Consider the following 57,671-nt stretch of genomic DNA (forward strand, 5'->3'; position numbering starts at 1 on the left):
AACCGTCGACCTCACCCTTACCAAGGGTGTGCTCTACCCCTGAGCTACATGAGCCAAGCACTTACACAAACTAAGCACCTAACCTTAAGCGCCTATAATAAACTAAGCACTTAACTGGAGCGGGCGGCGGGAATCGAACCCGCACCATCAGCTTGGAAGGCTGAGGTTCTACCATTGAACTACGCCCGCGCAACTTGCTTCAGAATGATCATCCGCAGCGCGCTTGCTCGTGATATCGCCCGCTTCCGGCTTTCATTCTACGGCATCGACATTTGTCGCTGACGCTTAAAACTGGTGGAGAGGGAAGGATTCGAACCTTCGAAGCTTTCGCGGCAGATTTACAGTCTGCTCCCTTTGGCCACTCGGGAACCTCTCCAACTGAGGCGGCACATTATGCCAAGCTCCAAAGCGGTGTCAAGCTCACTTTAACCTGCAGTGACAACAACGACCTTTTGCTTCAACAACATAGGGTTTTATCACCCTAAAAATGCTGCCCGCATGCCTTGGAACGCGCTGCATTCTGTCAAAGCAGCATGGAGAATGCAAGGCCCGCACGAATTTTTTCCAATGACACCGGCTCCGGCACCCGGGGGGCGCCGGACATCTTGCCCGCGCGTTCGGCAAAGGTGAGCGGAAAGCGCGCTTCAAGCCCGCCGTAGACCATATCAGGCCACACCGCATGGGGCACCTGCACGCCTCGGGAGACCACACGGGCATCGCCCCCCGTCAGCAGCATTGGCAGGGCCACACCCTCCTGGTCGCACACCTCGCTGTAAATGCGGTTGATGGCGCTCACCGCTGCCATGTAAATACCATGATTCACGGCGTCGACCGTTCGCCGTCCTGGCTCCAGCAAGGCATCCGCTTCGCTTTCCGGGTCAATCGCCACGTTCCGCGTTCCCAGCTTCAGGCTCTCCTTCATCAGGCGCAAGCCGGGTACAATAAAGCCACCCAGGTGCTGCCCGCCTGGCAGCACAAAGTCGATAGTGATGGCACTCCCGCAATCCACCGCACAGCAGCCGCCCGCCAGCTGATAGCCCGCCAGCGCACCCAACCAACGGTCAACGCCTAACCGTTCAGGCTCTTCGTAGCCGTTGACCACGCCCAGCGCCTCAGCGGTTGAACGGGCAACATGAACATGCCGCACGCGCCGACGCAGCAGCCCCACGGTCTCATTCAGCACGGCCGCCCGGGCAACACTGGAAATCCGTACGGCTTCGACCACGTCGAGGTCGGGTATGTCAGCCCCCGGCCGCCACTCCTCCCGTGTCCACACAGCCCCCCGCGACCGTATCTCACTGCTGTCAGCATCTTTCAGGCGCCACTTGGACAAGGTATTGCCGATATCTAGATCCAGAATCATAAGCGCCTGCGCACGCTGATTTCACCGCCCGACAAGCGCTTTGACTGCCCGGATGCCGTTACCCACAGGCTGCCACTGTCGTCCACATCGCCCGCGACCGCGTCGTAAACCTGGCTACCCTGAGTGACACGAATGGGTTGGTCAGCATAAGCGTGTCGCTCATTCCAGGCAGTGCGCCAAGACGCGAAACCCTGCTGCTCAAAACCGGCCAGCATGGCAAGCAGCCCCGCCACGACATCCGCCGCCAGCTGGTTACGGGAAAGCGATGGCACGTCATCAAACAGCGCCGCTACCGGCTGCTCAATGGCTTCTCGCATTGCCTCGGGCAGCGAGAGGTTCATTCCCATCCCTATGACTACCTCGCACGGGCCGGCCGCATCCCCGGTCACCTCTACCAATATCCCTGCCAGCTTGCCCAATTCACCGCTGTCGCGCTGTGCCAGTAAAATATCGTTGGGCCATTTCAACCGAGGGGCGACGCCGTGCTGCTCAAGCACCTGGGCGACCACCACGCCAACGGCCAGGCTCAAGCCTTCCAGGGCATTCACACCTGCTTCGAAACGCCAGCCGACCGAGAGCATCAGACTTTGCCCCCAGGGCGTTGTCCATACCCGCCCACGCCGACCACGACCCGCCGTCTGCAACTCGACGAGACACACCTCTGCATGGCCAGCTCCCTGCTCGAACCGCTCACGCAGGTAGGCATTGCTCGAGGGCAAGTGGTCTTCAACAAACAGGCGGGCAAGGTGATGGCGTGCCGAAGCAGGCAGACGCTCCACGATTTTTGCCCCGACCAGCGGCTCCAAGGGTTGGGCGAGGCGATAGCCACGGCCCTTTACCGCCACCAGCGACACGCCGAGCGCCTCTAACTTTTTTAGCTGCTTCCAAACGGCAGCGCGTGAAACGCCTAGCGCCTCGCCTAGCTGTTCACCGGAATGAACCTCGCCATCGCTTAGCAGCCGCATCAGGTTACCGATGCTCATGTCCTTGCCCCATCTGGGAAAACGTCTATCTTACCGGATGCGCCAGCAGCGCGAAAACTACTGCCAAAAGTTAATGTATTGATGCCTTGCACAATACAATGCTGGTAGTAGACCGCACCGAGACCCTATAATGCCGCCCTATTTTTCTAGCAGGATCGCGTCGTGATCGAGAATCTTCGCAACATTGCCATTATCGCCCACGTTGACCACGGTAAAACCACCCTGGTCGATAAACTTTTGAGCCAGTCCGGCACGCTCGACCGTAAAGCCGAAGGGCAAGAGCGGATCATGGACTCCAATGACCAGGAAAAGGAGCGTGGCATCACCATCCTGGCCAAAAACACGGCGATCAAGTGGCAGGATGGCAACGGCACTGACTTCCACATCAATATCGTGGACACGCCCGGGCACGCTGATTTCGGCGGTGAAGTCGAGCGCGTCATGTCGATGGTGGACTCGGTACTGCTGTTGGTTGACGCCGTTGACGGCCCGATGCCGCAGACCCGCTTTGTGACCCAGAAGGCCTTTGACCGTGGCCTGAAGCCGATCGTTGTGGTCAACAAGATTGACCGCCCCGGCGCACGGCCCGACTGGGTGATCGACCAGATCTTTGACCTGTTCGACAACCTGGGCGCTTCCGACGACCAGCTCGACTTCCCGATCATTTACTGCTCGGCGCTCAACGGCATTGCCGGCCCTGATCCTGACGAGCTGGCCGACGACATGTCGCCCATGTTCCAGTCGATTGTCGATATCGTCGAGCCGCCCAAGGTCGAAAGTGACGGGCCTTTCCAGATGCAGATTTCCGCACTGGACTACAACAGCTATGTCGGCGTTATCGGCCTCGGCCGCATAAGCCGCGGCAGCGTCAAGCCGAACCAGCAGATTACCGTGGTGACCAAGGAAGGCCAGTCACGCAAGGGCAAGATCGGCCAGGTCATGACCCACATGGGCCTCGATCGTGTCCAGACCGACGAAGCCACCGCGGGCGATATCATCTGCATCACCGGCATCGAGAACCTGGCGATTTCCGATACCCTGTGCGACGTCAACCATGTCGAAGCGCTGCCGCCGTTGACCGTGGACGAGCCGACGGTCTCGATGACTTTCCAGGTCAACGACTCGCCGTTTGCCGGTAAAGACGGCAAGTTCGTCACCAGCCGGAATATCAAGGATCGCCTGGAGCAGGAACTGATCCACAACGTGGCGCTGCGCGTCGAGCAGGGCGACACCCCGGAGAAATTCAAGGTCTCCGGGCGTGGCGAGCTGCACCTGTCGGTGTTGATCGAATCCATGCGCCGTGAAGGCTTCGAGCTTGCCGTTGGCCGCCCCGAAGTGATAATCCGTGAAATCGACGGCGAACAGCAGGAGCCCTACGAAGAGGTCATCATCGACTGTGAAGAGCAGCACCAGGGCGCCATCATGGAAGAGCTTGGCTACCGCAAGGGTGAAATGACCAACATGAACCCGGACGGCAAGGGTCGTGTTCGCCTGGACTTCATCATCCCCGCGCGCGGTCTGATCGGCTTCCGCGGGCAGTTTTTGACCCTGACCTCGGGCACCGGCATCCTGACCAGCCGCTTTGACCACTACGGCCCGCTGAAGCCGGACGCCTCCATCGAACGGCGTAACGGCGTCATGGTGTCGATGGTCGACGGGAAGGCGCTGGCCTATGCGCTTTACACCCTTCAGGAACGCGGCAAGCTGATCGTCGATCACGCCACCGAAGTCTACGAAGGCATGCTGATCGGCATCAACAACCGCGCCAACGACATGGTGGTCAACCCGACCAAGGGCAAAAAGCTCGATAACATGCGCTCGACGGGTAACGATGAAAACATCGTGTTGACGCCGCCGATCAACTTCACCCTGGAACAGGCCATCGAGTTCCTTGACTCCGACGAGCTGGTGGAAGTGACGCCGAACCATATTCGCCTGCGCAAGAAGCTGCTCAAGGAAAACGAGCGTAAACGCTCCAACAAGAAGTAAGTTCTCCAAGCCCGCTTAGCAGCGGGCTTTTTTTGTCTGCCCTGCCCCTGCCATCTTGACCACGCTCGTTTGCCAAGCGGCTCCCCCAACGCAACCTTAACGGTTACTCGCTGGAAAGCCGCTGCGGTGTAGCGCAAAGTAGCGCTATCCCTGGTACAGGGAATCATTTTATTATCGAATTCATACAAACGTTTTGATCATTACTCCTGTCAAGGACACCCATGACCCCGCTTATCGAGGTTCAACAGGTCAACAAGGCCTTTGGTGGCCTGCCGGTCATCAACGACTGCTCTATCCGCGTCGAGAAAGGCTCGATTACCGGCATGATCGGTCCCAACGGCGCGGGCAAGTCGACGTTATTCAACTTGATGGCTGGTGCGTTGCAGCCCGACAGCGGGCGCATCCTGCTGGAAGGCGACGATATTACCGCGCTCAGCGCGGATCAGCGGTTTCACAAAGGCCTGCTGCGCACCTTCCAGATTGCCCATGAGTTCACCCACATGAGCGCGCTGGAAAACCTGATGATGGTCCCGCCGGCGCAGGCCGGGGAAAACCTCTTCACGACCTGGTTCAAACCCGGCCTGGTGCGCCGCGAGGAAGCCGAGGTGCGCCGTCGCGCACTTGAGGTCATCGACTTTATCGGCCTTCACCATGTGCGCAATGAGCTGGCCGGCAACCTGTCCGGCGGCCAGAAGAAGCTGCTGGAGCTGGGCCGCACGATGATGACCAACGCCAAGGTCGTGCTGCTCGATGAAATCGCCGCTGGCGTCAACCGCACCCTGCTCGGCGACCTGATCGGCAACATCGAGCGCCTCAATCGCGAAATGGGCTATACCTTCCTGGTCATCGAACACGACATGGACATGATCGCCCGGCTCTGCGACCCGGTCATCGTCCTTGCCCAGGGCGAAGTCATGGTCGAGGGCCATATTCAGGACATCCAGAACAACCCCGAGGTCATCGAAGCCTATTTCGGTGCCGGGGCAGCGTAAAGGATGAAGGCGCCAGGCTTCCCTCAATGCCACGAGCAATCGGTTGGCAATCAACAAGAGACTTTTGCACCATGCCTTTAATCGAAGCGCGCGATGTTTATGGCGGCTATGGCGGCATGAACATCCTCAATGGGGTGGACATGTCGCTGGAAGCCGACGAAGTCGGGGTGATTGTCGGCCCGAACGGGGCCGGTAAATCCACCTTGCTGAAAGCGGTTTTCGGGCTTCTGCACGTCAATCAGGGTGACATTCTGCTCCACGGCAAACCCATTCAAAATTTACCCCCCCACCAGCTGGTTGAACGCGGCATGGGCTTTGTTCCCCAGGAAAAGAACGTTTTCCCAAGCCTCACCGTCCAGGAAAACCTGGAGATGGGGGCCTTCCTGAAGCCGCAGAACGTGAAACGCATGCTGGGCCAGGTTTACGAGTTCTTTCCGCCCCTGCAGGAAAAACGCCATCAGCCCGCAGGGGAGCTGTCCGGTGGCCAGCGCCAGATGGTCGCCATGGGCCGCGCGCTGATGGCCGAACCCAGCCTGCTGCTGCTGGATGAACCCACCGCCGGGCTTTCCCCGCTATACATGAACGAGATTTTTGACCGCGTTAAGCATATCAACGCGGCCGGGGTAGGCATTCTGATGGTCGAACAAAACGCCAAGCAAGCGCTGGCCATTGCCGACAAGGGCTTTGTGTTGGCCGCGGGTCAAAACCGCTTTACCGATACCGGTGCGGCACTGCTTGCCGACCCGGACGTAGCGAAAAGCTTTTTGGGCGGCTAACCCAGGGGACAATAACGTGAATGAACTGGTTTTCTTTGTTAACAACGTGGTGATCGCCGGTAGCGTGACGGGCGCCATCTACGCCATCGGGGCGATCGGCGTCACGCTGATTTTCAGCATCATGCGCTTTGCCCACTTTGCCCACGCCGACATGATGACCTTTGGTGCCTTCATGGTGCTGGTACTCACCACGGCCTTCCCCGGTATCGGCATGGGCATCGGCGTGCCCACGGCAATCGTCATGTTGCCGATTGCCATGCTGCTGACCGCCTTACTGGCGGTGGGCATTGATAAAACGTTTTACAAGCCGCTGCGTGCCCACGGGGTCAAGCCCATCGTCATGGTCATTGCCTCGTTGGGCGTCACCCTTATCCTGCAAGGCCTGATTCGCCTGTTTGCAGGCACCGGCGGCCAGGGCTTGTACGTTGATGATCGCAAGGCCATTTTCCGCATGCTGCCGTTTGAAGACGTGCGCGTCCCCATCGTGATTACCGAACCGCAGGTTTATCTGTTCGGAATCACCCTGTTGGCGGTGATCGCCCTGCACCTGTTCCTGAGCCGCTCGCGGCTCGGCAAGGCCATGCGCGCAATGTCCGACAACCCCGAACTGGCGCAGGCCTCGGGCATCAACACCAATACAATCGTTGCCGTCACCTGGGTGATTGCCGGAGGGCTTGCCGCCATTGCCGGTACGCTGCTGTCGCTGGATGTGACGTTCAAACCCGACCTGAGCTTTTTCCTGCTGCTGCCGATTTTCGCCGCCGCCATCGTCGGGGGCGTCGGGCACCCCTATGGGGCCGTCGCAGGGGGCTTCGTGGTGGGCTTTGCCGAAACCCTGGCGGTATTCAACTGGGCCGTGTTGTTGCGTCCCTTCCGCGATAGCCTGCCCACCTGGCTCGAACTGCCGTCCAATTTAGCCTTCGTGGGGACCGAGTATAAAATCGTCGTGCCGTTTTTCATTCTGGTCGCCATTCTCGTTTGGCGACCCACCGGCATCTTTAAAGGCAAGGTGATCTGATGGCTGATAGCAACTACACCCCGCAGGATGCAACGCCCAGGGCGTCGCGACTGCCACTGCGCGAAATTTGCCTGTTCGGCGCCCTACTGATCACCATCGTCGGCGTCTATGCGGCAATGGGGGCCGCCTATAGCACGCGGATGCTGGTCGAGGCCGCCTGTTACGCTGTACTGGCGCTGGGGCTGACCATTCAATGGGGCTATGCGGGCCAGTTCAATGCCGGTGTCATGGGCTTTGTCGCCCTGGGCGGCGTTAGTGCCATGCTGTTCAGCGTGCCGGTCAACGACGCTTTCTGGAACAGCGAACTGCCTGCCGAGCTTGGCAAGGTGTTGCTGTATGCCATTGGGGCCACCCTGCTGGTCGTGGCCGCCACCAAACTCACCCGACTGGGTGTACCCAAACGGGTACGCACTGTGTTCGCAGTACTGCTGGCCATTGTGTTGTATATGGTGGTCATCAGCCTGTTGCGCGACGTGACTGCCGATATTGAGTCCCAGGCAGACTTCGTCGGCGGGCTTGGCTTGCCGCCCTGGCTAGGCTGGATCTTCGGCGGTGCGTTGGCGGGCGTCGTGGGCTACTTCATCGGCCATGTCTGCCTGGGCCTGCGTAGCGACTATCTGGCCATCGCCACTCTGGGGATCGCCGAAATCATCAAGGCATTCCTGAAAAATTCAGACTGGTTGACCCGCGGCACCGCGACGGTCTCGCCACTGCCCTGGCCAACGCCCGGACCGGCGGAACTGGGGTTTACCCTTTCCCGGGCGATCTACCTGTCGCTGACGGCGGTGATCATTGCCGGGATCTTCTTTCTACTCCATCAGGCTTACCATGCCCCTTGGGGACGCATGATCCGCGCCATTCGCGACAACGAGATATCGTCGGCGGCCATGGGCAAGGATATCAACAAGCGGCGCCTGGAGATTTTTGTCCTCGGCTGCATTCTGATGGGCATCGGCGGTGGAATGCTGGCCAGCTTCAACAGCCTGTTCGACCCCAACGGCTACCTGCCGCTCAACCATACCTTTCTGGTCCTGGTCATGGTGATTCTGGGTGGACCGGGCAACAACCTGGGCACCATTTTCGGCGCCGTCGCGGTGTATATCATCTGGATCATGTCGGAACCACTGGCGCTTTACCTGATGGATCTCGCCGTGGCCTTCGGTGCCTTTGCCTTCGACTGGCAGGCCCCTGCCAACATCGACAGCCGTGCCCTTCAGGCAAGGGTATTGGTGATTGGCGTGCTGGTGACACTGGTATTGCGCTTCGCGCCCAAGGGGCTACTACCCGAGCGCGTCAGGCACCACGACTGAGACAAAAAAACCGCCCCAGCGCCTGGCTGGGGCGGTGTCGGTCCAACGGTAGCTGGTTAAAGCACGTCTCCTTCCAGCTCACCAACCCGCTCGAACTTGCCATCTTCGACGGTCATTTCGACGACGATACCGGGCACGTCGCCGTTATCGTCAAACTCGTGACTGCCTGAGGCGCCCTCATAGTTGATCTCCTCGCCCTGGGCAATCAGCTCGACCGCCTTTTCCCACTCGCCGGGCAAAATGATTTCGCCGGGGGCCGTCGCCACCGAGCGCAATGCGTCAGACAAGCCTTCACGCTCGGCGCTGCCGTTCTGCTCGATGGCCAATGCCACCAGAAACGCTGCATCATAGGCCTGGGCGGCAAATACCGCTTCAGGGTCTATGCCGTCAGCTTCGGCGGCTTCAATAAAGATATCCGTGCCCGGCAGATCCGGACTGCCAGGACGAGTCGCGATCATGCCTTCCAGGACATCAGCACCCACGGCTTCGACAAGGCTGTTGCCCACCATGCCATCAGCACCCACGTACTGGGTGAATACACCGCTTTCCGCGGCCTGACGCAGTACGGTCTGGCCTGATGTATCGGCGTAGGCCAGTACGACGAGGGTTTGTACACCGGTCGACGACAATATGCCCAATTCAGAGCGGTAGTCGGCACGGTTGTCCTCATGGGCGAGGCTTTCCACCACGCTGCCACCTTCGGCTTCAAAGGTGCTGGTAAAGGCGTCGGATAGCCCCTGCCCATAGTCATTATTAACGAAGGTCACGGCGACATCGGTAATGCCTTTCTCGATTAATAGCTTGGCCAGCATTTCACCCTGGAAGGCGTCGGAAGGCACGGTGCGGAACACCAGGTCGTTATCGTCCAGCTCGGTCACCGCAGGCGCAGTGGAGGCGGGCGACACCATGAGCACGCCGCCGGGAATTGCTGCGTTGTTGGCCGCCGCAATGGTAGCACCGGTACACAGCGCGCCGACAATGGCCGTGACGTCTTCGGAATTGACCATGCGGTCCGCCGCATTCGAGGCGGCCGATGCGTCAGAACAGGTGGTATCGCCCGACGGCATTTCCAAGATCTGGCCGCCTAGAATGCCGCCCTGCTCGTTAATCTGCTTGACCGCCAACTGTGCGCCATCAAAAATCGGTGGTGTCAGACTCTCGATACCGCCTGTAAAGCCCCCCAAAAAGCCCACCTTGACCTGAGCCTGGGCCGCACCTGCCAATGCCAGTGAAGAAACCGCCACCGCCGTGGCAATTATGCGTTTATTCATCATCTTATTGATCGCTCCCTGTAGGATTTAGCGCCCCATCGTCTCGCGCTGGGGTCTGCTCTTAATCTGGAACTGGAACGCTAAAAATACAAGCAACGTTTTCCAACGCTAGCCGTCGCGATCATCCTCGACACGTTCAGCCCAGCGCTTGCGCGCCAGGTTGCGGCGGTAAAGGCGTAACAGTGCGATCGTCAGCGCGGTCGCCAGCATCGCCGCCAGCACGACACCCTGCCAGGGCCGGGCCGCGTTGCCCATTACCGTTTCCAGAGTGATAATCAGTGTCAGGCCAATCGCCTGGGAGCCGATCGCTAGCGCGCGCAGCCTATCGAAAGCAGGTGAGGGCATAACGTCTCCGTAATTTGCAACTCGCATGGTATGGTGCGCCAGTGTAACTGCTAAACGGGAAAATCATGAACGCCATTACCCTTGGCCCGCTACTGATTTCGCTGCCCCGCCTTTATGCCATTGCCTGCGCGCTGGCGTTGCTGGTCAGCACGCGATATTTACTGGGGCTGCCCGAACGCCGTCATCAGCGCTGGTTTCTGGGGCTGGTGGTCGTTTGGCTGATCGCGGCTCGCTTCGGTCATATCGCCCTGCATATCGAAAGCTACAGTACCGCCCCGCTGGAGACGCTGAAGTTCTGGAAGCCGGGCTACCAAGGGCTTTGGGGCATGGCAGCAGGCCTGTTGTGGACGATCTGGTCGCTGCGCTCACGGCTCATTGCCATGGGCGGCGCCATGGCGCTGCTGATCGGGGCCTCGAGCCTGTGGCTGGTGCTGGTAACGCTCGCCCCACTGGGCAGCGACATGCGCGTGAAAAGCCTGCCCGACATTACCCTGGAAGATATCGATGGCGAGCCGGTGTATCTTCCCTCCCTGGCGGACGATCACGATAAAGTCATCGTCAATCTGTGGGCCACCTGGTGCCCGCCTTGCCTGCGCGAGATGCCGCTGCTTGAAAACGCCGACCAGCGCGAGGGCGTGGCTGTGGTGGTCGCCAACCAGGGCGAAGACCTGCTGCCCATTGTTCGCTACCTGGATGAACAGTCGCTGCGCTTCCGCTACGCCCTGCGCGACCCCGGCCAAATGCTGATGTCGCTCGTCGAAGCGCCGGGGTTGCCCACAACGGTGCTATTCGACGGCGACGGCAACACCCTGGATATTCATGTGGGCGAGCTTACCCAGGCCCATCTGGACCGTTGGCTCGAAGATTGACGACGATATACCTTAATCCTCCTGCGCCTTTGCGTTAGAATCCCCCGCCCTGTTTGTGGCCGGTCATCATGACCGGCCACGTACGCCCCCGTTTTGCAGACTTCCTTGAGGCATCATGAGCGATTTTTCCCCCGGCCAACGCTGGATTAGTGACGGTGAAGCCGAGCTTGGGCTCGGCACCGTGCTTAACTGCGACACCCGAAGCGTTACCATCTTGTTCAGTGCCAGCCAGGAAACCCGCACCTACAATACCCGCCAGGCCCCGCTGACCCGCGTCATGTTTGGCAGCGGCGACCGTATCCAGTCGGCTGACGGCTGGCAGATGATTGTCGATGACAGCCAAACGTCCAACGGCCTGATCACCTACAGCGGCGAGGATAGTCAGGGCCAACGGCGCGAACTGCCGGAAGCCAAGCTCGCCGACACCATGCAGTTCGACCAGGCCCGCGACCGCCTGCTTACCGGCCAGGTCGACCGCAACGACTGGTTCGACCTGCGTTTTCGTACCCTGCATCATCACCAGCGTATCGAACAGCACAGCGCGCTGGGCTTTGCCGGGCCGCGCATCGACCTGGTGCCGCACCAGCTGTATATCGCCGATGAAGTCGCCCGACGCCATGCGCCGCGCGTCCTGCTGGCCGACGAAGTCGGGCTCGGCAAAACCATCGAGGCCGGTTTGATACTGCATCGCCTGCTGCTCACCGGGCGCGCCGAACGGGCGCTGATTCTGGTGCCGGACAGCCTGACCCACCAATGGCTGGTCGAGTTGCTGCGCCGTTTCTCGCTCAACGTCACCCTGCTGGACGAAACCCAGAGTCAGGCTCACGGCAGCGCCAATCCGTTTGAAAGCGCCCAGCTGGTGCTGGCAAGCCAGGGCTGGCTGTTTGCCAATACCCACCGCCAGGAACAGGCGCAGGCCAGCCACTTTGATCTACTGATTGTTGACGAAGCCCACCATCTCGACTGGAGCAGCGAGGGCAGCGGTCCCGGTTATCAGTGCGTCGAACAGCTGGCGAGGGATATTCCCAGCCTGTTGCTGCTCACCGCCACACCCGAACAGATGGGCATAGAAAGCCACTTTGCCCGCCTGCGGCTGCTCGATCCAGAACGCTACCACGACCTGGCGCGCTTCAAAGACGAAGAGCGTCACTACGGTGAAGTGGCCAGCGCCATTGAGGCGCTCGAGGCACTCCCCGCCACGCCTGACGCACGCGTCCATGTCGAGGCCGTGGCCGACGACCGCGACAGCCAAGCCCTGCTTGCCACCCTGTGCAATCCCGAGGCCAGCGCTGACCAGCAAGACGCTGCCCGTGACCAGCTCCGCGACGCCCTGCTCGACCGCCATGGCACCGGGCGGGTGATGTTCCGCAACAGTCGCCGCCATGTGGGCGGCTTCCCGGAGCGCCGCCTGCACCTCGACGCCCTGGCACTGCCGTCGGCCTATCGCCGCATGCAGCGTCGGCTGGAGCGCGATGACGACTACCTCGACGAGCTGCTCATCGAGACCGGCATGGATCATCCGGACGTGCTGATCTACCCGGATGCCGCCTACCGCGAGTTGAGTAACGACCCGCTTCACGGCGAACCCTGGTGGCATATCGACCCGCGGGTGAACTGGCTGCTGGAAAAACTCAGCGATGACAGCGACGCCGGTTTCGCCAACGACAAGGTGCTGGTGATTGCCCACCACCGCGACACCGCCGAAGGCCTGGCCGAAGGCCTCCGCGTGCTGGGCGGCTATCATGCGCCGGTGTTCCACGAGGGCCTGTCACTGGTCGAACGCGACCGTGCCGCCGCGGCGTTTGCCGATGAAGAAGACGGCTGCCAGGTACTGGTGTGCTCCGAAATTGGCTCTGAAGGGCGCAACTTCCAGTTCTGCCGTCACCTGGTAATGTTCGACATGCCCCAGCATCCCGACCAGTTGGAACAGCGCATTGGTCGCCTGGACAGGATCGGTCAGCGCCACGCGATCGAGATGCACGTACCGACGTTTACCGGCAGCCCCGGCGAGCGCCTGATGCGCTGGTATCACGAGGGCATGGATGCCTTCAGCGCGCCCCATGGTATTGGCAGTGACCTGTTTGACGCCTTTGGCGATGCCCTGGCCGACGCACTGCTCGACGACGAGATGCTCGATGAGATCATCACCGAGACCCGCGAGCTGTTTGTCGCCAAACTGGCCGAGCGGGATGCCGGCCGTAACCGCCTGCTGGAGCTCAATGCCTGCCGTCCGGTGCGCGCCCGGCAGGTGGTCGAGGCGGTGCGCGAGCTGGACGACGACAGCGCCCTGCCGCGCTACGTCGAGCGCGCACTGGACGTGTTTGGCGTGGATAGCCAGGAGATCGGCAATGGCCTGCTTCACCTCCAGCCGGGGCAGCACATGCTGGACGGCCTGCCGGGGCTGGTAAAAGGCGAAGAAGGGTTTTCCGCCACCTTTGACCGCCATAAGGCACTCGCCCGCGATGACATTCAGCGGCTTTCCTGGGAGCACCCGCTGCTACGCGAAATGATGGGCCGCATCATTGACGGCACCATGGGCAATACCGCGCTGGCCTTGCTGGGTCATCCGGCCATCCCCAGCGGCCGCCTGATGACCGAGCTGGTATTCCGCACCCATTGCCCAGCGCCCACATCGCTGCACCTGAACCGGTTTCTGCCGCCGACAGCCGTGCGCGTGCTGCTTGACGAATCGGGTGCCAACCTGACCGACAAGATTTCCTTCACGGGGCTGGGCAAAAACCTGCAGAAGGTCAATAAATCCCTGGCACGCGACCTGATCAAGCGCCATCACGACGCGCTTCGCGGGTTGCTCAGACAAGGGGAGGGGGAAGCCGAACGCGAACTCCCCAGCATCGTGGAAGCTGCCGAGGCGCGCATGCGCACTCAGCTGGACGCGGAACTTGCCCGTCTGGCGGCGCTGGCGGAACACAACCCGTCGGTACGCAACGAAGAGCTCGACGCCCTGAAAAAGGAACGCCAGGCCCTCAGTGACGCGATTGAGAACACCCGCCTGCGGCTGGATGCCGTGCGGGTGATCATCACCGTTGACCCCAATGCCTAAGCGCTGCGCTCAGGCGACAGGATAGCGGAGAGCGCCTCCTCCAGCGTGGGATATTGAAAGCTGAACCCCGCTGCCTCTAGGCGCTCGGGGCGCATATCGGCACCGGTCAGCAACAGCTGGGACATCTCACCCAAGCCCGCTTTCAAGACACAGGCGGGCACCGGCAATACCGCCGGGCGGTGCAGTTGCCTGGCCAGCGTCCGGGTGAACTCGGCATTGGTCACAGGGTGCGGCGCACTGCCGTTGAAGGCACCTGACAGCGAGGCGTCATGGAGCAGGAAGATGATCGCCTCGACCAGGTCGTCGCGATGGATCCAGGGCATGAACTGCCTGCCGTCGCCAAAACGGCCCCCCAGCCCCAGCTTGAAGGGCGGCAGCATCTTCTGCAGGGTGCCGCCGCCCGCCCCCAATACCAGCCCGATGCGTAAAATCGCCAGGCGCACGCCCATGTCCTCAATGGGCTTGGCCGCGGCTTCCCATTCGGCGCATAGTCGGTGGGCAAACTCATCGTGGGGCGTGGTGTCTTCGGTGACGCGCTTATCGCCTTGATCACCGTAATAGCCCATCGCGGAACCACTGACCAGCGCCTGGGGCAGCGGCTGGCCGTTCTCGCCCAGTTGCTCGCACAGCGAGACGAGCTGTTCGGTCATCTCGACCCGCGAGCGAATCAGCCTCGCTTTCTGGGTATCGCTCCAGCGCTTGGCCGCAATTGACTCGCCCGCCAGGTTGACCAATGCATTCGGCGGGCTGTCGATGAACGCCTGGGCGCTGTCACGGATGTCACATTCCCGGGGAAGACGATCGCGTACTTTATGAGGCATACGGGAAACCACCTGCACCTCATGCCCCTGCGCTATCAAGGCCGGGCAGAGTCGCTGGCCGACAAAACCACTGCCGCCGGTCACTAGTACACGCATGGTGTTTCTCCCTTTTGATGTCGACGAGCGAGCTACGCTCTTGAAGGTTTACATTTGGACTTATCTATACAAAACTATTACACATAGAATGATTCGTACATTAATATATGCCCATTATTGACATTGCACCGGGCCAAATACCCATCAGGTCACCATGACAACCGTCACCTCTGCTCCTCTCTCGAACGTCGCCGTTGTCGGTGCCGGCATGGCGGGCCTGGCCTGCGCCAACCGCTTGGCGGAACACGGCGTGGCGGTAACGGTCTTTGATAAAGCGCGCGGCCCGGGCGGTCGCATGTCGACCAAGCGCCTTGACCAGGCGCAGCTTGACCTGGGCGCCCAGGCATTTACCGTACGCGATCCAGCCTTCAGGGACGCCGTTGCCGGCTGGCTTTCGTCAGGGCTCGTTGCGCCTTGGCCGGTCGTCAGCTATCAGGCTAGTTCAAGCGGCTGGCAACTGCATCATGACCCCCACACCCGCTACACCGGCGTGCCCCGCATGAGCGCGGTTACCCGCCACCTGGCAGATAGGTTCCAGACGCACCCCCAAACGGCGCTGCACCTGGCGACACGCATCGAGGCGTTGCAACGTTCACCCAACGGCTGGCAGCTTCAAGATGCACAGGGGCGTGATTTCGGCCCGTTCGACCATGTCGTGTTGACCACACCGCCGCCGCAGGCTTTGCCACTGCTAGCGCCCTGGGAGGCGACACTGGCTGAGGCATGCCGGGCGCGTGACCAGCGCAGCTGCTGGGCGGCCTGGGCGGTGCTGGATGCCCCCCTACCCACTCCGCCAGGCGGTCAGAGTGACTGGCAGATGGCCCGTATTGACCACCCTGCGCTGCGCCTGGTGTCGCGCAATCAGACCAAACCGGGCCGCGAGCAGCAGCCTGAAAGCCTCAGCCTGATGGCGCACCTGGACTGGAGCGAGGCCCACCTGGAAGACGATCCCCAAGCGGTTGCCGAGTTACTGTGGGCGGCCTTTACTGCGTCGTTTCCGGCAGACACGCCGTTACCGTTGCGGGTCAGCAGCGGCGCGCACCGCTGGCGTTACGCCCAGCCAAGCACGGCCGATGACCGGTTATTCCTATACAGCGACAGCGGCCTTGCCATGTGTGGTGACAGTTTCACGGCCAGCCGCGTGGAGTCGGCATGGGTCTCTGGAACGCAGATGGCCCAGGCGTTAATAGATCGGTCGGTACATAACAGGGCTGGCGAATCACAGCCTAACAAGTGAATCCAAAGGTTGTACCTTGGGCCTACAAGTTGTACAAAGGAGCGTTAGTTATTCAAGATTGTTGATCGGTTAATTAGATATTAGGTAATTGCTATGGATAGCAAACCACATCGCCCGCCGCAGCAAACCACGATAGGCCCATGCGGCTTGGCTCCGCAGACAACGAAGAGGCAATGGCGCCCATGAATAATAAGGCGACCCACCCACCCGATACCCCACTTTATCCCATTCGGGAAGTTTCCCGTCTGACGGGCGTTAATTCGGTTACCCTGCGTGCCTGGGAGCGACGTTACGGTTTAATCTGCCCCAAGCGCACGCCCAAAGGCCACCGGCTGTATGCCCAGGATGACATTACGCGCATCGAACGCATCCTGCAGTGGCTCAATCGCGGCGTCCCGGTCAGCCAGGTCGCGGACCTGCTCGACCAGCCCGACACCGTTGAGGCGCCGGTACCCGACGCCGGCGATTGGGTAAGCCAGCGCCAGCAGTTGCAGGCGGTCATCGAAGCGCTCGATCTGCCCAGACTGGAAGCCTTCTATCACCAGAGCCTGGCGCTCTATCCGTTGAGCACCGCGATCAACGAACTGTGGCAGCCGGTGGTGCTGACGCTGGAAGCCAAGTGGGCGGTGCAACCTGATGCCCTGGTCCGCCGCACCTTCGAAGCCTTCTTGCGCAGCCAGGTGGGAATCCGCCTGCATTACGCCAATCAAGCCACCCGCGGTCCGTTGATCCTGCTTAATGCGATGCCCGACGACCCCGGCCCCCTGTGGGTCCTGATGTCAGCGCTGATGGCCAGCGAACAGGGTTACCGTGTGCAGCTGCTGGATCACTCCCTGCCGCTTGAAGACCTCCCCCAGGCAGTCGCACGCCTGCATTCTTCGATGGTGCTGCTGTCCAGCGGCCAGCGGGAAGACGACCGCTATATTCGCCAGGCGCTGCCGGATGCCGCTGCCACGTTAAATGTGCCCATCGGCGTTTGTGGTGAAGTCGCCCGCCTGCGCGACGCCGATCTGCGCGACACCTCCGTGCATATGCTGGGCGATGACCTGCCTCAAGCCATCGCCCGCTTGCGCCCGTTACTGCGCGAATCAGGCGTCCTTTGACAAACTGAGTGACACCGCCGCAGCGGCGGTGGCGACCCGCTTGACCATCGCCCTGCAGGAGTTTCCATGTCTCGACAGTTGGTTTGGCTGCGTAGTGACCTGCGCATCCACGATAACACCGCGCTTGCCGCCGCCGCTGCAAAAGGGCCGGTGGTTGCCGTCTTTCTGCGCTCGGTGGACCAGTGGCAGACGCACGGCCATGGCATCAACAAGATCGACTTCTGGACACGTGGCGTGACGGCCCTCAAAGAAGCCCTCGAGGGGCTGAACATTCCGCTTCTGCATCGGGATATCGCGTCGTTCGATGAGGCGCCCGCCACCTTGCTTGAGATTGCCCGCGAGCACCAGATCGAGCAGTTGCACTTCAACCTTGAGTACCCCCTCAATGAGCAGCGTCGCGACCAGGCGGTCATCGAGTCCTTCAAGCAGGCGGACATTGCGGCACACGGGCATCATGATGCGGTGGCCTTTGCCCCCGGGACGCTACTGACCGGCAAGGGCGACTATTACGGCGTCTTCACCCCCTTTGCCAAGGCCTGGCACAAGCAGATCACCGCCGACCAGTTGGCACTGCGCGACACCCCGGATGCTCAATCGCCACTGGGTATCGATAGCGACCCTTTGCCGCCACTCCCGGATCTTGATGCCACCCCGGTCGATGCTGACCAGTGGCCTGCAGGAGAGCACGCCGCCAGCAACCGCCTGGAACGCTTCTTACGCTTCCGTGGCCGCCACTACAGCGATCAGCGGGACTTCCCAAAGGTGCGCGGCACCAGTGAGCTTTCGCCCTATCTGGCGCTGGGAATGATCTCCTATCGACAGTGCATGCAGGCCGCCATGAGCGAGAATGGCGGACATTTGGCCGATGGCGATAAAGGCCTGACCGCCTGGGTCAGCGAGCTTATCTGGCGGGAATTTTACCAGCACGTGGCCGTCGGCTTTCCTCAGGTATGCCGCCACCAGCCGTTTCAGGCCCATACCCGTAAACTTGCCTGGCGCGACGACCCCGACGCCTTCAACGCCTGGTGCGAAGGCCGTACCGGCTACCCGCTGGTGGACGCCGCCATGCGCCAGCTGGTCACCACCGGTTGGATGCACAATCGGCTGCGCATGGTCACCGCGATGTTCCTGAGCAAGCACCTGCTGATCGACTGGCGCCGGGGGGAGGCGTTTTTTCTGCGCCACCTGGTGGACGGCGAGTTTGGTGCCAACAACGGTGGCTGGCAGTGGGCGGCCTCAACAGGTACCGACGCCGCCCCGTATTTCCGAATCTTCAATCCCACCACGCAATCCACACGCTTTGACCCCAACGGCGACTTTATCGCCCACTGGCTGCCCGAGCTTGCCGCCTTGCCGACCAAAGCCCGCCATGCACCACCGCGCGACCTGCTGACCCAGCTGGACTACCCCGCCCCCATTGTCGATCACAAGGCAGCACGTCAACGGGCACTCGATGCCTTCAAGGCGCTGTCAGACTGATACCGGCCCGCTAACCGCCTAACGACTTCAGGAGTCTTCATGTCACAGGACAAGGCACTGGAAGATTTTTGCGCCTTTTTCAACAAACTTGACAATACCTGTACAGAAAAGCTGTACGAAGTATATACTGACGATATAATTTTCAGCGACCCGCTGCATAACGTTGAAGGTCGCCCCGCGCTGTCGCGCTATTTTGCCGCGATGTATGAAAACATCGAGCGCTGCCAATTCGTTTATCACACGCGCCAGCGCCAGGGCAGCCAGGCATTTGTCACCTGGACCATGACATTCGTGCATCCAAAGCTGGCAGGAGGACGTACGATCAAGGTAGAGGGGTGCAGTGCGTTGACATTTGCTGACGACGGGCGTGTGGCGCGACACAGGGACTACTTTGATGCCGGGGCGATGCTCTATGAGCACCTCCCGGTAATGGGGCGGGTCATTCGCTGGTTAAAGCATCGTCTTGATTAATCATTACGTTGCCTGGGGCATCTGACCAAGGTGCCCGCAGGGTGTAACAGGAGAGGTTCGATGAGCACATGGACAACCCCCCAGCGTATCTGGCTGACGGGTGCGACCTCGGGGATTGGCGACGCCTTGGCCAGAAAGCTTATTGCCCAGGGTCATCAGGTCGTACTCAGCGCCCGCAACCACGCGGCGCTGGAAGCGCTGTGCCAGGACCACCCCAACGCCCACCCGCTGCCGCTCGACGTCAGCGACCGCCATGCGGTGTTGGCCGCGGGCCAGCAGATCGGCGAGCAGTTGGGCGCCCTTGACCTGGTTCTGCTCAACGCAGGCACCTGTGAATACCTCAATGCCCAGCAGTTTGACATGGACCTGATCGAACGTGTCTTCACCCCCAACCTGTTTGGCACCCTGTATGGCGTCGAGGCGGCCCTTCCCTTACTGCGTGCCGCCCGCCGGGAAGGCAGGCCCGCCCGGCTTGCGGCCACTTCCAGCGCTTCTGCCTACCTGCCGTTACCCCGGGCAGAAGCCTATGGCGCCTCCAAGGCGGCCGTCAGCTATTTCCTGGAGTCGCTGCGCCTTGACCTTGACCAGGAAGGCATCGACGTCAGCCTGATTCACCCAGGCTTCGTCAAGACGCCGCTGACCGAGCGCAATGACTTCCCCATGCCCATGCAGGTCAGCGCCGACACCGCCGCTGACGCCATTATCGAGGGTCTGGTAAAGGGGCGTCTGGATATCCACTTTCCGCGCCGCTTTACCTATATGGTCAAGCTGCTGGGCATTTTACCCCCCGCTTTGCGCCGCCGAATCGGCCTGCGCATGACGCGCCAGCAAGAGGCTTCCCGATGAGCACCTTGGGTTCACAGCGTATCGCCGTGATCGGCAGCGGCATCAGCGGTATGGCAGCTGGCTGGTATCTTTCCGCCCAGCACGAGGTCACCCTGTTCGAAGCCGACGCGCGCCTGGGCGGGCATACCGCGACCATGGACGTCGAGGTAGGTGGCCGCCCTTACGCCATCGACACCGGCTTCATCGTCTTCAACGACTGGACCTATCCGCATTTTCAGCGCCTGCTGGATGCCCTGGATGTTCCCAGCCAGGCCACCGAAATGAGTTTTTCGGTACACGAGACCAGCGTTGACTTTGAATACAACGGCCACACCTTGACCTCGCTGTTCGCTCAGCGCCGCAACCTGCTCAACCCGGCTTTCTACCGCCTGCTGGCCGATATCATGCGCTTCAACAAGCAGGCCACTGCGGACCTGGAGAACGATCGGCTTGCCCAGGACATGACGCTTGGCGACTATCTGGATCGCCACGGCTACGGCCAGGCCTTCCAGCGGCGCTACCTGCTGCCCATGGGCGCGGCCATCTGGTCGGCGAGCATTGGCGACTTGCGATCCTTTCCGCTGACCTTTTTTGTCCGTTTTTTCCGCAACCACGGGCTTCTGTCGGTCAACCACCGTCCCCAGTGGTACACCTTGGTGGGCGGTTCACGCCGCTACATTCCACGGTTGACCGCGCCCTATGCGGACCGTATTCACCTGAACACCCCGGTTACCGGCATTACCCGCACGGATACCGGGGTGATGATCACCACCGCTCAAGGCACCCAGCGCTTTGATCAGGTCGTCCTTGCATGCCATGCCGACCAGGCCTTGGCCATGCTGGATGACCCGACCGCGGCTGAAAGCGAGATTCTCGGCGCCATGCCCTACCAGGATAACGAGGTGGTCCTGCATACCGACACCTCACTGTTGCCACGCCGACAACGTGCCTGGGCCAGCTGGAATTACCGCCTTGACGGCCGTGGAGCCGACGAACGGGTCTCGGTGACCTACAACATGAACATTCTTCAGCGGCTGGATGCGGACACCACGTTTTGCGTCACCCTCAATGATTCAGACAGTATCGACCCCGCCAGGGTGCTGGGACGCTACACCTACGCCCACCCACAGTTCACCCTGGCGGGGCATGCTGCCCAACAGCGTCACGGCGAGATTTCATCGCCTGCCCGACGCACCCACTTCTGTGGTGCCTACTGGCGCAACGGCTTCCATGAAGATGGCGTCTGGAGCGCACTGCGCGTTGCCCGCTCGCTGAGTTGTGACGAAGCCTACACCCCGCTCTCTGCTCCCACGGCGCTGCCTACCACGGAGCTGTTCGATGCCTATCAAGGGGGTGACGCAGGATGATGACGACGCCTCATTCACGGGTGTATCGCGGCACCCTGCGTCACCGACGTTTCACGCCTCACACACACCGCTTTGATTACCAGCTGTGGATGGCCTGGCTGGACCTGGACGAGCTGCCGATGCTGTTTGACGGTGTGCCGGGGTTCAGCGCCAGAGGTGCGGCACTGGCGCGTTTTCGCCGCGACGACTATCTCGGCCCGACGGACCGCCCGCTGGCCACCGCCGTCCGCGAAGAGCTGACACGCCAGTTGGGCAGCGCCCCCGAGGGCCGTATCTGCGTGTTGACACAGCTGCGCACGCTGGGCGCCATGTTCAACCCTATTTCGATGTATTACGCCTACGACCGGGCAGGCCAGCTGTCAGCGGTGCTTGGCGAAGTGACCAACATGCCCTGGCGTGATCGCACCTGTTACGCCTGCCGTGTCGATGGCCACCGCCACAGCCACCACGCGACCTTCGATAAAGCCATGCACGTCTCACCGTTCAACCCCATGGACATGACTTACCGATGGCGCTTTAACACACCGGGCGACCAGTTATTACTGCACATGGAAAACTGGCAGGCCGGGCAGCGTCACTTCGACGCCACCCTGACCCTGGAGGCGGCTCCCGCCACCCCCCGGGTGTTGCTGACCACTCTGGCGCGCCAGCCGTGGATAAGCCTGAAAACCATCACCGGCATTCATTTTGAGGCGCTTCGGCTGTGGTTGAAGCGCAACCCTGTCTATAACCACCCCAAGCGCAAGGAGACCTCGAAATGACGACCCTGCGTTCCACGCCGCCTGATATTCAACCCGCCCCCCTGGGGCGTGCCACCCGCTGGCTGAAAAAGCGGTTGATCGCGCAGCTGGACACCTTTACCGGCGGCCACATTACCCTGATTGAAGGCAATCAATGCCACCATCTTGGCCAGGGCGGGGAGCTTCACGTCACCGTCGTCGTCCGCCACGCGCGCGCCTGGAAGCGGCTTGCTCTAGGCGGCACCGTGGGCGCCGCCGAGGCTTACATGGACAACGACTGGGACGCCGATGACCTGGTCGCCCTGGTGCGCCTGTTTGCCATTAACCTGGACCAGGTCAACGGCCATCTCGAGAACGGCAGCGCGCGCATGACACGCTGGCTGATGGGCCTGGTGCATCGTTTTCAGCGCAACAGCCTGACCGGGTCCAGACGCAATATCGCCGCGCACTATGATATTGGCAACGATCTGTTTGGCACCTTTCTCGACAAGCACCACTGGATGTACTCCAGCGCCGTCTTTCCCTACCCGGATGCCAGCCTGGAAGAAGCCTCGACCTACAAGCTGGATGTCATGCTCGACAAGCTCAACGTGCTACCCGAGCACCATTTGCTGGAAATCGGCACGGGCTGGGGCGGGCTTGCCATCCATGCGGCCAGGACCCGCGGCTGCCGCGTGACGACGACCACCATTTCCGAAGAACAATACGCCTATACCGCAAAGCGCATCAAGGAAGAGGGCCTGGAGGCGCGCATCACGCTGCTGAAACAGGACTACCGTGAACTGACCGGCCGCTTTGACCGGCTGATTTCCGTCGAAATGATTGAAGCCGTCGGCCACCAGTACCTGGATACCTACCTGCGCAAGGTCGACAGCCTGTTGACCGACGACGGCCAGGCCATGCTCCAGGCGATTACCATCCGCGACCAGCGCTTTGATGGCGCCAAGCGGGATATGGACTTTATCAAGCGGTATATCTTCCCCGGCGGCTTTTTACCTTCCCACCACGCCATTGCCAGCAGTCTGATGCGCAAGACGTCGCTCAACATGGTAGCGCTGGATGAAATTGGCCAGCATTACGCGCGCACCCTGCGCGAATGGCGCCACCGCTTCGAGGCCCACCTGGAGGATGTGCAAGCGCTGGGTTATGACGAACGCTTTATCCGCATGTGGCGGTATTACCTGTGCTACTGCGAAGGCGGTTTCCTGGAGCGTTCGATTGGCACCTGTCACTTGCTGCTGGCCAAGCCCGCTGCCAAACCGGCCCCCTTGACCGGAGCGCTGTAATGCTCGCCCGGCGGCGCTTGGTGGCAGTGCTCGTTAACGCTCTGGGCTTTGAAGTGATCTGGACGCTGTGCGTGCTGGGAGGCTCCTGGGTTGCCGCGGTTGCGGGCAGCACCTGGATTGCACTGCATCTGCGGTATGTCGGTAAACCAGGGGAGTGGCGACTGGTGGCGGCCTTTGCCTTAATAGGGCTCGCGGTCGACGGCGGTCTACAGCTGGCCGGGGGGCTGATATTTACCGATCAACGGCTCATCGCGGGCTTACTGCCTTTCTGGCTGTGGATGCTCTGGCCGCTGTTCGCCACCCTGGTGCATCACTCGCTTGCGTGGCTATGGCAATGGCCCTGGCGGGCAGCAACGCTGGGTGCGTTGGGCGGACCGCTGTCGTATTTTGCCGGGGCGGCACTTACCGATGTCACTCTGGCGCCTTGGCTGCTGCCCACCCAGGCGCTGGCATGGGCGCTTATCTGCCTTGGCGTCTGCCGCTATTACCGACGCTGGCAATATCGCTATGCGGCCACCGAGGCACGCTAGGTCCCTGTTCTAGCCACGCTGCCTGTGCGTGACGTTGCCGAGTTTGCTTTGGAAAGCATACGCTGTTCCAGTTCGTGTGCAGGCTGTGGACGGGCGAAATAAAACCCTTGCACCATATGACAGCCTGCATCAACCAGAAAATCGCACTGCTCTTTGGTTTCGACACCTTCGGCAATCACATCAAGCCCCAGCCCCTTGGCCATCGACAGCACCGCCTTCACAATCGCCGCATCGGCCTGGTCCCCAGGCAATTCTCGGATGAAGGCTCGGTCAAGCTTTATCTTGTCCACCGGCAGGCGCTTCAGGTAGCCAAGCGATGAATAGCCGGTACCGAAGTCATCGATCGCAATGGCATAGCCTTGGTCGCGTAGCGCTTTCAGACGCGGTCCCATGTCGCCTGCGCGCTCGTCCAGCAGGACCGATTCGGTGAGTTCCAGGCCGATGTGGCCAGGCGTTATCCGGTAGCGTTTAAGGCAGGTGGCCAATTGGCTTTCAAGATCACCATGAAAGAGCTGCAGCGCCGAGATGTTGACCCACATGGTCAGCGTCGGCATGTCATTATTGGCCCAGTGCGCCTGCTGCGCGCAGGCCTTTTCAATCACCCAGCTACCCAGCTCCGCCATCAGGCCGTGGCGCTCGGCCAAGGGAATGAACTCACCCGGCGAGATCATCCCATCCCGCGGGTGCTGCCAGCGCAGCAGCGCCTCCATGCCAAGCAGCTCGCCCGTACCGGGGTGATGCTGGGTCTGAAAATACAGCTCCAGTTGATCCCCCGAGACGAGGGCGGCGCGCAGGTCGCTGACCAGCGACAATTGCGGATTGTCCTGCTTGTCCAGGGCGGGGCGAAAACGCAGACTGTGGTTGCGCCCAAGCCGTTTGGCGTTGTACAACGCCGACTCCAGCCGTTGAAACAGCACCCCGGAGTCACGCCCATCTTCCGGAGCTCGACAGCTGCCGATGGTCAAACCCAGGCGCAACGACTGCTCCTGGATCTCAAACGGATTGCTCATGTGGTCACGCAGGTTCGCCACCCACTTATCGTGATCATCGTAGGTCGTGGTGCGAATGACCATGAATTCATCGCCGCCTAGACGTCCGACGACGCTGCCCGCCATATAGCTGGTCAACCGCTGAGCAAAACGCGCCAGCAAGCGGTCACCCTGCTCAACCCCCATGCTGTCGTTCACCGATTTCAAACCGTCAATGTCGATCAGCGCGATATCCAGGCTCTCTCCCGCGCGCAGACTGCGCAGGCGTGATTCCATCAGGTCGTGCAGACGCCGACGGTTGGGCAGCCCGGTCAGCGGGTCCTCGTAGCCAATGCGGCGCAGATCACGCTCGCGGGCTTTCTGGGCGGAAATATCGGCAAACAGGCTAATAAAATGGGTTATCTTGCCGCGTTTATCGGTGATGGCACGCACCTTGAGCCACTCGGGGTATTCATCGCCGTGCTTGCGGCGGTTCCACATCTCGCCTTCCCAGCGCCCGGTGCTTTTAAGCGTGCTCCAGAAGTGCTGGTAGAATGTTTTATCGTGTCTCGGAGCTGCCAGTGTTTCGAGCTTGAGCCCCAGTATTTCATGGCTTTCATAGCCGGTAATTTCGGTAAATGCCGCATTAACGGCGATGACGCGATTTTCGACATCGCTGATGACCATGGCGTCGTTGGAAAGGCCAATTGCATCCTGCGAGAGACGCAGCCTGAGACGCTGTTGACGCATCTGACGCCACGCATCCCAGAGCCCAAGCGCCACTATTGATGCCGCGACCATGCGCAGCGCGGCATCGGGAATCCAGATGCAGGCGGGCAGTGCCACCAACGCAGCCCAGACCAGGGGGCGACTAAGGGAAACGGGAAGCCACATGCTTGTTCACGACATCCTATAAAAAACGGGCTAAGAGCTGCTCCCAAAAAAATCAGATCAGCGCCATGACGACGCCTGACAGGCAACGGAACGTCAATCTTACGTCAATAAGCCGTTTAATGTGCAAAACCAATCATTCGACTCTACACTAATTGCCTCATTATACTTTCGGCCGTTCATAAAAATTCTGTAGGGCACACCAATAATAAGCCCGTTACGTGCATTCAGCGGTTTCGGGAAGTAGACTAGGCCCAACCTTTTACCCTGATACTCGGAAAGATTCAGTGACCAAGCAACATTCCTTTGATCGCGATGAACTGCTGGCCTGCTCCCGCGGCGAACTTTTTGGCCCGGGCAATGCCCAACTGCCAGCGCCCAACATGCTGATGCTTGACCGCATCACGCACATTCACGAAGCAGGCGGCGAGTACAATAAAGGCGAATTGATTGCCGAATTGGATATCACACCCGACCTATGGTTTTTCGATTGCCATTTTCCCGGTGATCCGGTCATGCCAGGCTGCCTGGGGCTTGATGCCATGTGGCAGCTGGTTGGCTTTTACCTGGGCTGGCTAGGCCACCCTGGCCGCGGACGTGCACTTGGCTGCGGTGAAGTAAAGTTCAGCGGACAGATACTTCCCGACGCGCAAAAAGTAACCTATCGTATCAACATGAAACGCATTATTACTCGTCGGCTGATTCTGGGCATGGCCGACGGCACCGTCTCGGTAGACGGTCGCGATATCTATCAGGCTAATGATTTGCGCGTTGGCCTATTCACCTCCACTGCGAATTTTTAACAGGAGGCTCCCATGCGACGAGTGGTAGTCACCGGCCTTGGCATTGTGTCGTGCCTGGGCAACGACCAACAACAGGTCCTTGAGGCGCTCAGAAGTGGCCGTAGCGGCATTCGCTTCAAAGAAGACTATGCTGAACGTGGCTTTCGCAGCCAGGTAGCAGGCAGCGTTGATATTGACCTCGAGTCGCTCATTGATCGCAAACTGCTGCGGTTCATGGGCGATGCAGCGGCTTATGCGTATATTTCCATGGCGCAGGCCATCGAAGACGCGGGGCTTGCCGACGACCAGGTGTCCAACGAGCGAACCGGCTTGATTGCAGGCTCTGGCGGCGCTTCGAGTGCCAACCAGGTGGAAGCCGCCGATGTGCTGCGCGAAAAGGGACTGCGCCGCGTGGGCCCCTACCGCGTCACCCGCACCATGGGCAGTACCGTTTCGGCATGCCTGGCCACGCCGTTCAAGATCAAGGGCGTGAACTATTCGATTTCGTCGGCTTGTGCGACATCGGCACACTGTATCGGCAGTGCGATGGAGCAGATTCAGCTTGGCAAGCAGGACGTGGTTTTCGCCGGTGGCGGTGAAGAAGAACACTGGACGCTGTCCTGCCTGTTCGACGCCATGGGGGCTCTTTCTACCCACTATAACGGGTCGCCCGACAAGGCATCGCGCCCTTACGACCAGGCCCGTGACGGCTTTGTCATCGCCGGTGGCGGCGGCATGCTGGTACTCGAAGAACTGGAACACGCCAAGGCCCGCGGCGCCAAGATTTACGGTGAGCTGGTAGGCTATGGCGCCACGTCCGACGGCTACGACATGGTGGCACCGTCCGGCGAAGGGGCAACCCGCTGCATGCGCCAGGCCATGGCAACCGTCGAGGGTGATATTGATTATATCAACACCCACGGCACATCAACGCCGGTGGGCGATGTGGCCGAACTCAAAGCGGTCCGCGAGGTCTTTGGCAATTCAACGCCGGCGATGAGCTCGACCAAGTCGCTGACCGGCCACTCGCTGGGCGCCACCGGGGTCCAGGAGGCGGTCTACTCGCTGCTCATGATGCAGCACCGTTTCGTGGCCGCCTCGGCCAATGTGGAACAGCTCGACGAGCAGGCCGACGGCTTCGATATCGTTACCGAGCGCCGCGATGACGTGGCCATTGACCGGGTGCTGTCCAACAGCTTCGGCTTTGGCGGCACCAATGCCTGTCTGGTGTTTCAGCGCTACGCCGAATAACCTTGCGGCGGCAAGCACCATGAAAACGCCCCCTGCGGATTGCGCAGGGGGCGTTTTTCATGCTCGGCCAATACAAGGGCGTCATTGGGGTCTTGGGACATCCGAGATATCAACCAGTTGGGCCTCTATCCACGCCTCGACATCAGCCAGCACCTCATCCGAGGTCCGTCCCGCGGTTTCGATGGGTTCGCCAATACGTACCCGCAGCACGCCCGGGCGTTTAATCCAATGGCGCCCCGGCCAGCGCTCTCCCGCATTATGGGCCACGGGTAATACCGGCACCCCTGCGCGACAGGCAACCACACTACCGCTTTTGTTGTAACGCCGGCGCTCCCCGGGCTCGACCCGGGTGCCTTCAGGAAAAATCAGCACCGAAAGCCCTGTATTCAGCCGTTCAACGCCCTGACCCAGCACCTGCTTGATGGCCCGCGCCGGTTTGGAGCGGTCCAGGCTGATCGGGTGCAGCAAACGCAAGCCCCAGCCAAAGATGGGCAGGCGCAGCAGCTCACGTTTCAATACGGTGCATACCGGTGGCTTCATTACCTGCAGAAAAACCGTTTCCCACTCGCTCTGGTGGTTTGCCTGAATCACACAGGGCCCGTCCGGCAGGTGATGCGCGCCCTGAATGTCGTAGCGCACCCCGCAGGCAATGCGGAACCAGAACATCAAAAAATAATTATATAAATTGAGCAGGCGATAACGCCAAGCCAGGGGTAAAAAAGGCGCGATCGGCAGGAACAGCACGCCAATCACCAATAGGGCAGCAAAATACCCTGCATAAAATACCACGCTGCGAGCCACTTGCATCAAGACGACGCTCCTGTGCCGTCGACACCCTTCGGATCACGCGTTAAACACCAGGCATCGAGCATGCGCCCGACCTCCAAACGCCACGGCTTTTGATGGACACCAAACACATTGAGCACCCGGCGGCAGTTCAGCACACGGCGCAGCTTGGCATCATGGTGATGCTTCAATGCCTCGACGTCACCTAACGTCACTTGCTCGCCGCGCCCTTCGAGATGGGTCAATAGTTGCGTCCTCACCATGGAGGTAAAGGTAAAAGCGCTCACCGGCTCAGTCCCCGCCAGATGATAGGCGCCCCAGGCATCCGCGCCGCAGGACTGCTGCTGGAGCATACCGATCAGGGCAAGGGCCACGGCATCCGCCGAGGTAGGGCAAAAGATGACGTCTTCCGCCGCCCGTACACTGTCACCCATGACCAGGCTGTCCAGCAGTTCGTTGAGCCACGCATGACTGCCCTCAAGGGCAAACAATGGCCCCAGGCGAACAATCAGGTGGCGGGCGTAATCGGCCCGGATACGATTGCCGGTTTGCACCAGACGGCGCAGGCTCTCATCACGAGGTGCCGGAACGACATGCTCATCGATGGCAACGTCGAAGCCGTCTTCGTAGAGCTGATCAGACACACACCAGACCAGTGCCACATCTTCGGCGCGGCAGGCCTCGAGGCAGACCTCAACGGCGTCGGCGTGCTCCATAACGGCGGCGGGGGCCATGTTCAGGGGGTGCGCCAATGGCGGTACAATCACCGCGTCCGGCGACACCTCCCGCAGGCGCTCGGCACTCACCTGCGTGGCTTGTTCAATCACCAGTTCAGTATCTGACCGGCGACTGGTTTCGCGCGCCAGCGCCAAACTCAAGCAGTGGCCCGCATCGAGTATCAAAAGCTTCAAGACGGCCTGTCTCCCTTACCTTCACTCGCGTCATGGCGCGTCACTTAGAACGGAATCTCATCGTCAAAGTCATCGAAATTGCCAGGGTCAGGCGCGCCATATTGGTTGTTTTGCTGGCCTTGCGGCGGTGCGGGCTGGTTTTGCTGCGGCGCTCGCTGCGGCTGGGCAGCGCCTTGTCCGCCGTATTGGTCACCCTGAGGGGGCTGGGGCTGGCCACCCTGCCCACCTTGGGCGTAGTTATTGGGTGCCGCGCCGCCGCCCTGGTAATCACCGCCGCGGGAATCAAGCATCTGCATATCGTTGGCAACGATTTCAGTACTATAGCGGTCCTGGCCATTCTGGTCCTGCCATTTGCGGGTTTGCAAACGTCCTTCGATGTAAACCTTGGAGCCTTTCTTGAGGTATTGCTGGGCAATTTCGGCGGTTTTGTTGAACATCACCACCCGGTGCCACTCGGTGCGCTCCTGGCGCTGACCGCTCTGGCGGTCCATCCAGGTATCGGTGGTCGCCAGGTTAAGGTTGGCAACCGCCGTTCCGGAGGGCGTGAATCGTACCTCAGGATCCTGTCCGAGATTGCCGATCAAGATAACCTTGTTAATGCCGCGAGCCATAAGGCGCTCCTTTCAATTGATATCGATAAACGTCGACAGCGTCCCAGCGACGCACTATCCCCCCACCCCTTTTATGATTTCGGGGGTGTTACCAGCTTAGCAAGCGCTGCTTGATCAAGCTGCTGCCGATTGACCTTTAAATACGCTAGCCGTTCTTCGGGCACGACCATGACATCCTCGACGCCTGTCACGCCTGCCAGATGCTCAAGCAGCACGTCCATAGTATCGCCTTGGGTGTTGCCCAGTGCCACCACCTCACTGCTCAACGGCGGTGGCGATGGCATATTCAGCATCGCGCCCCACCACAATAGCGCCAGCAGTGCGCAGCCGAGAAATACCGCGTCCAGGCCCCCGACACTTGCCAGCACGCCACCCAGGGTACCGCCTAGAAACGCCCCCAGAAACTGGCTGGTGGAATAGACCCCCATGGCAGTCCCCTTGGCCCCGGCCGGTGCCAGCTTGCTGAGCATCGACGGAAGGGTCGCTTCCAGCAGGTTGAAGCCAGTAAAGAAGATAAACAGCCATGGAAACACCCCATAGCCCTCAGAGACCGGAAGCCCCAAACCCGCCAGGCTGATCGTAATGGCGCCAATCGCCAGCAGGCAGATGCGTGTCATGCGCTGGCGCTTCTCGGCCGTGATCATCAGCGGCAGCATGGCAATAAACGAAAGTCCCATGATCGCCAGATAGGCCAAGCCATGATGCGCCGCGCTGATTCCCGCCTCAAGCAAGCGAAACGGTACGGCCACAAAAATCGCCATCAGTACGAAGTGCAGCGCAAAAATCGACACGTCGAGCCGCCAGAGCTCCGGGCGTGACAGCACGCTTCTCAACTGCCGACGGTCCATGCCCACATCGCGGTGCTGGACACGGCGCGGCGCGGGCGGCACCCAGCGCCACAAAACGATCAGGCCCAACAGCGTCAGCAGTACCGTCAGCCAGAACACACCGGCAAGCCCTGCCCACGCCGCCAGCCAGGGCCCAATCACCATGGCCAGAGCGAATGCCACGCCAATCGATAAGCCAATCGTTGCCATCGCCGCGGTACGCACCTGCTCGCGGGTCTGGTCCGCCAGCAGCGCCATGATAGCCGCGGCCACCGCCCCACTGCCCTGCAGGGCACGGCCTAAAATCATGACGGCGATGGAATCAGCAAGCGCCGCCACCACGCTGCCCAGCGCAAACAGTACCAGCCCGAAGGCAATCACGCGTTTGCGGCCAACCCGGTCAGACCATAAACCGAAGGGGATTTGCAGCAGCGCCTGGGTCAGCCCATAGACTCCTAATGCCACACCCACCAGCAGCGGCGTCGAGCCTGCCAGACCGTCGGCATACAGCGCCAGCACGGGCAGAACCATGAAAAGCCCCAACATACGAGACGCGTACAACCCCGCCAGACCGCTGATGGCACGGCGTTCAGAGGCCAGTAACAGTGCAGACACCTTGCGCATAAAACCCTTGGAATGGTCCTTGGGATGATGACCGTGGATGGTAAGGCAATGCCCACCGGGGCTTGGTTAGCCGCCCATTCTAGCGCGTTGGGTGATTCAGCGAAACGTCATCACACCGCTGCCAAGTGAAACCGCTTTGCCGGGAGGGCCCGGAGAAACGTATAATCACGCTTTTGCCGCGCGATTCGAGGTGTTGATGGACAGCATTCTGGTCAGGGGTGCCCGCACCCACAACCTCAAGCAGATCGATGTGGAACTGCCTCGTAACAAGTTGATCGTGATTACCGGCCTTTCCGGGTCAGGCAAGTCCTCATTAGCGTTCGACACCCTTTACGCCGAGGGACAGCGCCGCTATGTGGAGTCGCTCTCCACCTATGCGCGCCAATTCCTGTCGATGATGGAGAAGCCCGATGTGGATCACATCGAGGGGCTTTCGCCGGCCATTTCCATCGAGCAGAAGTCTACCTCGCACAACCCGCGCTCGACCGTGGGCACGATTACCGAGATTTACGACTACCTGCGCCTGCTGTTTGCCCGCGCGGGCACCCCACGCTGCCCCGAGCACGGTGAAGACCTGGAAGCCCAGACGATTTCGCAGATGGTCGACCAGGTCATGAACCTTGCCGAAGGCACCAAGCTGATGCTGCTGGCCCCGGTGGTCAAAGGCCGTAAAGGCGAGCATTTGCAGCTACTGGCAGAGTTGCGCGCTCAGGGGTTTGTCCGTGCGCTGATCGACGGACAGGTGCTGGAGCTCGACGACATTGCCCCGCTGGACAAGCGCAAAAAGCACGATATCAGCGTGGTCGTCGATCGTTTCAAGGTGCGTGATGATCTCGCCCAACGCCTGGCCGAGTCCTTTGAAACCGCGCTGAACCTGGCCGACGGCACCGCCATGATCCACTTTATGGACGGCGGCCATGAGGATATCGCCTTCTCGTCGCGTTTTGCCTGCCCGGTGTGCGGCTACTCGCTGGCGGAGCTCGAGCCGCGCATGTTCTCGTTCAACAACCCGGCGGGTGCCTGCCCCACCTGCGACGGGCTGGGCGTCCAGCAGTATTTCGACCCGGCCAAGCTGATCAGCCACCCGGAGCTGTCGCTTGCCGAAGGCGTGATCAAGGGCTGGGACCGGCGCAATATCTACTATTTCACCCAGCTTCAGGCATTGGCCAAACACTATCGTTTTGAACTGGAAACGCCCTGGAATGAGCTGGCTCGCCACGAGCAGGACATTATCCTCAACGGCAGCGGCGATGAAACCATCCCGTTTGTCTATGTGGGCGATCGCGGCCGCAAGGTGACCCGCGAACATGCGTTCGAAGGCGTGCTGCCCAATATGCAGCGCCGCTACCGGGAAACCGAATCCAACATGGTCCGCGATGACCTGGCCAAGTATATCGCGGTACAGCCCTGCGCGACCTGTAGCGGCTCGCGTCTGCGCAAGGAATCACGCCATGTGTACGTCGATGACCGTAACATTGCCGATATGGTGCATTTGCCCATTGGCGACGCTTGGCGCTACTTTGCCGACCTGCGTCTGCCAGGGCGCAAGGGTGAGATCGCCGACAAGATCGTCCATGAAATTCATGCCCGGCTGGAGTTTCTGGTCAACGTCGGACTCGACTACCTCAACCTGGAACGCAGCGCCGACACCCTCTCCGGCGGCGAGGCCCAGCGCATTCGCCTGGCCAGCCAGATTGGCGCTGGCCTGGTCGGCGTCATGTACATTCTCGACGAGCCTTCCATCGGGCTGCATCAGCGCGACAACGACCGGCTGCTGAAAACCCTGGAGCGGCTGCGCGACCTGGGCAACACCGTGATCGTGGTCGAGCACGATGAAGATGCCATTCGCGCCGCCGACCACGTGCTGGATATCGGGCCCGGGGCTGGCGTCCACGGCGGCGAGATTGTCGCCCAGGGCACCCCGCAAGACGTCATGGACAATCCCGAGTCGCTGACCGGCCAGTACCTTTCCGGCACGCGGGAGATCGCCGTGCCGCCCTACCGCATTCCCGGCAATCCGGAAAAGCAGCTCATCGTCCACGGCGCCACCGGCAATAACCTGCAGGACGTGTCGCTGTCGCTGCCGCTGGGGCTGTTTGTCGCCATTACGGGTGTGTCCGGCTCGGGTAAATCGACGTTGATCAACGGCACCCTGATGCCCATCGCCGCCCGGGAGTTGAATCGCGCGACCTCGCTCACCCCCGCGCCTTATCAAAAAATCGAAGGGCTCGATCAGCTGGATAAAGTGATTGATATCGACCAAAGCCCGATTGGCCGCACACCGCGTTCCAACCCGGCCACTTATACCGGCATTTTCACGCCCATCCGCGAACTGTTCGCGGGCACCCAGGAAGCCCGCTCGCGGGGCTACAAGCCCGGCCGGTTCAGCTTCAACGTCAAGGGCGGGCGCTGCGAAGCCTGTCAGGGCGAGGGCATGATCAAGGTGGAGATGCACTTTCTGCCGGATATCTATGTCCCCTGCGACGTGTGCAAGGGCAAGCGCTATAACCGTGAAACCCTGGATATCCATTACAAGGGCAAGACCATCCACGAAGTGCTGGCCATGACGGTGGAAGATGCCCTGGAATTCTTCAGCCCGGTACCGGCCATTGCCCGCCGCCTGCAAACCCTGCTCGACGTGGGCCTGTCCTATATTCGCCTGGGGCAAAGTGCCACCACGCTGTCGGGCGGGGAAGCCCAGCGGATCAAGCTCGCCCGGGAGCTGGCCAAGCGCGATACCGGCAAGACGCTGTATATCCTGGATGAGCCAACCACCGGTTTGCACTTTGAAGATATTCGCCAGCTGCTGACGGTGCTCCACCGCCTGCGCGATCACGGCAACACCATCGTGGTGATCGAGCACAACCTGGATGTGATCAAGACCGCTGACTGGATTATCGACCTGGGTCCCGAAGGCGGCTCCGGGGGCGGTCGGATCATCGCTGAAGGCACGCCTGAGCAGGTCGCCAAACAGGCGACATCGCATACCGGACGCTTCCTGGCACCGCTACTGAAACGCCAACAGCGCGCGTCCGCCTGATGGACCATCATGGCGGGGCTTGCGTGAGTCGCCGCCACGCTGCGAAACTCATATAATACATGGCGTTAAGCATTTTTTAGCGGCGTCGTCTATCGTAGCGGTTGGTCGAGTCATTGATTTTAAGCGAACATCGTTCAGGGGTGGTTAATCGTGGGCCAGGAAAACAGCTGCATCATTAAGCATTTCAGCCACTACTGCTCGCTTGATGAAGACGAAAGACAACTGCTCATATCGCTGGAGGATAGCCCCACCGCTATTAAAGCAGGCACGCTCCTCTGGGAGGTAGGCGATCCGGCCAATGAGTTCTGTACGCTGAAAAGCGGCTGGGCTTACTCGTATCGCCACCTGGAGAACGGCGACCGCCAGATACTCGAAGTCTTTTTGCCCGGCGATATCATTGGCCTGCGCGAGTTTGCCTTTAACCAGCGTCTCGAGAACGTGCGCATGATCAACGATGGCGTTATCTGCCATTTCCCCCATCGCCGCATGCTCGAACTATTTCGCCAGTCGCTGCCGCTGACCTCGATCATGTTTGCCATCGGCAGCCGTCAGCAGGCGCTGCTCACCGAACGGCTGGTGAACATTGCCCGGCGCAGCGCCCGCCAGAAAATGGCCCATTTTCTTCATGAAATGTATTTACGCCTGCGTCAAACCAATGACGATATCAGCGGTCAGTTCCGCCTGCCGCTTTCTCAGGAGCAGTTGGCCGATATTCTGGGCCTGAGCCCGGTTCACGTCAGCCGGACATTCAGCGCGCTAAGCGAGGACGGCCTGGTTTTCCGCGACCGTCATAACGTCACCATTCCGGACCTGGACGCCCTCTCCGTGGAAGGCGAGTTTGACGACGCCTACCTGACCGATAATGTGCGGCCGTTGTTTGACGCTGCTGGCTAGCAAGCCCCCGCTAATACATCAATGAAAAAGGGCGCGAGCCGTATAAGCGCGCGCCCTTTTCCATACGTCGATGACTTACATTAGCCGCACTTCGACCAGCCGCACCCTGCGTAGCAGGTGGGGCAGCCATCCATCATGATCAGTTCTCCGCGGCATTCAGGACAGTGACCGACGACCGCCGGGCCGTTGCTCGGGGCATTAGAGGTGGCGGCATCTTGCCCGATGGGCTCGACCGCGCCGCTTTCTGCCTCAGCGGGCGTGTCCTCGGCGGGGGGCTGCCAGGCGTGGCCGTGCTGCATGCGATGCGCATAACGCTCCACCAGGCTTTCCACCGGCACCTGGTTGCCGTCCTGATCCAGAAAGCCGCGACGGTACAGAATCTGCTGGATCGACCAAGCAATGGCGGCCACTTCGGAATCATGGAACATGGGTTTGTTCCAGCGGTTCATCCCGCAGCGCACCAGGCCCTTGTCCCAGGCCACTTTGCGCAAGTCGGCCACTGCCTGAGTGACGTAACCCCCGCGGGCCGCCAGTGACAGGCTACGCATGGTCGCCGTGATCCACTGGTGTTCGCTGGAAAGCTGTCCGGAAGGGAAGAAAAACTCCACCGGGCGCTCGATGACCACGCGCTTGCCGCCGACAACGCCTTCCACCGGCATGAAGGACACCAGTAGATAAACCTTTTTGCGGCCTTCGGCGCCGACATAGGAAATCTTTTCCGAGACGGCTTCCAGTGTGCCTTCCGGGCGCGAAGGAATGCGCACCGTCAGCGGGTCTTCCTCGGGCAGGGTTGGGCTTGGCGCTTCAGGCGCCTGCTGCTTGATACGATAACCGACGATTTTCGAGGTGATTTCAACAGTCATAACGTTCTCCACTTGGCAAAGGGGTGCAGGGCTGTGCGTGATGGGGCGTGGCCCGGCATCACCATTTGCCGTAGGTGCCTTCTTTCAGACCATCAAACAGGTTGGCGGCGTTGTGCTCTTCACCGTCGTAGATCACTTTTTCATCGCCGGTCAGTTCGAGGGTTTCACCGTTCTCGAGCTCAAACACATAGGTGGTGTTTTTCAGGTCGTCTTCGCGCACCAGAACGCCCTGGAAGGCTTCCGGATTGAAGCGGAAGGTCGTGCAGCCCTTGAGACGGCTTTCGTAGGCTTGCAAATAAAGGTCCTGGAACTTCTCGAACGCAAACTCGGTAGGCACATTGACCGTCTTGGAAATCGCCGAGTCGATCCATTGCTGGGCCGCCGCCTGAACCGCCACGTGCTGCTCGGGCGTCACCGCATCGGCGGTGATGAAGTAATCGGGCAGGTCGCTGTCCACCGCATCAGCAGCAATAAAGTGGCGATAGGCTGCCAGTTCGAAGGACACGACCTCGACTTGCTCCTTGGTCTTCTTGCCCGACTGGATGATATTGCGGAAATAACGGTGCGAGAACGACGGCTCGATGCCGTTGGACGCGTTGTTGCCCATGGACAGCGAAATCGTGCCGGTCGGGGCGATGGAACTGTGGTGGGTAAAGCGTGCGCCGTGTTCGGCAAGTTGCGCCACGAGCTCGGGTTCAAGCTCGGCCACCTTGTTCATGTACTGGCTGTAACGGGCATGAAGAATACGCCCGGGCACCTTGTCGCCCACCTCATAGCCGTCCTTGGCCAGCTGGGGACGCTCACGCATCATCTTCGGCGTGATCACGTGCTCTTCGGCGAGCACCGGGGCCATGCCCTTCTCTTGGGAAAGCTCCAACGCCTGCTTCCAGCCTTCAATGGCCAGATGACGGCTGACTTCTTCGGTAAAGGCCAGCGACGCCTGTGAGCCATAGGGGATCTTGAGCATGGTCAGCGTCGAGCCCAGGCCCAAAAACCCCATGCCATGGCGGCGTTTGGCTTCGATTTCGCGCTGCTGCTGGGGCAACGGCAAGCCGGCAATCTCGACCACGTTATCCAGCATGCGGGTGAAGATCGCCACTACTTTACGGTAGCGGTCCCAGTCAAAGCGCGGCTGGTCGCTGAACGGTTCAATCACGAATTGAGTCAGGTTGACCGAGCCCAGCAGGCAAGCGCCCTCTGGCGGCAGCGGCTGCTCACCGCAGGGATTGGTCGCGCGGATATCTTCGCAGAACCAGTTGTTGTTCATGCGGTTCACCTGATCGATCAAAATGAACCCGGGCTCGGCGTAATCGTAGGTCGAGGCCATGATGGTGTCCCACAGCTCCCGCGCCTTGATCACCTCGACAATCCGGCAGGCCACGCGGCCTTCATCGTCGACCGTATAGCCTTCCTCGACCACCGGCCAGTCGCGATAGATGATGTCCTCGTCGCTGACGTCGTCTTTCTCGCCGGGGTGGAGCGGGAAAGCCAGCGGCCAGTCGGCGTTATGCTTGACGGCCTCCATGAACTCGTCGGTGATCAGCAGGCTAAGGTTGAACTGGCGTAGGCGCCCGGCTTCGCGCTTGGCCTGGATAAACTCGCGCACGTCCGGATGGCCGACATCAAAGGTGCCCATCTGCGCGCCGCGACGGCCACCGGCAGAGGCCACTGTAAAACACATCTTGTCGTAGATATCCATGAACGCCAGCGGGCCGTTGGTGCCTGCGCCCGCGCCGAACACAAAGGCCCCTTTATGGCGCAACGTGGAAAAGTCATAGCCGATACCGGCGCCGGACTTGAGCGTCATTCCGGCGTCTACCACGGAATCCAGGATATCGCGCATCGAATCGCGAATGGTGCGCGACACCGTGCAGTTAATCAGGCTCACCGCGGGCTTATAGGCGTCAGCCCCGGCGTTGGAGAGAATCCGCCCGGCAGGCACCGCGCCATTTTCCAGCGCCCAGCGGAACTTCGGCAACCACTCTTGCGCCTTGTCACCTTCTACATCCGCCAGAGCTTTCGCCACCCGCTCGAAAGTCGCGCCCAGGTCCTGATCCACCGGCTGGCTATGGCGATCCTTAAGACGATATTTGGCATCCCAAATTTCCCGCGACGGTTCCTGAAGCGGGACATCGTTAGAGGTGTTCATAGCCTGGGTAGCAGTACTCATGTCGCGAAACTCCTTAGCGGCGTTGAAAATAGCGCTTGGTCAAAGCGATTATACGAGGCAACCGGGTGAAGTATAGTCTTGACGTTGCACTATATCGGCTGCTTTTTCATATTTTTTCTACCATATATAGAAAAATCAGCGCCTTAGTCTTTTGTCACCGTGCATCAGACGATAGGCTAAGGGTTTTCCAGATGATGGGCCTGTTCATGCCGTTGATATCGCGTTTTCCGTCCGCACTTGCTTACCCCGCGCTTGGCGCTGCGTTGGTGTTATCGCTGCCATCGGCGCATGCCGTGTCGTTTAACGTCGAAGACGACCAAACCCACGACCATTGGCAGTCGATGGCATTGACCCTCGGTAACGAGCGGCATTTTCGTGCCGTGGAAGCGCACAGCTACTCGGATGCCACCTTGAGCGTCAATGCCACCCAGGGCGTGTGCGACTTACCCTGGCTGGAGATGCGTGTCGAACTGGAAGCCGCTCAGGGCGAAAGCCGAGCGGTTAATCAGGTGCCTGCGCGGCTACGCGTCGATGATCGTGAGCGCATCCACAGCGTCGCCGAATTTATCACCGAACGAGGCGATAGCGGCTTTTATGCCCACTTTTATCTCCACGATATCGATCAATTGATCGCCGACATGGGCGCTGGCGAGCAGGTTTTTCTGGGCTTTGACCAGGGGGACGAAGACCCCTGGTACATGATATTCAGCCTGGAGGGCGCGGGAGAGGCGCTGACAAGGATGCAGCGCCTGTGCCGGGATGCGTCTTAGCGGGGGTTAATTTTGGGTTGGCGGCTGCCTGAGCACCAGCTCGACGCGACGGTTGGCCGCCCGCCCCTGCGCCGTGGCGTTGCTCGCCATTGGCTGGGTATCGGCATAGCCAACGGCGCGCATGCGATCAACCTCGAGCCCTTGGCTATCCAGGTGGCGGACCACCGCAATCGCCCGTGCCGACGATAGCTCCCAGTTGGAAGGAAAGCGCGAGGTCGAGATAGGCACATTATCGGTATGGCCTTCGACGGACACCTGTCCATCAAAGGCACTGAGCACCTCGACAAGGCTGTCGACGAGCTCACGGCCCTGCCCGGTGAGTTGCGCCCGGCCGCTGTCGAACAACAGGTTGTCGTTGATGCGCAGCGTCACCCCTTCCTGCCCCTGGGAGACGTCCACTCCCGGAATGCTGATACCCTCAAAGCGCGGCTGCAGGCCGCTGTGACGGGGCTCGATACCGGTCGCCAGTGATGCCAGAGGCAGGTCGGCGATCGCACCGGGGGACGCTTCATCGACGCTGGCTTGCGAGCCAGCGTCGTTACCGCCGGGTGGCGCCAGCGAGAGCAGCAAGACAAACAAGGTCAGCAACAGCGTCAATACATCCAGATAGCTGGTCAGCCAGCCATCGTCGTCACCGCCCTTGGGCAGTGGCGCTTCCAATGTATGGCGGGTATCCCGGTCTAGCATCCCGGCTACCCCTTGGCGGGGGCATTACCCGAGGCCCGCGGCTTTTTGACCTCCGGCTCGCGGATTTCGTCGTGGTAGTTGGCGACAAAGGAGTTGAGCGTTTCTTCTATAAAGGAAGGTAGCCGCCGCTTGGTAATCAGGGAGATCCCCTCCAGTACCATGTTCATGGTGATCAAGCGTTCCTCGGTGCGCCGCTCGAGCTTGACCGCAACAGGCTTGAACACCAGATTGGCCAGCAGGATACCGTAGAAGGTGGTCAGCAGGGCCACCGCCATGCGCGGGCCGATCACATCGAGATTGCCGGCGTCCATGACTTCCAGCATGTTGACCAGCCCCACCAGGGTGCCAATCATGCCGAAAGCCGGCGCATATGTGGCCATGGTGCGGAATATCTGCGCTTCCGCGTGCTCACGCGCCTTCAGCCGGGCAATCCGCCAGCGCAACATATCGAAGATTTCGTCTTCTTTGGTGTTGGCGATCACCAGCTGGATGCCGGTCCGCAAAAACGGATTGCGGGTGTTTTCGAGTTCTCTTTCAACGGCGCGAACATCGCCCTTGAACCACAGCCGGGACATGGCCACCAGCTCGTTGATATCATCACGCACATAGGTGTTTTCACGCCGGAAGACCAGGCCGACCAGGCGTACCACCCGCAGCACTTCCTTGAGGGGATAGCTGATAAAGGTGGCGGCAAGGGTGCCGGTGACCACGATAGCAAGCCCTGGCAGGTTGAGGAAGCTGCCCGGCGACTCCGCGGTGAAAAACAGGACGCTTACCAGCAGCAGGATGCTGGCGAAAATACCGATCAGCGTCGATGGGTTCATGTCGTGCTCCTTAAAGCAATATAACGGGGCGCATCAGCGCTGAAACGTGAAAGCCGACTGCCGTTGCCCCGGCCGTCAGCGAAACATCAACAGACCCTAGACCGAGTCGTTTAACTTGGCGCGCAGACGGCTGACCGCCTGACTGTGCAACTGGGAAACGCGAGACTCCGTGACGCCGAGCACGGCGCCCACCTCTTTCAGGTTGAGCTCTTCCTGGTAATACAGCGCCATGAGCAGTTTTTCTCGCTCGGGCAGCGCTTCGATGGCCGCCACCAGAGTTTCCCGCTGCTGGGCGTCGAGCAAATGATCGAAGGGCGAGCTCACGGCTTCACGATTTTGCGGTTCGCTGCCATCCGCCACCAGCTCTTCAAAAGGCAGCAACTGCCCGCTATTGGTGTCGTGCAATAGCTGCTGATACTCAGCCAACGGCATATCCATGGCGTCGGCGATTTCCGTTTCTTCGGGGGGACGCCCCAAGGATTGCTCCAGGCGCCTGACGGTTTCGTCAACGGCTCGCGCCGAACGGCGGACGCTGCGGGGCAGCCAGTCACGGGTACGCAATTCGTCCACCATCGCCCCGCGTATGCGCTGGCTGGCAAAGGTCGCAAAGGTGGCGCCCTGAGTGGCATCGAAACGTCCCAGGGCTTCAAGCAACCCCATCATGCCTGCCTGGATTAAGTCATCCAGCTCTATACTGGCCGGCAACCTGACCTGAAGCGTCAAGGCCTGACGTCTCACCAGTGGCATGTACTCCTTCATCAGCTCACTTTGTTTGATCCTGCCCTGTGCTGTGTACATCCTATGGCCTCGCGGCTAAACCACCTGTGCTCACTGGTAATCTACTATCATCTGCAACCCTTTAACGCTAACGGGCCGCTGCCCCGGGTTTAGCGCAAATTGAAAATGCAGGGGCGTTGTCGCACTTATGCCGGATAAAGCACGGGTCTCCCCACGCATACCCGATAATGACACGCAGCGCTCCGGGTGGCATAACCAAGCTTGCAGCGCTGCCCCGGGTGCGTGCTGATACTGCCACTGGACTCGCTCAATGACCGCCGCTGGCGTGGTCGCCCCCGCTGGAGGGCGAACCGATTCACTGCGGCTGGCGCGGTCGCTCATGGCCACCATGAGCCCGGGCACTTGTGTCACCCAACTGCTGGACGCGCCCTGAGCATAAGCACTGAGTCCCAGGGCTAATACCAAAACGCTAATCGCATAACGCCAATAGCCTAGCATGCTTCATTCCTTCTCATGAGCGGATTAACCCCGATTATTAGACGCTTTACCGACGTTCACTGCATCAACGGGCCAGCAACAGCAACTCGATACCCAGATAGTCCCCAGCCGCTTGCTGCAGGTTGGCCAACAGGCCTTGCCTGGGCAGGTGGGGTTCATGCAGAGCCAGCAGGCGTTGCGGCCCGTTATGCTGCCTCAGCTGTTTGAGTAGATGATACATGCGTCCAAACGCATCGGCATCGCTGTTGACCCACAGCGCCCAGCGACGGTGTTGCTGACTGAGTGTCGCCAGCTCTGGCGCATCCGGCATCACGATCCGAATATCCCAGTCGGCCGGATCCCCGGCCCAGGCCCGGCCTAGCGCGGCCCACTGGCCAAGACGCGCGCTGACCTTGCGCACCTCTATCGGCCCATCATCCGGCAGCCCAGTGACCATTAACGGCGTTTTGGGCTTGGGCGGTGTGACAGGCGGCTCCATGGCCGCCGCGCTGGGCACCACCGGTGAGCGGTAGGTCATCGGCCCGGGTGATTCCGTTACCTCGGGAGGCGCTTCATCACCCCGCTGCTGACGCTGTAGATCCGCCCACTTGCGTAGTCCAGCGGCTTGGTCTTGTGCACTCATGCCAGGCCCTCTCGATTAACGCTACCCAGCTGGCGGATCGCATCACGGGCCATAAAGGCGTACACCAGCGCATCCAGCAATGCCGTATCGCGCCGACGGCGGCGGCTGCTTAACAGGTTCAGCACATCACCGTGCAATCCGCTGGCGGCCTCGTCCTCGGCGCAATCAAGGTGCCCGGCAATGGCGGCAATACCGCTGGCCATCAAGAGGCGCACTTCAGGGCTTACTTCGCCGCTATCGGCGTCTTTCAGTTGCTGCCAGGCACGCCGGGTCAACGCCGCCAGGCCTTCACTCTGCAGCTGGGTTACCAGCAGGCTCAGCACCTCGTTGCCCAACCGCGCGGGGGTGAGCCAGTAACGGCGGGTGACCACCTTGGCACTTTCGGGGTCGCGCACTTCGCCATACCACGCCAGCAGCGCCCGCCCCTCCTGGTCGGTGACTTCGGCATAGGCCGTCCACAGAGCCATCGGCTGGCCACGGAAACGCACATTGACGCGGTGGTTGAGCGTACTTTCGGCAAACAGCTGGCGCAGCGCATAGCGTTCGCCGTGCAAGTTTACCCTGAGTGCCGGGGGTGCCAGGCTGACCCAGGTCAGGTATTGGCGCTCCAGCCAGGTCAGCGCCTCGCTATCGGGTAACGCTGGCAGCAGGTGCACGACGACACCATCGCGCTCGCTGAAGGTGGCCATGCGCGGCTGCCAGCCAGCAGGTTGGCGGTGCTGCAGCCAGGGCAGCGCCATCCAGGCGCCCTCGGCATCCAGCCCTATATCCGGCATCGCCCAGTCACAGCCGCGCTCGTTGCGGCGGGGCGACCAGGCCATCCCCAGCATGCGCTGGGGCGGCGGGTACCCCTCCAGCAACTCGTCCAGGCGCTGATCCTGCAACACGCTGGGCAGGTTGGCGATATCCCAGACGCCTTCAAGGCGCTCAAAGCCCACCATCCGCTCGCGCAGGCGCGCAAACAGCGACGACAGACGGCGCCCCTGGCCCAGCACATCCCGCGACCAGCGGGGCATGCTGATCGGTGCCGCGGGTGGCGACGTATTGCCTGCCCCGGCGGCGTCGGCATTCAGCGCCTGGTCGACCAGCGCAGCAGGGTCCGCCACCGCCATATCTTCGGGGACCTGCTGACCATAGGAGCCAAACAGCACGCGCATGCCATGGCGCATGACAATATCCAGGATGGGTGCCAAGCGCCCTGCTTCGTCCTGTTTGGTGATGATGCAGTCATCCAGTTCGGCACCCGCCGCACGGGCGGCCTGGCGATAGCGCAGCACCACTTCTTCAAGCGTTTCAGGCTGGCTGGCGGCATTGAGTAGCAACACCAGCCTGACGTTGGAGCGGCCGCCCCGTAAATGGGCGATCTGCTCGATCACCCGCTGGTCGCGCTGGCTCATGCCCACGGTATCGATGATGACCCACTGCTTGCCCTGCAAACGACTCAGCAGGTCGTCGATGGGTTGCTCCGCGTCCAGCGCGTACATCGGGATATCCAGCAGCCGCGCGTAGATGCGCAGCTGCTCATGAGCCCCGATACGAAAGCTGTCGGTGGTCACCAGGGCGACGGGGCGGGTCCCGTGGCGCATGACAAAGCGGGCTGCGAGCTTGGCGGTCGTGGTCGTCTTGCCGACCCCGGTGGGCCCAACCAGAGCGACAATGCCCGTTTGATCGAAAAATTCGGGCTCGTCCTGGAGCACGGCCAGGCGTGCCATCAGCCGTTGGCGCAACCATGCCAAGGCCTGTTCGCTATCCGCGCTTTGCGTCGCCAGGTCGCCTGGCAGATCCATCAGGATGTCGTCAGCAAGCTCGCGGCTGAAACCGACGCCGCAAAGCAGCTGCCGCCAGCGCTCTGGGCCGCTGGCGGTCGAGTCAGTGGGTGTTGTGCGGCGGTCGCCTTGTTGGGAAGCGAGCAGCGAGCGCATATCCTGCATTTCGCGTAGTAAGCGCTCACTCATTGACTCCAGCGGATCCTTCGGCGCCGCTGGTGGCTCGTTGGCGGGCGAAGGTTCGAAATGATCGACGGCTTCGTCGGCCATGGCGAGGATTTCGACGCCGCCTTCAGTGCGACGGTTGGCCACGATCAGAGCGTCTTCGCCCAGTGCTTCGCGCACCTGGCGCATCACATCGCGACTGTTGTCGCCCACGAAACGTCTAACACTCATGTACTACCCCTGGCCGTGAGTCAAATAGCGACGCTGGCATCAGCGTCCCCCTACCACAGTGGTTACCCGCAGCGTGCGGTCATCGGGTATCTCAGCCTGGGACAGAACGGCCATGTGACGCAAGCGGCGGCGCAGGAACCTCGACAGCACCGCACGCAGGGAATGCTGAACCACCAGTACCGGCGGTTCACCACTGCTTTCGTGGCGCTCCAGTGCCTGCTGGGCCTGCGTCATCAGCGTTTCGGCAAGCCCTGGCTCCATCGCCCCGTTACCGTTCATCGCCTGCACCAGCACCTGCTCTAGCTGAGCATCCAGGCCCATCACGTTCAGGGTTTCCTGACCGGCAAACCACTGCTGGGTAATCGCCCGGCCCAGGGCCACACGCACCAGCGCAGTGAGTTCGTTGGCGTCCTGCTGCTGGCCTGCGTACTCGGCCAGGGTATCAAGGATGGTGCGCATGTCGCGAATAGACACGTCTTCATCCAGCAGATTTTGCAGGATACGCTGCAGCACCGTGAGGGAAATGGCCTTGGGTACGACCTCTTCCACCAGCGACTTCTGCTCGCTGCCCAGCTTGTCCAGCAGCTTCTGAACCTCCTGGCGGCCGAGCATTTCCGGCGAGTGGCGGTGCAATAAGTGATTGAGATGCGTGGCAATCACCGTGCTGGCGTCGACGACGGTGTAGCCGTAGACCTGGGCATGCTCGCGCTGGCTGGAATCAATCCACACTGCGGGCAAGCCAAAGGCGGGGTCTTCGGTTGATGTGCCCTGCAGTTCCCCCGACACCTGCCCCGGGTTGATCGCCAGCCACTTGCCCGGGTACGCCTCGGCGCGGCCAATTTCGGCGCCTTTCATTGACAGCACATAGGCGTTGGGCGACAGCTCCAGGTTATCGCGTATATGCACCACCGGGGGCAGAAAACCGACTTCCTGGGCAAACTTTTTACGTACGCTTTTGATCCGCGCCAGCAACTCGCCTTTTTGACGTGAGTCCACCAGCGGAATCAGACGATGCCCAACTTCCAGGCCGAGCGTATCGACCAGCTGGACATCTTCCCAACTGGCCTCAGGTGCCTCCTGGGTCGGCGGTGGTGCGGCGGCAATTTCCTCCTTGACCAGCGCCTGCTCCTGGCGGCGCATGATGAACCAGGCCAGCCCGGCGAGCAGCAGGGTAAACAGCAGGAAGACCATGTTGGGCATGCCCGGCACGATACCCAGCAGGCCCATGACCATCGCGGCCAGGATCATCACCTGGGGATTGATGAACAGCTGGCTGATCATCTGCTGACCAACATCCTGATCAGTGTTGACCCGCGACACCGTCACACCGGCGGCCGTGGAAATAACCAGGGCGGGAATTTGGGCGACCAGACCATCGCCAATGGCCAGCAACATATAGCTGCGACCGGCATCGCCAAAGCTCATATCGTGCTGCAGCATGCCGATCATCAGGCCGCCAATGATGTTGACGACCATGATCACCAGGCCCGCCACGGCGTCGCCACGTACGAACTTGCTGGCACCATCCATCGAGCCGTAAAAGTCGGCTTCCTGAGCAATTTCCGCACGCCGGTTCTTGGCGTCCTCCTCGCCGATCAGCCCTGCATTGAGGTCGGCGTCGATGGCCATCTGCTTGCCGGGCATGGCGTCCAGCGTGAAGCGAGCCCCCACTTCGGCAATACGCCCCGCACCTTTGGTGATCACCATGAAATTGATGATCACCAGAATCAGAAAGACCACCAGGCCCACGGCAAAATTACCGCCGACCAGAAACGCCCCAAAGGCCTCGATCACCTTGCCGGCGGCGGCACCGCCCTGGTGCCCTTCCATCAGCACCACGCGGGTTGATGCCACGTTCAAAGATAAACGCAGCAGCGTGGTAAACAGCAGCACGGCGGGGAAGGCGGCAAAGTCGAGGGGCTTTTGGGCAAACATGCTGACCATCAGCACCATGACGGCCATGGCGATATTGAAGGTAAACAGCAAATCCAGCGCAAACGGCGGCATGGGCACGATCATCATGCCCAGAATCATCAGGATCAGCAGTGGCCCGGCGAGCAACTGGACCTTGACGTCGCTCACCCAGTCGCGCCGACTCATTAGTTGGGTAAAGCCTTTCATGTTGGGGCCTCATCGCCGCCGGCACCACGCCCGGGGGTTTCCATTTCCGGGGGCACCGGCAGATTATCGGGGGTAGGCGGCACTTCGCCTCCTTGTTGCGCTACGTTTTTCAAGCGATATGCCCAGGCCATGACCTCGGCCACGGCCGTATATAGATTTGCCGGTATTTCGGCGTCCAGGTCGACATGATGATACAGCGCCCGGGCCAGCGGTGCTGCTTCTAATCGTGGCACTTCCGCCTCGTTGGCAATTTCACGGATGCGGTCGGCCACCGCATCGGCGCCTTTCGCCACCAGGCGTGGCGCGCCCATCTGGCCCTCCTGGTACGACAGCGCCACCGCGTAATGGGTCGGATTGGTAATGATGACGTCTGCCTCCGGCACCTTGCTCATCATACGGCCCCGCGCCATGGCCTGCTGCTGTTGACGAATACGGGCCTTCACCTGGGGGTCGCCTTCTGATTCCTTGTGCTCGCGCTTGACTTCTTCCTGGCTCATGCGCAGCTTCTTGGCATTGCTCCACAGCTGGAAGGGCACATCAATCAAAATCACCACGATCAACGCCAGGACCATCAAACCCGCCGCCTGGGCCGCCATGGTCAAGGCGCTGGCCAGCGCCTGCTGAATGGGCTGGTTCATCAGTGACATGAACTTGCCCACATTCAGGTATAAAAACGTCCCCCCCACACCGCCGACCAGCAGTGACTTGGCGATCGCCTTGGCCAGCTCGATCAGTGCCTGGGTAGAAAAAATGCGTTTTATACCCGCTATCGGGTTCAGCTTGGACAACTTGGGCTGCATCGACTTGCCTGAAATCAAAAAACCGCCCAGCAGCGAGGGGGCCACCAGTGCGATCAACGTCAGCAGTAAAAACAGCGGCATCATTGCAAACAGTGTGCGCCTGCCGAGGTCGATGGCATGGGTGACCATCGGCAAACCTTCCATGGCGTGGCGGCGCTCAAATAGAAACGCCTGCTCCATCACCATGCCAAGCTGATTATAGAGCATTTGCCCCATGGTCCAGAGGCCAATCACCCCGCCCAAGAGCACCAGAAAGGTGGTCAGCTCCCGCGAGCGGGGTACCTGCCCTTCTTCACGCGCCTTTTCCAGTCGTCGGGGCGTGGCCTCTTCGGTCTTTTCCTGGTCGCTGTCGTCTTCTGCCATGCGGTCACCCGGCCAGGTAATTTATCGCGGCTAAACAGGAAAAGCCGCCCCTAGGGACGGCTGAGCGAAACGAGCCCGAGCAAGGGTTCACTGCGTGCGTTAGAAGCCCAATTCGTCCAACAGATCGTCGACCTGATCCTGCCCGGTCACGATATCAGGTGCATTGTCCTTCACTTGAGGCCCATTCAAAAGGTCTTCGTTACGCCGTGCATTCTCGTTTTTCCACTGATCTTCGGCCTTGCGTTGCATCGTTTCTCGTGCCTGTGCACCCGGAACGTTGTCAATGAGCACCTGAACCAGCTGATGTTCGATCTCGCGGATGACGTCCATCATCTTCTTGATGACCTGACCGGTAAGGTCCTGGAAATCCTGTGCCATCATGATTTCCATCAGCTCTTTATTGGTCGCCGCCGCCATATCCGGCACGCTTCCCAGATAGCCACGCGTCTCTTTGACCAGCGCTTTAGCGTCGTCCAGCTCCTTGGGTGCTTCAAACCACTCTGCCCAGCGCTTATCCAGTGCTTCGGCCTGATCGCTAAGCTGATCCTGAAGTGGTTGAGCACGATCAATGGCATTCAATGAGCGGTCTGCCGCCTGCTCGGTCATGGTGGCGACGTAATGCAAACGGTCGCGTGCATCTGGAATGGCTTCCGCCGCCTTCTCGATTTCCTTATCCAGCCCCAGCTCGCGCATGTTGTCCCTCAGCATGCGGGTCAGCTTACCGACACGATGAATAAGGTCTTCGGCGGCCTCTTCGGACAATTGGGTAGAACCGGACTGTTCATTCTGGCTCATGGTGTTCTCTCCTCGTAATCCCGGCCCGCAGGCCTCGCCGCGTTACTTACCCAATTTCTCAAAGATCTTATTGAGCTTTTCTTCCAGCGTCGCGGCCGTAAACGGTTTCACAACGTAACCATTAGCGCCCGCCTGAGCCGCGGCGATGATATTTTCTTTCTTGGCTTCCGCCGTCACCATCAAAACCGGCAGGTCCTTGAGGGCCTCATCCTGACGGATTTCCTTGAGCATCTCGAGGCCATCCAGATTGGGCATGTTCCAATCAGACACCACAAACTCAAAACCGCCGGCGCGAAGCTTGTTCAGGGCATCCTGGCCATCTTCCGCTTCGTCGACGTTGGTAAAGCCGAGCTCTTTCAATAGGCTGCGTACAATACGGCGCATCGTGGGGAAGTCGTCCACCACCAAAAAGCTCATGTTCTTATCTGCCATGGGTCATCCTCTTATCAATCGGGGCTGGTTAAAATTCTTCCCAGTCGTCGTGTCCACTGGTTGAGGACACTGAACGGTTGGGGGGAGTCGATGGTGTTTGGGCGGCCACCGCTTTGGGGGCTGAACTTGCACTTGCCTGCCGTGATTGTTGCTGATGGGTCACCTGCATGCCCACCAGTTTAAATACCGCCACCGCTTCTTCAAGGCGATTGGCCTGTTCTTCCAGTGACGACGCCGCGGCGGTGGCCTGTTGCACCAGGGAAGCATTCTGCTGGGTCACCTGATCCATCTGGCCGACCGCTTGGCTGACTTGTTCGATGCCGTCGCTCTGCTCCTGAGACGCAGCCGAGATTTCATCCATGATGTCGGTAACACGGCGTACCGACGTCACCACGTCGGACATGGTGGTCCCGGCCTGTTCAACGAGGTTAGAGCCCTGTTGAATCTGGGTCACCGAGTCATCGATCAGCGCCTTGATCTCCTTGGCGGCATCGGCACTACGGCTGGCGAGGTTGCGCACTTCCCCGGCCACCACAGCAAAGCCTCGACCTTGCTCACCGGCACGGGCTGCTTCAACCGACGCATTGAGGGCCAGGATATTGGTCTGAAAGGCGATCGAATCGATCACGCTAGTGATATCCGAGACCTTTTGCGAACTGCTGGAAATTCCGTGCATGGTGGTCACCACCTGCTGCACCACCTCACCGCCGCGCTCCGCCGTGGACGACGCATCCGCAGCCAACGTGCTTGCCTGACGGGCGTTATCGGCATTCTGCTTCACCGTCGCGGTCATCTCTTCCATGCTGGAAGCAGTCTCTTCGATGGAAGCCGCCTGCTCTTCGGTACGCGATGACAGGTCGGCATTGCCACTGGCAATTTCACGGGTGCCGTGGTGAATTTCGCGGCTCCCTTCACGCACCCGCGCGACGATATCGTTGAGGCTGTTCTGCATCCGCTGCATCGCGGTATAAAGCTGGCCAATTTCGTTTTTGCCGCCGCTGGGGATCGTCGTGGTGAGATCTGCGTCGGCTATGGTGTTGAGCTGAACGACTGCCTGGTTCAGGGGCCTGATCACGACCCTGCGCAGGCCAAGGTAAATCAACAAGGCCAATAGCAAGACGATGCCCAGCAATATCCATTCAAGCATGGTATAAAAGTTATTGATGTCGTCCAGCTCTTGCTCCGCTTGATCGCCGCGCTCACCTGCGTAACGAACAAACTCGGTAAGCGCCGCTTCTTGTGCTTCTGAGACGGGCTGGGACTCCTCACGAAGCGCATTGAAGCCTGTCGTGTCCATCGCATCAAGTGCTTCTAGTCGAGCGCGGGCATTGTCGTATAGCGCTTCAAACAAACGTTCGATTTCATTGCCCAGCGCCTGCCCTTGGTCGGTACGCGGCACGGACGCAAAGTTTTCAAAGCGGGTTTCTGACCGCTCTATCTGGTCTTGCGCGGATGCCAACCGATCATCCGCCTGCCGGATACGACCCAACATGAGTTCATTGGATGCCACCTCTAGATCAAGAATGGCACCGCTCAACAAGGCATCGGCGCGATTGATTTCATTGAGCTGCTCAACATTAATGCGATCAATGAGTGCTACCGTTCTTTGGGTCGCCTTGCCGGAAAGCGAAAATATCAACATATTGGCCCCAATGGCCAATAAAAATACCACCAGCACCGCGATAACGGCGACGTTAATACTCGTATTGCGTAAAAAACGGTTCATTGGATTCCCTTACAGCCAAACCTGACTCATTTTTGTCGTTATACCCGCTGTGCCCGTCCCGACGCGGCAATCAGCGACATTAATTTCTCCGGAATCTCATCCAGTGCCGTGACCTCGGCAGCCGCGCCCATGGCAATGGCCTCCCGGGGCATGCCAAAGACCACACAGCTTTCTTCATTCTGGGCAATGGTGGCTGATCCAGCCTGGCGCATTTCCAGCAGGCCGGCGGCTCCATCCTTGCCCATGCCGGTGAGAATCACGCCAATGGCATTTTTGCCGGCTTGGTCGGCGGCAGAGTGAAACAGCACGTCCACAGAAGGGCGGTGGCGATTCACCGGTGGCCCGTCGTCAAGCCGGGCGACATAGTTGGCGCCGCTGCGTGCCAGCTTGAGGTGCTGATCCCCAGGGGCAATATAGGCGTGGCCGGGCAAAACACGCTCTCCGTCAGTGGCTTCCTTGACGGTAATACGGCATAGCCGGTCCAGTCGCTCCGCAAACGACCGGGTAAAGCCGCCGGGCATATGCTGGGTAATCAAAATCGCCGGCGCGTTGGCCGGTAGTGGCTCCAACACTGCCCGGATCGCTTCAGTACCCCCGGTAGAGGCGCCAATAATGATCAGCTTCTCACTGGATACCATGGGCGCTTTGAGCTGAGCAGGGGGCGGGGTGTTCTTATGCCGCGCCTGGCGGGGCCGCGAACGTGCCGCGGCACGTAGTTTCTCGGCAATCTCGTTGGCGTAATCCATCATCCCGCTGCGAATACCCAGGCTGGGCTTGGCAACGAAGTCCAGCGCACCCAGCTCCAGTGCCCGCAGGGTGATTTCCGAACCGCTTTGGGTCAGCGACGAGACCATCAGTACCGGCATCGGGCGCAGACGCATCAGGCGTTCGAGAAAATCCAGCCCGTCCATGCGCGGCATTTCAACATCAAGCGTCAGAACATCCGGGTTATGCTGCTTGATGAGATCGCGGGCGGCAATCGGGTCAGGCGCTACCGCCACCACTTCCATATCGGGCTGGGTATTGATAATTTCCGTCAGCAGATCGCGAATCAGCGCCGAATCATCAACACATAACACTTTTATTTTGGCTGCACTCAAAGCACGCCTCCTTATCCGTCAAGCCGTTTGCCGCGCCAAGGCACGTGGGCATTTTATTTGTTTGCCAAGGTGTAAACTGTCTGCCCACGCAACTTGAATGCATCGCTGATGTAGGAAAAGTTCTCCGAATGGCCGGCAAACAGAAGGCCGTCGGGTTTGAGCAGGGGCGCGAAGCGTTTAAGAATTTTGGCCTGTGTATCCTTATCAAAATAAATCATGATGTTCCGACAAAAGATCACGTCAAAAGGGCCTTTAACGGGCCACTGGGGCGCCAGCAGATTCATGGGCAGGAACTCGACCAGCGTTGATACTTCGGGACGCACGCGGGCCAGTCCAAGATGGTTACCGGTGCCCTTCTGGAAGAAGCGCTTTACCCGCGCTTCTTCAAGCTTGCGCACCTGTTCCTGGGGATAGACGCCCTTGCGCGCCTTGTTCAGGGCGTCAGTGTCAATATCCGTCGCGATGACGCTGGACTGGGAAGCCCGTCCACCCAGGGTTTCCAGCAGCGTCATGGCAATCGAGTAAGGCTCTTCACCGGTGGACGCGGCCGAGCACCACACCGACACAGGCCCCTGCTTGTCCTTTATATGCTCAGCTAACAGCGGGAAGTGGTGGGCCTCACGAAAAAACGCAGTGAGGTTGGTGGTCAGCGCATTGGTAAACGCTTCCCACTCTTTAGCATCCGGCTGACGCTCAAGGCGCGCAAGGTAGTCGCCAAACCGAGTCATTCCGTGGTGACGTAGCCGTTTCGCTAAACGGCTATAAACCATTTCGCGCTTATGCTCGGCCAGCACAATGCCTGCGCGCTGGTAAATCAACTCGCGGACACGGGTAAAGTCGGCATCGGTCAGTTCCAGGTCGCGCTCGATCTGGCTGCCGGATGCCCATTGGCCGACGTCGACTCGTTCACGTTGCTCGGTCAAAATATGCGCCACTCCTCTACAAAACCTTAACCCGCCTACTTGTCAGCCAACTGGGGGGTTGCACGACACGGTGAGTCTGAAAAATAACCGACTGCTGGCACCAGAGGCACACCGCCCGGTAGAGCGACATGCCTCTGGTCGACGTACGATTAACACCCAGCTTTTATACTATCGGCTTGAAACCCGATGACTTGAGCGGTGTTTGCATTACGTCCTTGGTGTTTAAAACGCTTCCCACTCATCCGCCGTTGCGGCTGACGCTGGCGCGGCAGAACGGGCCGGCTGAGCGGTTAATGAAGAGGCGGCGCGGGGCTTGCTCACGGGGGGCGTCAACGCTTCGGCAACCCGAAAACGCTCAACGGCTTCGCGCAGTCGCCCGGCTTCGTCTTCCAGTTCGTTGGCGCTGAATGCGGCCTGTTGCACCAGCTCGGCATTTTGCTGAACCACTTGATCCATTTGCGCCACGGCCTGGTTAACCTGGCCGATACCGTTACTCTGTTCCTCAGAAGCGGCCGCAATTTCATCCATGATGTCGCTGACCCGCTGCACGGCAGCCACCAGGTCCTGCATTGTCTGACCGGCCTGATTGACCCGCTCGGTACCGACATCGACCTTGCTCAGCGAGGTGTCGATCAGGGTTCGAATATCCTTTGCCGCACTGGCGCTGCGGCTGGCGAGGCTGCGAACTTCCTGTGCCACCACAGCAAACCCTCTGCCATGCTCGCCGGCCCGCGCCGCTTCGACCGACGCGTTTAGCGCCAGGATATTGGTCTGGAAGGCGATATTATCAATGAGCGTAATGATGTCGGCGACCTGATGCGAACTGGCGCTGATTTCCTGCATGGTGTCGACGATCTCGCCAACTTCCTCTCCGCTGCGCCGTGCTGTCAGGGTGGCGCTTTCCGCCAGTTGGCTTGCCTGGCGGGCGTTATCCGCATTATGGCCGACCGTTGAGGCAAGTTGCTCCATGCTGGAAGCGGTTTCCTCCAATGAGGACGCCTGTTGCTCGGTACGTGATGACAGATCGTTGTTGCCACTGGCGATCTGTTGCGAGCGGTCAAAAATTGACGCGCCACTGGTACGGACGACGCCCACCGTTTGCGACAGCGACGCTTGCATATGCGCCATCGCAACGTACAAACGACCAATTTCGTTATTACCAGGCGAGGTAATCTGCTGGTTTAAATCGCCTTTTGCCATGCGTTCGAAGTAACCCACCAGGTTGTCCAGCGGGCGCAGCACATTCGCAGCCACCCCCCAGACCACGGCCACTACCGTGGCGAGCGTCACCAGCACCACGGCCAGCAGACTCCAGCGTATTTGCTCGGCGAACGCCGAGAACGCCTGCTGCTGGGAGGCGAGATCACTGCTGTTTTGCACGATATCTGCCACATGATGGAGGGCATACAGGCCGATACCACACGCTACCAGCACCATCGTCGATAGCGTCACCAGCACCAGTCCCCAGCTCAGCCGGACGGTCATGTTATTCATTACTTGCCGAATCACCTGCCCCACCTACCCTACTCCTTATCGTCAGAAGCGCCCCTCACTCCATTGTGGTGAGGGCGCTGACCGCATGATCCCTGGACACCCCTTCCCGGGTGTCGTCAACTTTCTTTAACTCTCGCTGGCGCCGTCCACCAAGGCCATCTCTTCGCTGGTGAGCAGTTTGTCGATATCGACGATCACCAGCATGCGATCATCCAGACTGCCGAGTCCGCTCAGGAAGTCAGACGACAGCGTGACGCCAAACTCGGGAGCAGGCTTGATCTGGTCAGGTGTCAGCGTCATCACGTCAGACACGCCGTCAACCACGATACCCACAATCCGGTCGGCCACGTTGACAACGATCACCACGGTTTGACCGCCGTACTCGACATTTTCAAGGTGGAACTTGATGCGCAGGTCAACGATCGGCACGATCACACCGCGCAGGTTGGTCACCCCTTTAATGAAGTCGGGGGCGTTGGCAATGCGCGTAACGTTCTCGTAGCCGCGAATTTCCTGAACTTTGAGGATATCGATGGCGTACTCTTCGTCACCTAGCGAGAACACCAGAAATTCGCTGTTATCCGCTTCAGTCGCGAGGACCGCCCTATCGTTTGCTTGGCTCATGACGGTTCAGACTCCTTGTAAAAAGACATGGTTTGCGTTTTGGCTGGTTTTGCAGCCTCTTTTTTTGCCCGACTCAGTCGATGCAAGCCGGAAATATCCAGAATCAGTGCCACGCTGCCGTCACCGAGAATGGTGGCGGCTGAGATGCCGGGCACTTTGCGGTAGTTATCTTCCAGGTTCTTGACCACGACCTGCTGCTGGCCAACCAGCTCGTCGACCAGCATGGCGTAGCGGCGCCCCTCGCCTTGCACGATCACTGCGATGCTTTTCGTCGGGTCGGTAATGGCATTTTCGACGTCCATCACTTCGTGAATGGCGATCACCGGCAGGTATTCGTCACGCACCTTGAGAACGACGTCGTCGCCTGCCATGGCGTACATGTCATCTTTATTGGGCTGCAAAGACTCCAACACCGTGGAAAGCGGCAGAATAAAGGTTTCACCACCCACTTTTATCGACATGCCGTCCAGAATAGCCAGTGTCAGCGGCAACACGATACTCGTGACGGTGCCCTCGCCTTTTTTGGACTGGATCTCGACGCGTCCGCCCATGCCCTGGATATTGCGTTTCACCACGTCCATGCCAACGCCACGACCCGATACATCGGTCACTTCATTGGCGGTGGAGAAGCCGGGTGCAAAGATAAGTTGGTAGACGTCTTCATCCGACATTGTGTCGGATACGTTCAGACCGTTTTCCCTGGCTTTGGCAAGCAGGCGGTCGCGATCCAGGCCAGCGCCATCGTCACGCACCTCGATCAGGATATTGCCACCCTGATGCCGGGCAGCCAGTGTCAGCTTGCCGGTGCGCGGTTTGCCGATGGACTCGCGTACATCGGGCATTTCAATGCCGTGATCAAGGCTATTGCGCACCAGGTGGGTGAGCGGATCGGTAATTCGTTCTACCAGGCTTTTATCCAGTTCGGTGGACTTGCCCTCGGTGACAAGCTCGATTTCCTTGCCCAGCTTACCGGCGGTATCACGTACCACCCGGGGGAAACGGCTAAACACAAATTCCATGGGAATCATGCGGATCGACATGACCGATTCCTGCAGGTCCCGGGCATTGCGCTGTAACAGGCTCATACCGCTTTGCAGCGAGCTGTTGGCACCCGTCTGATCCCCCAGATCGCTGACCGTTTGATCGAGCATCGACTGGGTGATGATCAGCTCGCCGACGAGATTGATAATCTGGTCGACCTTGTCCACCGATACACGTATCGACGAGGACTCGGGGGCGGCTTTCTTCGCTTTCCCCTTCGCCTGCCCATCGCCGGTCTCGGCTTTGGCAGGTGCCGATGGCGACGCTTTTTGTTCCGTTGATGACGCGGGTGGCGTGGTTTCTTGCTCGGCAGTCGGCTGGGCTTCAGGCTGCGCGGCTGGCGCCTCCGTTTTCATCTCGCCAGATGCAAGCGGCTGGATATCAATCTGGTCGGGCTCGATAATAAAGCACATGACCGCTTCAATATCGTCGGCGCTGACGCTGCCACTAAGCACAACCTCATAGCGCTTGTCGTCGCCCGACTGGGACTCGATATTGCCCAGTTGCTCCAGCTCTTCGACCAGCAGGAAACGATCCTTGTCATCCACATTGATCAGCGCCACCTTCAAATGGCCAGTGCTATTCGCCTCTGATGCGTCATCCGCAGACGAACCATCAGCGGACGTTGCTTCAGCTGATGCAGCCGGGGTGCTCGCCGATGGTGTTGTTTCAGCGGGCGCTTCGAGGGACTGGCCAATCTCTTCAAGGGCTATCTGCTGGAGCGTTTGGCAAATTCGCTCATACGTTTCCTGGTCAGGCTCTTCCTCGTTGCGATAGGCATTTAATTGCTCGTGCATAATGTCTTTAGCCTCTAAAAATGTATCAACGAGGTCAGCCCGCAGCGCTAGCTCCCCTTTACGCGCGTAATCCAGCAGATTTTCCAGGATGTGGGTGGTGTTTTGCAGAACACTAAATCCGAAGGTGCCTGCGCCCCCTTTAATCGAATGTGCGGCACGAAAAATAGCGTCGAGCTGCTCGCTGTCAGGATTATCCACATCAAGCTCTAACAGGTGCTGCTCCATGTCCGCGAGCAGTTCTTCTGCCTCTTCAAAAAAGGTGTCAAAAAAATCGGCTATATCCATGCACCATCCCCTACCTTCACGTCAAAGTGTTAGCACAAGCGCGTATTATTCGGCGCCCGTTGTCTCTTGTTCGAAGCCTGGTTGTTCCGGGTCTATTGCTTGCTCCGGATTTTCAACTGGTGGCGCGTCGTCAGGTACGCCACTTGCGTCTTCCGCGGTTTCTGATAGCACCGTGGAAACATCGGTCTCCATCACCACCGGATTGCGGATGGCCTCGGCAATTTCAGGCAACAGCACGATCAGTTCAATGCGCCGATTAATCGGGTCATCGGGCTCAGTCTCAGGCAGCAGCACCCGGTCTGCATAGCCGGAAACACGC

Annotated in this window: 50 protein-coding genes and 3 tRNA genes (2 of these 53 only partly in view); 21 read left to right on the forward strand and 32 right to left on the reverse strand. The window is 60.1% G+C overall.

The features are described 5' to 3' along the window. The 5 genes from BMX75_RS09170 to BMX75_RS09190 all read right to left on the reverse strand — a co-directional run. Positions 1-54: transfer RNA gene (locus BMX75_RS09170), tRNA-Thr, on the reverse strand (it extends 21 nt beyond the left edge of the window). 61 nt (positions 55-115) lie between these two features. Further along, positions 116-189: transfer RNA gene (locus tag BMX75_RS09175), tRNA-Gly, on the reverse strand. Positions 190-292: 103 nt separating this feature from the next. Next, a tRNA-Tyr gene (locus BMX75_RS09180) sits at positions 293-376 on the reverse strand. A 147-nt stretch (positions 377-523) separates the two neighbouring features. Beyond that, positions 524-1,363 carry a type III pantothenate kinase gene (locus BMX75_RS09185; RefSeq protein ID WP_092827271.1) on the reverse strand — a complete coding sequence of 280 codons (840 nt, stop codon included), beginning with the start codon at positions 1,361-1,363 and terminating at the stop codon, positions 524-526. Continuing rightward, positions 1,360-2,346: a biotin--[acetyl-CoA-carboxylase] ligase gene (locus BMX75_RS09190; RefSeq protein ID WP_092827273.1), complete on the reverse strand. Its 987-nt coding sequence runs from the start codon at positions 2,344-2,346 to the stop codon at positions 1,360-1,362. The genes BMX75_RS09185 and BMX75_RS09190 overlap by 4 nt, the downstream gene beginning before the upstream one ends. A gap of 162 nt (positions 2,347-2,508) precedes the next feature. Here BMX75_RS09190 and typA point away from each other — a divergent pair, with 162 nt between their 5' ends. The 5 genes from typA to BMX75_RS09215 all read left to right on the forward strand — a co-directional run bounded on the left by typA (position 2,509) and on the right by BMX75_RS09215 (position 8,431). Then, positions 2,509-4,335: a translational GTPase TypA gene (typA, locus tag BMX75_RS09195; protein WP_092827275.1), complete on the forward strand. Its 1,827-nt coding sequence runs from the start codon at positions 2,509-2,511 to the stop codon at positions 4,333-4,335. A 221-nt stretch (positions 4,336-4,556) separates the two neighbouring features. Then, positions 4,557-5,327: an ABC transporter ATP-binding protein gene (locus BMX75_RS09200; RefSeq protein ID WP_092827277.1), complete on the forward strand. Its 771-nt coding sequence runs from the start codon at positions 4,557-4,559 to the stop codon at positions 5,325-5,327. 71 nt (positions 5,328-5,398) lie between these two features. Then, a complete protein-coding gene (locus BMX75_RS09205) occupies positions 5,399-6,103 on the forward strand; it encodes an ABC transporter ATP-binding protein (RefSeq protein WP_066318628.1) in 705 nt (234 codons plus the stop codon). A gap of 16 nt (positions 6,104-6,119) precedes the next feature. Beyond that, on the forward strand, positions 6,120-7,121 hold the full coding sequence (locus BMX75_RS09210; protein ID WP_092827279.1) for a branched-chain amino acid ABC transporter permease: 1,002 nt from the start codon (positions 6,120-6,122) through the stop codon (positions 7,119-7,121). Then, positions 7,121-8,431 (forward strand): branched-chain amino acid ABC transporter permease, encoded by a 1,311-nt coding sequence (locus tag BMX75_RS09215; RefSeq protein ID WP_092827281.1) that lies wholly within the window; start codon positions 7,121-7,123, stop codon positions 8,429-8,431. The genes BMX75_RS09210 and BMX75_RS09215 overlap by 1 nt, the downstream gene beginning before the upstream one ends. Positions 8,432-8,487: 56 nt before the next feature. Here BMX75_RS09215 and BMX75_RS09220 read toward each other — a convergent pair whose 3' ends face one another. Beyond that, entirely contained in the window at positions 8,488-9,705 is a 1,218-nt protein-coding gene (locus BMX75_RS09220) for an ABC transporter substrate-binding protein (RefSeq protein ID WP_092827283.1), read from the reverse strand. Positions 9,706-9,810: 105 nt separating this feature from the next. Continuing rightward, positions 9,811-10,047, reverse strand: a complete 237-nt coding sequence (locus BMX75_RS09225; protein ID WP_092827285.1) for a hypothetical protein — start codon at positions 10,045-10,047, stop codon at positions 9,811-9,813. 65 nt (positions 10,048-10,112) lie between these two features. Between BMX75_RS09225 and BMX75_RS09230 the strand changes: the two genes are divergently transcribed. Continuing rightward, complete coding sequence (locus BMX75_RS09230; RefSeq protein ID WP_092827287.1) at positions 10,113-10,916, forward strand: redoxin family protein; 804 nt, start codon at positions 10,113-10,115, stop codon at positions 10,914-10,916. A 115-nt stretch (positions 10,917-11,031) separates the two neighbouring features. After that, entirely contained in the window at positions 11,032-13,977 is a 2,946-nt protein-coding gene (gene rapA, locus BMX75_RS09235; protein ID WP_092827289.1) for an RNA polymerase-associated protein RapA, read from the forward strand. On the opposite strand, the gene BMX75_RS09240 is transcribed toward rapA, so the two are convergent. Then, positions 13,974-14,894, reverse strand: coding sequence for a TIGR01777 family oxidoreductase (locus tag BMX75_RS09240; RefSeq protein ID WP_092827291.1), 921 nt, complete (start codon positions 14,892-14,894; stop codon positions 13,974-13,976). The two genes, rapA and BMX75_RS09240, sit on opposite strands and share 4 nt — an antisense overlap. 154 nt (positions 14,895-15,048) lie before the next feature. Here BMX75_RS09240 and BMX75_RS09245 point away from each other — a divergent pair, with 154 nt between their 5' ends. From BMX75_RS09245 to BMX75_RS09285, 9 genes are all read left to right on the forward strand, one after another. Beyond that, positions 15,049-16,131, forward strand: coding sequence for an NAD(P)/FAD-dependent oxidoreductase (locus BMX75_RS09245; RefSeq protein ID WP_092827293.1), 1,083 nt, complete (start codon positions 15,049-15,051; stop codon positions 16,129-16,131). A gap of 182 nt (positions 16,132-16,313) precedes the next feature. Continuing rightward, positions 16,314-17,234 (forward strand): MerR family transcriptional regulator, encoded by a 921-nt coding sequence (locus BMX75_RS09250; RefSeq protein WP_175474717.1) that lies wholly within the window; start codon positions 16,314-16,316, stop codon positions 17,232-17,234. A 66-nt stretch (positions 17,235-17,300) separates the two neighbouring features. Continuing rightward, entirely contained in the window at positions 17,301-18,713 is a 1,413-nt protein-coding gene (phrB, locus tag BMX75_RS09255) for a deoxyribodipyrimidine photo-lyase (RefSeq protein ID WP_092827295.1), read from the forward strand. A gap of 39 nt (positions 18,714-18,752) precedes the next feature. Beyond that, complete coding sequence (locus tag BMX75_RS09260; RefSeq protein ID WP_092827297.1) at positions 18,753-19,184, forward strand: nuclear transport factor 2 family protein; 432 nt, start codon at positions 18,753-18,755, stop codon at positions 19,182-19,184. Positions 19,185-19,244: 60 nt separating this feature from the next. Next, positions 19,245-20,030, forward strand: a complete 786-nt coding sequence (locus BMX75_RS09265) for an SDR family NAD(P)-dependent oxidoreductase (protein WP_092827299.1) — start codon at positions 19,245-19,247, stop codon at positions 20,028-20,030. Further along, positions 20,027-21,376 carry an NAD(P)/FAD-dependent oxidoreductase gene (locus tag BMX75_RS09270; protein ID WP_092827301.1) on the forward strand — a complete coding sequence of 450 codons (1,350 nt, stop codon included), beginning with the start codon at positions 20,027-20,029 and terminating at the stop codon, positions 21,374-21,376. The genes BMX75_RS09265 and BMX75_RS09270 overlap by 4 nt, the downstream gene beginning before the upstream one ends. Next, on the forward strand, positions 21,373-22,137 hold the full coding sequence (locus BMX75_RS09275) for a DUF1365 domain-containing protein (protein ID WP_092827303.1): 765 nt from the start codon (positions 21,373-21,375) through the stop codon (positions 22,135-22,137). The genes BMX75_RS09270 and BMX75_RS09275 overlap by 4 nt, the downstream gene beginning before the upstream one ends. Further along, the gene (locus BMX75_RS09280) at positions 22,134-23,402 is read left to right on the forward strand and encodes an SAM-dependent methyltransferase (protein WP_092827305.1); all 1,269 of its coding nucleotides are present in this window, start codon (positions 22,134-22,136) and stop codon (positions 23,400-23,402) included. Before BMX75_RS09275 ends, BMX75_RS09280 begins: the two co-directional genes overlap by 4 nt. Continuing rightward, positions 23,402-23,932, forward strand: a complete 531-nt coding sequence (locus BMX75_RS09285) for a DUF2878 domain-containing protein (RefSeq protein ID WP_092827307.1) — start codon at positions 23,402-23,404, stop codon at positions 23,930-23,932. Before BMX75_RS09280 ends, BMX75_RS09285 begins: the two co-directional genes overlap by 1 nt. Here the strand turns inward: BMX75_RS09285 and BMX75_RS09290 are convergent. After that, positions 23,929-25,794: a putative bifunctional diguanylate cyclase/phosphodiesterase gene (locus tag BMX75_RS09290; RefSeq protein WP_092827309.1), complete on the reverse strand. Its 1,866-nt coding sequence runs from the start codon at positions 25,792-25,794 to the stop codon at positions 23,929-23,931. The genes BMX75_RS09285 and BMX75_RS09290 overlap by 4 nt on opposite strands. 284 nt (positions 25,795-26,078) lie before the next feature. Here BMX75_RS09290 and fabA point away from each other — a divergent pair, with 284 nt between their 5' ends. After that, entirely contained in the window at positions 26,079-26,594 is a 516-nt protein-coding gene (gene fabA, locus BMX75_RS09295) for a 3-hydroxyacyl-[acyl-carrier-protein] dehydratase FabA (RefSeq protein ID WP_066319005.1), read from the forward strand. Positions 26,595-26,606: 12 nt separating this feature from the next. Then, the gene (fabB, locus tag BMX75_RS09300) at positions 26,607-27,824 is read left to right on the forward strand and encodes a beta-ketoacyl-ACP synthase I (protein WP_092827311.1); all 1,218 of its coding nucleotides are present in this window, start codon (positions 26,607-26,609) and stop codon (positions 27,822-27,824) included. Between the two features lie 81 nt (positions 27,825-27,905). On the opposite strand, the gene BMX75_RS09305 is transcribed toward fabB, so the two are convergent. The 4 genes from BMX75_RS09305 to BMX75_RS09320 all read right to left on the reverse strand — a co-directional run bounded on the left by BMX75_RS09305 (position 27,906) and on the right by BMX75_RS09320 (position 31,583). Then, complete coding sequence (locus BMX75_RS09305) at positions 27,906-28,631, reverse strand: lysophospholipid acyltransferase family protein (RefSeq protein WP_422822068.1); 726 nt, start codon at positions 28,629-28,631, stop codon at positions 27,906-27,908. After that, positions 28,631-29,521: a sugar nucleotide-binding protein gene (locus tag BMX75_RS09310; RefSeq protein ID WP_092827315.1), complete on the reverse strand. Its 891-nt coding sequence runs from the start codon at positions 29,519-29,521 to the stop codon at positions 28,631-28,633. The genes BMX75_RS09305 and BMX75_RS09310 overlap by 1 nt, the downstream gene beginning before the upstream one ends. A gap of 44 nt (positions 29,522-29,565) precedes the next feature. After that, the gene (ssb, locus tag BMX75_RS09315; protein WP_092827317.1) at positions 29,566-30,132 is read right to left on the reverse strand and encodes a single-stranded DNA-binding protein; all 567 of its coding nucleotides are present in this window, start codon (positions 30,130-30,132) and stop codon (positions 29,566-29,568) included. A 71-nt stretch (positions 30,133-30,203) separates the two neighbouring features. Next, positions 30,204-31,583: an MFS transporter gene (locus BMX75_RS09320; RefSeq protein ID WP_092827319.1), complete on the reverse strand. Its 1,380-nt coding sequence runs from the start codon at positions 31,581-31,583 to the stop codon at positions 30,204-30,206. 196 nt (positions 31,584-31,779) lie between these two features. Here BMX75_RS09320 and uvrA point away from each other — a divergent pair, with 196 nt between their 5' ends. Together uvrA and BMX75_RS09330 are read left to right on the forward strand one after the other, a co-directional pair. Further along, positions 31,780-34,623 carry an excinuclease ABC subunit UvrA gene (gene uvrA / locus BMX75_RS09325; RefSeq protein WP_092827321.1) on the forward strand — a complete coding sequence of 948 codons (2,844 nt, stop codon included), beginning with the start codon at positions 31,780-31,782 and terminating at the stop codon, positions 34,621-34,623. 150 nt (positions 34,624-34,773) lie between these two features. Further along, positions 34,774-35,517, forward strand: coding sequence for a Crp/Fnr family transcriptional regulator (locus BMX75_RS09330; protein WP_092827323.1), 744 nt, complete (start codon positions 34,774-34,776; stop codon positions 35,515-35,517). A gap of 80 nt (positions 35,518-35,597) precedes the next feature. Here the strand turns inward: BMX75_RS09330 and BMX75_RS09335 are convergent, their stop codons facing one another. Both BMX75_RS09335 and BMX75_RS09340 read right to left on the reverse strand, forming a co-directional pair. Next, complete coding sequence (locus tag BMX75_RS09335; protein WP_092827325.1) at positions 35,598-36,380, reverse strand: ribonucleoside-diphosphate reductase; 783 nt, start codon at positions 36,378-36,380, stop codon at positions 35,598-35,600. A 58-nt stretch (positions 36,381-36,438) separates the two neighbouring features. After that, entirely contained in the window at positions 36,439-38,550 is a 2,112-nt protein-coding gene (locus BMX75_RS09340) for an adenosylcobalamin-dependent ribonucleoside-diphosphate reductase (RefSeq protein ID WP_066318988.1), read from the reverse strand. A 194-nt stretch (positions 38,551-38,744) separates the two neighbouring features. Here BMX75_RS09340 and BMX75_RS09345 point away from each other — a divergent pair, with 194 nt between their 5' ends. Next, complete coding sequence (locus BMX75_RS09345; protein WP_422822069.1) at positions 38,745-39,320, forward strand: hypothetical protein; 576 nt, start codon at positions 38,745-38,747, stop codon at positions 39,318-39,320. A gap of 6 nt (positions 39,321-39,326) precedes the next feature. On the opposite strand, the gene BMX75_RS09350 is transcribed toward BMX75_RS09345, so the two are convergent. The 17 genes from BMX75_RS09350 to motB all read right to left on the reverse strand — a co-directional run. Next, a complete protein-coding gene (locus BMX75_RS09350; protein WP_092827327.1) occupies positions 39,327-40,007 on the reverse strand; it encodes an OmpA/MotB family protein in 681 nt (226 codons plus the stop codon). 5 nt (positions 40,008-40,012) lie between these two features. Next, positions 40,013-40,831: a motility protein A gene (locus BMX75_RS09355; RefSeq protein ID WP_092827329.1), complete on the reverse strand. Its 819-nt coding sequence runs from the start codon at positions 40,829-40,831 to the stop codon at positions 40,013-40,015. A 96-nt stretch (positions 40,832-40,927) separates the two neighbouring features. Then, positions 40,928-41,629, reverse strand: a complete 702-nt coding sequence (locus tag BMX75_RS09360; protein WP_092827331.1) for an RNA polymerase sigma factor FliA — start codon at positions 41,627-41,629, stop codon at positions 40,928-40,930. 30 nt (positions 41,630-41,659) lie between these two features. Further along, positions 41,660-42,067, reverse strand: coding sequence for a flagellar protein FlhE (locus BMX75_RS09365; RefSeq protein ID WP_092827333.1), 408 nt, complete (start codon positions 42,065-42,067; stop codon positions 41,660-41,662). 64 nt (positions 42,068-42,131) lie between these two features. Then, the gene (locus BMX75_RS09370; RefSeq protein ID WP_092827334.1) at positions 42,132-42,689 is read right to left on the reverse strand and encodes a hypothetical protein; all 558 of its coding nucleotides are present in this window, start codon (positions 42,687-42,689) and stop codon (positions 42,132-42,134) included. Further along, on the reverse strand, positions 42,686-44,851 hold the full coding sequence (gene flhF, locus BMX75_RS09375; RefSeq protein WP_092827336.1) for a flagellar biosynthesis GTPase FlhF: 2,166 nt from the start codon (positions 44,849-44,851) through the stop codon (positions 42,686-42,688). Before flhF ends, BMX75_RS09370 begins: the two co-directional genes overlap by 4 nt. A gap of 39 nt (positions 44,852-44,890) precedes the next feature. Further along, complete coding sequence (flhA, locus tag BMX75_RS09380; protein ID WP_092827338.1) at positions 44,891-46,972, reverse strand: flagellar biosynthesis protein FlhA; 2,082 nt, start codon at positions 46,970-46,972, stop codon at positions 44,891-44,893. Continuing rightward, positions 46,969-48,135 (reverse strand): flagellar biosynthesis protein FlhB, encoded by a 1,167-nt coding sequence (gene flhB, locus BMX75_RS09385; RefSeq protein ID WP_092827340.1) that lies wholly within the window; start codon positions 48,133-48,135, stop codon positions 46,969-46,971. Before flhB ends, flhA begins: the two co-directional genes overlap by 4 nt. Positions 48,136-48,234: 99 nt before the next feature. After that, positions 48,235-48,930, reverse strand: a complete 696-nt coding sequence (cheZ, locus tag BMX75_RS09390) for a protein phosphatase CheZ (RefSeq protein ID WP_092827342.1) — start codon at positions 48,928-48,930, stop codon at positions 48,235-48,237. A gap of 42 nt (positions 48,931-48,972) precedes the next feature. Next, positions 48,973-49,362 (reverse strand): chemotaxis response regulator CheY, encoded by a 390-nt coding sequence (cheY, locus tag BMX75_RS09395; protein ID WP_092827344.1) that lies wholly within the window; start codon positions 49,360-49,362, stop codon positions 48,973-48,975. Between the two features lie 28 nt (positions 49,363-49,390). Then, positions 49,391-51,088, reverse strand: coding sequence for a methyl-accepting chemotaxis protein (locus tag BMX75_RS09400; RefSeq protein ID WP_092827346.1), 1,698 nt, complete (start codon positions 51,086-51,088; stop codon positions 49,391-49,393). A gap of 38 nt (positions 51,089-51,126) precedes the next feature. Then, entirely contained in the window at positions 51,127-52,188 is a 1,062-nt protein-coding gene (locus BMX75_RS09405; protein ID WP_092827348.1) for a protein-glutamate methylesterase/protein-glutamine glutaminase, read from the reverse strand. Between the two features lie 53 nt (positions 52,189-52,241). Then, a complete protein-coding gene (locus BMX75_RS09410) occupies positions 52,242-53,111 on the reverse strand; it encodes a CheR family methyltransferase (RefSeq protein WP_092827440.1) in 870 nt (289 codons plus the stop codon). A gap of 222 nt (positions 53,112-53,333) precedes the next feature. Beyond that, complete coding sequence (locus tag BMX75_RS09415; RefSeq protein WP_175474718.1) at positions 53,334-54,605, reverse strand: methyl-accepting chemotaxis protein; 1,272 nt, start codon at positions 54,603-54,605, stop codon at positions 53,334-53,336. Between the two features lie 126 nt (positions 54,606-54,731). Further along, positions 54,732-55,229, reverse strand: a complete 498-nt coding sequence (gene cheW, locus BMX75_RS09420; protein WP_092827350.1) for a chemotaxis protein CheW — start codon at positions 55,227-55,229, stop codon at positions 54,732-54,734. Beyond that, entirely contained in the window at positions 55,226-57,352 is a 2,127-nt protein-coding gene (gene cheA / locus BMX75_RS09425) for a chemotaxis protein CheA (protein WP_092827352.1), read from the reverse strand. Before cheA ends, cheW begins: the two co-directional genes overlap by 4 nt. Positions 57,353-57,397: 45 nt before the next feature. Further along, a protein-coding gene (gene motB / locus BMX75_RS09430; protein ID WP_092827354.1) for a flagellar motor protein MotB crosses the window boundary here: on the reverse strand, positions 57,398-57,671 show its final stretch. It continues 707 nt past the right edge of the window; 274 of the gene's 981 nt are visible here — the last part of the coding sequence; its start codon lies off the right edge, out of view — the gene reads right to left on this strand; its stop codon occupies positions 57,398-57,400.

This window comes from Vreelandella subterranea, from assembly GCF_900111305.1.
GTDB lineage: Bacteria > Pseudomonadota > Gammaproteobacteria > Pseudomonadales > Halomonadaceae > Vreelandella > Vreelandella subterranea.

Excerpts from the sequence above, each read along its gene's own strand:
- BMX75_RS09185 (WP_092827271.1), bottom strand. The coding sequence starts at position 1,363 with ATGATTCTGGATCTAGATATCGGCAATACCTTGTCCAAGTGGCGCCTG.
- BMX75_RS09190 (WP_092827273.1), bottom strand. The coding sequence starts at position 2,346 with ATGAGCATCGGTAACCTGATGCGGCTGCTAAGCGATGGCGAGGTTCAT.
- BMX75_RS09200 (WP_092827277.1), top strand. The coding sequence starts at position 4,557 with ATGACCCCGCTTATCGAGGTTCAACAGGTCAACAAGGCCTTTGGTGGC.
- BMX75_RS09205 (WP_066318628.1), top strand. The coding sequence starts at position 5,399 with ATGCCTTTAATCGAAGCGCGCGATGTTTATGGCGGCTATGGCGGCATG.
- BMX75_RS09215 (WP_092827281.1), top strand. The coding sequence starts at position 7,121 with ATGGCTGATAGCAACTACACCCCGCAGGATGCAACGCCCAGGGCGTCG.
- BMX75_RS09220 (WP_092827283.1), bottom strand. The coding sequence starts at position 9,705 with ATGATGAATAAACGCATAATTGCCACGGCGGTGGCGGTTTCTTCACTG.
- BMX75_RS09225 (WP_092827285.1), bottom strand. The coding sequence starts at position 10,047 with ATGCCCTCACCTGCTTTCGATAGGCTGCGCGCGCTAGCGATCGGCTCC.
- BMX75_RS09230 (WP_092827287.1), top strand. The coding sequence starts at position 10,113 with ATGAACGCCATTACCCTTGGCCCGCTACTGATTTCGCTGCCCCGCCTT.
- rapA (WP_092827289.1), top strand. The coding sequence starts at position 11,032 with ATGAGCGATTTTTCCCCCGGCCAACGCTGGATTAGTGACGGTGAAGCC.
- BMX75_RS09240 (WP_092827291.1), bottom strand. The coding sequence starts at position 14,894 with ATGCGTGTACTAGTGACCGGCGGCAGTGGTTTTGTCGGCCAGCGACTC.
- BMX75_RS09245 (WP_092827293.1), top strand. The coding sequence starts at position 15,049 with ATGACAACCGTCACCTCTGCTCCTCTCTCGAACGTCGCCGTTGTCGGT.
- BMX75_RS09250 (WP_175474717.1), top strand. The coding sequence starts at position 16,314 with ATGAATAATAAGGCGACCCACCCACCCGATACCCCACTTTATCCCATT.
- phrB (WP_092827295.1), top strand. The coding sequence starts at position 17,301 with ATGTCTCGACAGTTGGTTTGGCTGCGTAGTGACCTGCGCATCCACGAT.
- BMX75_RS09260 (WP_092827297.1), top strand. The coding sequence starts at position 18,753 with ATGTCACAGGACAAGGCACTGGAAGATTTTTGCGCCTTTTTCAACAAA.
- BMX75_RS09265 (WP_092827299.1), top strand. The coding sequence starts at position 19,245 with ATGAGCACATGGACAACCCCCCAGCGTATCTGGCTGACGGGTGCGACC.
- BMX75_RS09270 (WP_092827301.1), top strand. The coding sequence starts at position 20,027 with ATGAGCACCTTGGGTTCACAGCGTATCGCCGTGATCGGCAGCGGCATC.
- BMX75_RS09275 (WP_092827303.1), top strand. The coding sequence starts at position 21,373 with ATGATGACGACGCCTCATTCACGGGTGTATCGCGGCACCCTGCGTCAC.
- BMX75_RS09280 (WP_092827305.1), top strand. The coding sequence starts at position 22,134 with ATGACGACCCTGCGTTCCACGCCGCCTGATATTCAACCCGCCCCCCTG.
- BMX75_RS09285 (WP_092827307.1), top strand. The coding sequence starts at position 23,402 with ATGCTCGCCCGGCGGCGCTTGGTGGCAGTGCTCGTTAACGCTCTGGGC.
- BMX75_RS09290 (WP_092827309.1), bottom strand. The coding sequence starts at position 25,794 with ATGTGGCTTCCCGTTTCCCTTAGTCGCCCCCTGGTCTGGGCTGCGTTG.
- fabB (WP_092827311.1), top strand. The coding sequence starts at position 26,607 with ATGCGACGAGTGGTAGTCACCGGCCTTGGCATTGTGTCGTGCCTGGGC.
- BMX75_RS09305 (WP_422822068.1), bottom strand. The coding sequence starts at position 28,631 with ATGCAAGTGGCTCGCAGCGTGGTATTTTATGCAGGGTATTTTGCTGCC.
- ssb (WP_092827317.1), bottom strand. The coding sequence starts at position 30,132 with ATGGCTCGCGGCATTAACAAGGTTATCTTGATCGGCAATCTCGGACAG.
- BMX75_RS09320 (WP_092827319.1), bottom strand. The coding sequence starts at position 31,583 with ATGCGCAAGGTGTCTGCACTGTTACTGGCCTCTGAACGCCGTGCCATC.
- uvrA (WP_092827321.1), top strand. The coding sequence starts at position 31,780 with ATGGACAGCATTCTGGTCAGGGGTGCCCGCACCCACAACCTCAAGCAG.
- BMX75_RS09335 (WP_092827325.1), bottom strand. The coding sequence starts at position 36,380 with ATGACTGTTGAAATCACCTCGAAAATCGTCGGTTATCGTATCAAGCAG.
- BMX75_RS09340 (WP_066318988.1), bottom strand. The coding sequence starts at position 38,550 with ATGAGTACTGCTACCCAGGCTATGAACACCTCTAACGATGTCCCGCTT.
- BMX75_RS09345 (WP_422822069.1), top strand. The coding sequence starts at position 38,745 with ATGGGCCTGTTCATGCCGTTGATATCGCGTTTTCCGTCCGCACTTGCT.
- BMX75_RS09350 (WP_092827327.1), bottom strand. The coding sequence starts at position 40,007 with ATGCTAGACCGGGATACCCGCCATACATTGGAAGCGCCACTGCCCAAG.
- BMX75_RS09355 (WP_092827329.1), bottom strand. The coding sequence starts at position 40,831 with ATGAACCCATCGACGCTGATCGGTATTTTCGCCAGCATCCTGCTGCTG.
- BMX75_RS09360 (WP_092827331.1), bottom strand. The coding sequence starts at position 41,629 with ATGTACACAGCACAGGGCAGGATCAAACAAAGTGAGCTGATGAAGGAG.
- BMX75_RS09365 (WP_092827333.1), bottom strand. The coding sequence starts at position 42,067 with ATGCTAGGCTATTGGCGTTATGCGATTAGCGTTTTGGTATTAGCCCTG.
- BMX75_RS09370 (WP_092827334.1), bottom strand. The coding sequence starts at position 42,689 with ATGAGTGCACAAGACCAAGCCGCTGGACTACGCAAGTGGGCGGATCTA.
- flhF (WP_092827336.1), bottom strand. The coding sequence starts at position 44,851 with ATGAGTGTTAGACGTTTCGTGGGCGACAACAGTCGCGATGTGATGCGC.
- flhA (WP_092827338.1), bottom strand. The coding sequence starts at position 46,972 with ATGAAAGGCTTTACCCAACTAATGAGTCGGCGCGACTGGGTGAGCGAC.
- flhB (WP_092827340.1), bottom strand. The coding sequence starts at position 48,135 with ATGGCAGAAGACGACAGCGACCAGGAAAAGACCGAAGAGGCCACGCCC.
- cheZ (WP_092827342.1), bottom strand. The coding sequence starts at position 48,930 with ATGAGCCAGAATGAACAGTCCGGTTCTACCCAATTGTCCGAAGAGGCC.
- cheY (WP_092827344.1), bottom strand. The coding sequence starts at position 49,362 with ATGGCAGATAAGAACATGAGCTTTTTGGTGGTGGACGACTTCCCCACG.
- BMX75_RS09400 (WP_092827346.1), bottom strand. The coding sequence starts at position 51,088 with ATGAACCGTTTTTTACGCAATACGAGTATTAACGTCGCCGTTATCGCG.
- BMX75_RS09415 (WP_175474718.1), bottom strand. The coding sequence starts at position 54,605 with ATGAATAACATGACCGTCCGGCTGAGCTGGGGACTGGTGCTGGTGACG.
- cheW (WP_092827350.1), bottom strand. The coding sequence starts at position 55,229 with ATGAGCCAAGCAAACGATAGGGCGGTCCTCGCGACTGAAGCGGATAAC.
- cheA (WP_092827352.1), bottom strand. The coding sequence starts at position 57,352 with ATGGATATAGCCGATTTTTTTGACACCTTTTTTGAAGAGGCAGAAGAA.